Annotated in this window: 46 protein-coding genes, 1 tRNA gene and 1 pseudogene (1 of these 48 running past the window's edge); 3 read left to right on the top strand and 45 right to left on the bottom strand. The window is 40.9% G+C overall.

Going from position 1 to position 57,671, the window contains the following annotated elements; all coding sequences use genetic code 11:
- A pseudogene (locus RS893_RS19035) lies at positions 1-13 on the bottom strand (alpha/beta hydrolase) (its annotated part extends 1,685 nt beyond the left edge of the window); the annotation flags it as partial.
- Between the two features lie 290 nt (positions 14-303).
- A complete protein-coding gene (locus RS893_RS19030; RefSeq protein ID WP_315786910.1) occupies positions 304-1,698 on the bottom strand; it encodes a TldD/PmbA family protein in 1,395 nt (464 codons plus the stop codon).
- A 217-nt stretch (positions 1,699-1,915) separates the two neighbouring features.
- Here RS893_RS19030 and RS893_RS19025 point away from each other — a divergent pair, with 217 nt between their 5' ends.
- Positions 1,916-3,550, top strand: coding sequence for a DUF2079 domain-containing protein (locus tag RS893_RS19025; RefSeq protein ID WP_315786908.1), 1,635 nt, complete (start codon positions 1,916-1,918; stop codon positions 3,548-3,550).
- Positions 3,551-3,793: 243 nt separating this feature from the next.
- Positions 3,794-4,981 carry a glycosyltransferase family 4 protein gene (locus RS893_RS19020; protein WP_315786907.1) on the top strand — a complete coding sequence of 396 codons (1,188 nt, stop codon included), beginning with the start codon at positions 3,794-3,796 and terminating at the stop codon, positions 4,979-4,981.
- A gap of 173 nt (positions 4,982-5,154) precedes the next feature.
- On the opposite strand, the gene RS893_RS19015 is transcribed toward RS893_RS19020, so the two are convergent.
- The 8 genes from RS893_RS19015 to RS893_RS18980 form a co-directional block, all read right to left on the bottom strand.
- Positions 5,155-6,855, bottom strand: a complete 1,701-nt coding sequence (locus tag RS893_RS19015; RefSeq protein ID WP_315792025.1) for an RluA family pseudouridine synthase — start codon at positions 6,853-6,855, stop codon at positions 5,155-5,157.
- A 421-nt stretch (positions 6,856-7,276) separates the two neighbouring features.
- Complete coding sequence (locus RS893_RS19010) at positions 7,277-8,551, bottom strand: FAD-binding oxidoreductase (RefSeq protein WP_315786905.1); 1,275 nt, start codon at positions 8,549-8,551, stop codon at positions 7,277-7,279.
- Positions 8,552-8,718: 167 nt separating this feature from the next.
- Positions 8,719-10,014 (bottom strand): hypothetical protein, encoded by a 1,296-nt coding sequence (locus RS893_RS19005; RefSeq protein ID WP_315786902.1) that lies wholly within the window; start codon positions 10,012-10,014, stop codon positions 8,719-8,721.
- 278 nt (positions 10,015-10,292) lie between these two features.
- Positions 10,293-10,445: a hypothetical protein gene (locus tag RS893_RS19000; RefSeq protein ID WP_315786900.1), complete on the bottom strand. Its 153-nt coding sequence runs from the start codon at positions 10,443-10,445 to the stop codon at positions 10,293-10,295.
- A 602-nt stretch (positions 10,446-11,047) separates the two neighbouring features.
- Positions 11,048-12,532: a Re/Si-specific NAD(P)(+) transhydrogenase subunit beta gene (gene pntB, locus RS893_RS18995; RefSeq protein ID WP_315786897.1), complete on the bottom strand. Its 1,485-nt coding sequence runs from the start codon at positions 12,530-12,532 to the stop codon at positions 11,048-11,050.
- Between the two features lie 13 nt (positions 12,533-12,545).
- Positions 12,546-14,132, bottom strand: coding sequence for a Re/Si-specific NAD(P)(+) transhydrogenase subunit alpha (gene pntA / locus RS893_RS18990; RefSeq protein ID WP_315786894.1), 1,587 nt, complete (start codon positions 14,130-14,132; stop codon positions 12,546-12,548).
- Between the two features lie 234 nt (positions 14,133-14,366).
- Positions 14,367-16,826, bottom strand: a complete 2,460-nt coding sequence (locus RS893_RS18985) for an acyl-CoA dehydrogenase (protein WP_315786891.1) — start codon at positions 16,824-16,826, stop codon at positions 14,367-14,369.
- Positions 16,827-16,967: 141 nt separating this feature from the next.
- Positions 16,968-18,149 carry an acetyl-CoA C-acyltransferase gene (locus RS893_RS18980; RefSeq protein ID WP_315786890.1) on the bottom strand — a complete coding sequence of 394 codons (1,182 nt, stop codon included), beginning with the start codon at positions 18,147-18,149 and terminating at the stop codon, positions 16,968-16,970.
- A 269-nt stretch (positions 18,150-18,418) separates the two neighbouring features.
- On the opposite strand from RS893_RS18980, the gene RS893_RS18975 reads away from it, so the two are divergent.
- Complete coding sequence (locus RS893_RS18975) at positions 18,419-18,769, top strand: four helix bundle protein (protein ID WP_315786887.1); 351 nt, start codon at positions 18,419-18,421, stop codon at positions 18,767-18,769.
- A 94-nt stretch (positions 18,770-18,863) separates the two neighbouring features.
- Here the strand turns inward: RS893_RS18975 and RS893_RS18970 are convergent, their stop codons facing one another.
- From RS893_RS18970 to RS893_RS18800, 35 genes are all read right to left on the bottom strand, one after another.
- Positions 18,864-21,233, bottom strand: a complete 2,370-nt coding sequence (locus tag RS893_RS18970) for a 3-hydroxyacyl-CoA dehydrogenase/enoyl-CoA hydratase family protein (protein ID WP_315786884.1) — start codon at positions 21,231-21,233, stop codon at positions 18,864-18,866.
- A 173-nt stretch (positions 21,234-21,406) separates the two neighbouring features.
- Entirely contained in the window at positions 21,407-23,707 is a 2,301-nt protein-coding gene (locus RS893_RS18965) for an AMP-dependent synthetase/ligase (protein ID WP_396336373.1), read from the bottom strand.
- Between the two features lie 467 nt (positions 23,708-24,174).
- A complete protein-coding gene (locus RS893_RS18960; RefSeq protein ID WP_315786881.1) occupies positions 24,175-25,074 on the bottom strand; it encodes a lysophospholipase in 900 nt (299 codons plus the stop codon).
- Between the two features lie 679 nt (positions 25,075-25,753).
- Positions 25,754-26,146, bottom strand: a complete 393-nt coding sequence (locus RS893_RS18955; protein ID WP_315786879.1) for a hypothetical protein — start codon at positions 26,144-26,146, stop codon at positions 25,754-25,756.
- 477 nt (positions 26,147-26,623) lie between these two features.
- Entirely contained in the window at positions 26,624-27,187 is a 564-nt protein-coding gene (locus RS893_RS18950; protein ID WP_315786876.1) for a glycosyltransferase family 4 protein, read from the bottom strand.
- Positions 27,188-27,418: 231 nt separating this feature from the next.
- Positions 27,419-27,790 (bottom strand): hypothetical protein, encoded by a 372-nt coding sequence (locus tag RS893_RS18945; RefSeq protein ID WP_315786873.1) that lies wholly within the window; start codon positions 27,788-27,790, stop codon positions 27,419-27,421.
- 49 nt (positions 27,791-27,839) lie between these two features.
- Positions 27,840-29,006 (bottom strand): glycosyltransferase family 4 protein, encoded by a 1,167-nt coding sequence (locus tag RS893_RS18940; RefSeq protein ID WP_315786870.1) that lies wholly within the window; start codon positions 29,004-29,006, stop codon positions 27,840-27,842.
- A 182-nt stretch (positions 29,007-29,188) separates the two neighbouring features.
- The gene (locus RS893_RS18935; RefSeq protein ID WP_315786867.1) at positions 29,189-30,373 is read right to left on the bottom strand and encodes a glycosyltransferase family 4 protein; all 1,185 of its coding nucleotides are present in this window, start codon (positions 30,371-30,373) and stop codon (positions 29,189-29,191) included.
- A gap of 32 nt (positions 30,374-30,405) precedes the next feature.
- On the bottom strand, positions 30,406-32,283 hold the full coding sequence (gene hepA, locus RS893_RS18930) for a heterocyst formation ABC transporter subunit HepA (RefSeq protein WP_315786864.1): 1,878 nt from the start codon (positions 32,281-32,283) through the stop codon (positions 30,406-30,408).
- 4 nt (positions 32,284-32,287) lie between these two features.
- Complete coding sequence (locus tag RS893_RS18925; protein ID WP_315786861.1) at positions 32,288-33,484, bottom strand: glycosyltransferase family 4 protein; 1,197 nt, start codon at positions 33,482-33,484, stop codon at positions 32,288-32,290.
- 202 nt (positions 33,485-33,686) lie between these two features.
- Positions 33,687-34,817: a glycosyltransferase family 4 protein gene (locus RS893_RS18920; RefSeq protein WP_315786859.1), complete on the bottom strand. Its 1,131-nt coding sequence runs from the start codon at positions 34,815-34,817 to the stop codon at positions 33,687-33,689.
- Between the two features lie 45 nt (positions 34,818-34,862).
- Positions 34,863-35,822 (bottom strand): glycosyltransferase family 2 protein, encoded by a 960-nt coding sequence (locus RS893_RS18915; protein WP_315786857.1) that lies wholly within the window; start codon positions 35,820-35,822, stop codon positions 34,863-34,865.
- Positions 35,823-35,851: 29 nt separating this feature from the next.
- A complete protein-coding gene (locus RS893_RS18910) occupies positions 35,852-36,811 on the bottom strand; it encodes a glycosyltransferase family 2 protein (RefSeq protein WP_315786854.1) in 960 nt (319 codons plus the stop codon).
- Positions 36,812-37,018: 207 nt separating this feature from the next.
- Positions 37,019-37,972, bottom strand: a complete 954-nt coding sequence (locus tag RS893_RS18905; RefSeq protein ID WP_315786852.1) for a glycosyltransferase family 2 protein — start codon at positions 37,970-37,972, stop codon at positions 37,019-37,021.
- 22 nt (positions 37,973-37,994) lie between these two features.
- The gene (locus RS893_RS18900) at positions 37,995-38,951 is read right to left on the bottom strand and encodes a glycosyltransferase family 2 protein (RefSeq protein ID WP_315786850.1); all 957 of its coding nucleotides are present in this window, start codon (positions 38,949-38,951) and stop codon (positions 37,995-37,997) included.
- Positions 38,952-38,966: 15 nt separating this feature from the next.
- A complete protein-coding gene (locus RS893_RS18895; protein ID WP_315786849.1) occupies positions 38,967-40,187 on the bottom strand; it encodes a glycosyltransferase in 1,221 nt (406 codons plus the stop codon).
- Positions 40,188-40,387: 200 nt separating this feature from the next.
- The gene (locus RS893_RS18890) at positions 40,388-41,461 is read right to left on the bottom strand and encodes an acyltransferase (protein WP_315786847.1); all 1,074 of its coding nucleotides are present in this window, start codon (positions 41,459-41,461) and stop codon (positions 40,388-40,390) included.
- 107 nt (positions 41,462-41,568) lie between these two features.
- On the bottom strand, positions 41,569-42,561 hold the full coding sequence (locus tag RS893_RS18885) for a methyltransferase domain-containing protein (RefSeq protein ID WP_315786845.1): 993 nt from the start codon (positions 42,559-42,561) through the stop codon (positions 41,569-41,571).
- Positions 42,562-42,611: 50 nt separating this feature from the next.
- Entirely contained in the window at positions 42,612-44,033 is a 1,422-nt protein-coding gene (locus RS893_RS18880) for an O-antigen ligase family protein (RefSeq protein ID WP_315786843.1), read from the bottom strand.
- A 6-nt stretch (positions 44,034-44,039) separates the two neighbouring features.
- Entirely contained in the window at positions 44,040-46,190 is a 2,151-nt protein-coding gene (locus RS893_RS18875) for a polysaccharide biosynthesis tyrosine autokinase (protein ID WP_315786839.1), read from the bottom strand.
- A gap of 84 nt (positions 46,191-46,274) precedes the next feature.
- Positions 46,275-47,447 carry a glycosyltransferase family 4 protein gene (locus RS893_RS18870; protein WP_315786836.1) on the bottom strand — a complete coding sequence of 391 codons (1,173 nt, stop codon included), beginning with the start codon at positions 47,445-47,447 and terminating at the stop codon, positions 46,275-46,277.
- Between the two features lie 268 nt (positions 47,448-47,715).
- Positions 47,716-48,915, bottom strand: a complete 1,200-nt coding sequence (locus tag RS893_RS18865) for a glycosyltransferase (protein WP_315786833.1) — start codon at positions 48,913-48,915, stop codon at positions 47,716-47,718.
- 1,065 nt (positions 48,916-49,980) lie between these two features.
- Positions 49,981-50,190 (bottom strand): WD40 repeat domain-containing protein, encoded by a 210-nt coding sequence (locus tag RS893_RS30530; RefSeq protein WP_425475829.1) that lies wholly within the window; start codon positions 50,188-50,190, stop codon positions 49,981-49,983.
- A 44-nt stretch (positions 50,191-50,234) separates the two neighbouring features.
- Positions 50,235-50,498, bottom strand: a complete 264-nt coding sequence (locus RS893_RS18850) for a hypothetical protein (RefSeq protein ID WP_315786831.1) — start codon at positions 50,496-50,498, stop codon at positions 50,235-50,237.
- On the bottom strand, positions 50,432-50,668 hold the full coding sequence (locus tag RS893_RS30335; RefSeq protein ID WP_396336464.1) for a WD40 repeat domain-containing protein: 237 nt from the start codon (positions 50,666-50,668) through the stop codon (positions 50,432-50,434). Before RS893_RS30335 ends, RS893_RS18850 begins: the two co-directional genes overlap by 67 nt.
- Positions 50,665-50,838: a hypothetical protein gene (locus RS893_RS18845; protein WP_315786828.1), complete on the bottom strand. Its 174-nt coding sequence runs from the start codon at positions 50,836-50,838 to the stop codon at positions 50,665-50,667. Before RS893_RS18845 ends, RS893_RS30335 begins: the two co-directional genes overlap by 4 nt.
- 320 nt (positions 50,839-51,158) lie before the next feature.
- A tRNA-Cys gene (locus RS893_RS18840) sits at positions 51,159-51,230 on the bottom strand.
- 231 nt (positions 51,231-51,461) lie between these two features.
- The gene (locus tag RS893_RS18835) at positions 51,462-52,052 is read right to left on the bottom strand and encodes a chromophore lyase CpcT/CpeT (protein WP_315786826.1); all 591 of its coding nucleotides are present in this window, start codon (positions 52,050-52,052) and stop codon (positions 51,462-51,464) included.
- 178 nt (positions 52,053-52,230) lie between these two features.
- Complete coding sequence (locus RS893_RS18830) at positions 52,231-52,707, bottom strand: antibiotic biosynthesis monooxygenase family protein (protein WP_315786823.1); 477 nt, start codon at positions 52,705-52,707, stop codon at positions 52,231-52,233.
- Between the two features lies 1 nt (position 52,708).
- Positions 52,709-52,855 carry a hypothetical protein gene (locus tag RS893_RS18825; RefSeq protein WP_315786820.1) on the bottom strand — a complete coding sequence of 49 codons (147 nt, stop codon included), beginning with the start codon at positions 52,853-52,855 and terminating at the stop codon, positions 52,709-52,711.
- 116 nt (positions 52,856-52,971) lie between these two features.
- Complete coding sequence (locus RS893_RS18820; protein WP_315786817.1) at positions 52,972-53,901, bottom strand: alpha/beta hydrolase; 930 nt, start codon at positions 53,899-53,901, stop codon at positions 52,972-52,974.
- A 361-nt stretch (positions 53,902-54,262) separates the two neighbouring features.
- The gene (locus tag RS893_RS18815) at positions 54,263-54,913 is read right to left on the bottom strand and encodes a hypothetical protein (RefSeq protein WP_315786816.1); all 651 of its coding nucleotides are present in this window, start codon (positions 54,911-54,913) and stop codon (positions 54,263-54,265) included.
- 125 nt (positions 54,914-55,038) lie between these two features.
- Positions 55,039-55,914, bottom strand: a complete 876-nt coding sequence (locus RS893_RS18810; RefSeq protein WP_315786813.1) for an AraC family transcriptional regulator — start codon at positions 55,912-55,914, stop codon at positions 55,039-55,041.
- A gap of 46 nt (positions 55,915-55,960) precedes the next feature.
- Complete coding sequence (locus tag RS893_RS18805) at positions 55,961-56,314, bottom strand: DOPA 4,5-dioxygenase family protein (protein ID WP_315786811.1); 354 nt, start codon at positions 56,312-56,314, stop codon at positions 55,961-55,963.
- Between the two features lie 141 nt (positions 56,315-56,455).
- A complete protein-coding gene (locus tag RS893_RS18800; RefSeq protein WP_315786808.1) occupies positions 56,456-57,118 on the bottom strand; it encodes a class I SAM-dependent methyltransferase in 663 nt (220 codons plus the stop codon).
- Positions 57,119-57,671: the final 553 nt, after the last annotated feature.

The following is a 57,671-nucleotide window of genomic DNA, read 5'->3' as shown; positions in this document are numbered from 1 at the left end:
TTAAATTTAGCATTAAAAAACCCTCACCTGTTCTCCCCTAGAGATATGCAAATTTAGCTAGTTGGGGTCGTCATTTGTCATTGGTCATTTGTCATTGGTTAGTAGTTAGTGGGTACAGACGCGAGGAACATCGCGTCTGTACATTAGTGGTTAGTATTTGGTTATTCCTCACACTCCACCCTTACCTTAAGCCTATAAGCGTGTCTACACACTTCCCACACTCCTCATACTCCTCATACTCCTCATACTCTCCCTTGTTCCCCTCCGCCCCCTTGTCCCCCTTGTCTGTCCAATCCCTATCACTCACGCCTCTCCCCCCACAACCACATCGCGTATCCGCAGACTTGGCCCGCCACAACCTACAGCTAAACCATTTTGTGCGCCTTTACCACAACCACCAGACTCGTCCCAGTAAAAGTCGTCACCAATTGCTTCTATATCTGCTAGGGTTTGAAAAACGTTTCCTGAGAGAGTTACATCTTTGACTGGTTCGGCTATTTTCCCATTTCTAATCATCCAAGCTTCCCCTGCGCTAAAGGTGAACATTTCCCCATTGGTCATTCCACCCAACCAGTTACGAGCATAAACTCCTTCTTTAATACCACTAAATAAATCAGCCACAGGTGTTTTACCTCTCTCTATCCATGTATTGGTCATGCGAACAATTGGGGCATAGTAATAATTAAGACACCTAGCGTTGCCTGTTGCTGCTTCCCCTAACTTACCTGCGGTTTCACGAGAATGCAATCTTCCTACCAAAATTCCATCTTGAATCAACTGCGTAGTTGTCGCAGGTGTACCTTCATCATCATAAAAATAACTACCACGATGTCCACTTGGGGCTGCACCATCAAAAATTTGCAATTCTTCCGGGCCAAACCTGCGTCCAAAGGTCATCACCTCTAACAAATCTGGGTTTTCGTAAGCCATATCCGCTTCCGACAGATGTCCGAAGGCTTCGTGAACAAATAAACCAGTGAGAATCGGATCAATAACTACAGTGTAGGTATTACCTTTAACTGATGGCAAAGTTAAAGCTGCTACTGCCCTTTCGGCGGCGCTTTTGACTTGTGTGTCTAAGTTGATTAAATCTTCAAAAGCTTGGCGGGAACCGGTGGTTTCTCTACCAGTTTGTACAGTATCACCATCTCTAGCAGTCGCAGCAAAGCGCATTTCTATATCTACCCAAGACTGTTCGATAAAAGTACCTTCACTGGTAGCAACAATTACTCTTTGACTGGTATCACTGTAGCGTACAGATGTGGTAGTGATGCGATGGTCTACACTTTTAAGGAGATCACAATAGCGATCGCACAATTGTTTTTTACGAGTCAAGGAAATATGCCGGGGATCAGTACCTGTCAAGGGTAATTGACAAACTGCTTGCACTGGTTCAATCGGAGCAAGTATAGTTTCTTCATCACCAACCATCCTCGCAGCAGCAATTGCTTCTTCGATACGTTCAGCAATTGTTGTCAAGCGGTTAAAACTGCTGAACCCCCATCCACCCCTATAAGCAGCACGAATATGTCCACCAATAGAAATAGCCTCGCTGAGAGTTTCTACTTTGTCGCCACGCAACAATATATCTGTACCTTCAGCTTCTTCTAGGCGAATCATTAAATAATCCACCTTAGATGAATAGCGCTTCAGTAAGTCAGAAAGTAAATTTTGCACATCTACAAGCAAAATAGGCATTTGGCAGATAGGAACAATGAGGACTTGTCTATATTCTCTAATAAAGTGTGAAAAATGAAGGATTAACGGGAAGGGTGAAGGGTGTAGACGCGCTCATAGGCTTCTCGTAGAGTAGGGTGAAGGGTGAAGGGTGTTTTTTGCTCCTTTATCTTGTATTCTTTTTTAATGCGATCGCCATAAAGCTTACAGGAAGCCTTTATCGTTGATGTTGTCAAAAATGCAAGAAAAGCTGCCAAAAATATTTAAGTTAAAGGCAGGTAATGCCAGCAAGACTGTCTTGCTGTTGGCAGGAATCTTTTTTTTCCTGTGTTTGTTATTTACCCTGCACCGCTACTATACTTTTTACGCTTCCTTCGACCAAGGCATTTTCAACCAAGTTTTTTGGAATAATCTGCATGGTCAATTTTTTCAAAGCTCTCTTTCTTCCAGTCTTTCCACTAATGTAGTTCACGCTGGCGAAGTTCCCACAGTATATTACCATCGACTCGGTCAACACTTTACACCGGCGTTATTACTGTGGCTACCCATCTACGCCTTATTTCCCTCTCCCGCCACTTTAACTGTTTTGCAAGTTACACTGATCACGGCGGCGGGTTTGGTGTTGTACGTACTGGCTAGGCAATATCTCCAACCATTATTAGCAGTCATGATTACCGCCAGTTTTTACAGTGCTAATGCGGTGATCGGACCGACTCTCAGTAACTTTCACGACATTTGCCAGATTCCCTTGTTTGTATTTACACTGCTGCTAGCAATGGAAAAACGCTGGTGGTGGTTATTTTGGTTGATGGCAGTTTTGATTTTAGCTGTACGGGAAGATGCAGGTATAGGATTATTTGGGGTAGGAGTTTACATGATTTTGAGTCAACGCTTTCCCCGTGCTGGCGTTGCTGTGTGTATCCTCAGTTTTGGCTATATATTGGTGCTGACTAATAAAATTATGCCCCTGTTTTCTGAGGATGCTTCGCGCCGATTTGCGATCGAACGATTTGGACAATATATTGATGGTGATGAAGGTTCGACTTTGGACATTATTCGTGGCATGGTTAGCAACCCTGTGCAGTTATTAGTCGAATTAGTCACACCTATAGACAGAACTATTAAGTATTTGCTAGGTCAATGGTTGCCCTTAGCATTTGTGCCTGCTATTGCTCCTGGTTCTTGGATGATAGCTGGTTTTCCATTATTACAATTATTTATTAGCAAGGGTGAATCTGTTCTTTCTATTACAATCCGCTATGCTTTAACCGTCGTCCCAGGATTATTTTACGGGTCTATTCTCTGGTGGTCGCAGCATCAACAAAAATTTAAACTTTCATTTCGCCGCTTGTGGATAGGTTGTATATGTCTATCTCTGTTTTTTAGCCTCACATCTAACCCAAATCGCACTTTTTACTTTTTGATCCCCGATTCCGTAAAACCATTAGTATATGTGTCTGCACTACAACAATGGCAACATGTAAATCAGATGCTTCCTTTGCTGGCACAAATTCCTCCAGATGCTAGTGTATCTGCAACTACTTATATAGTTCCCCATCTTTCTAGCCGACGGGAAATCTTGCGTTTTCCTGGCTTGCAACTACGTAATGATGCCCAAGAAGTTATCAAAGTAGATTATGCGATCGCTGATCTTTGGCAATTACAGAAATATCAAGCTGCATTTAAAAGCGATCGCAGTTTATTAAAAGATTTAGTCCCACTGATTGACCAGCTCACCAATAATGGCGAATATGGAATCATAGGCTTTGAAGATGGCGTCATTTTATTAAAAAAAGCTGCCAGTTCGGACACACAAGCAAAAGCAGCTTGGTTACAATTCCGGCAAGAGTTAGCAGAAGGGGATAGGGGATAGGAAGGAGGACAAGGGTGATGGGGTGATGGGGTGTAGACGCGCAAGCGGCTTCCCGTAGGGTAGGGGTGATGGGGAGTAGAGGAATAAGAACTAACTACTAACTACTAACTACTAACTACTAATGTACAGACGCGATGTTCCTCGCGTCTCTACCCACTAACTACTAACTACTCACCACTAACTACTAACCAATAACAAATGACAAATTTTAGATAAATCTAAAGGCTTGGGGGATTGCATCGAATGAAAATATTAGTGCTGAGTTGGGAATTTCCGCCCCGTATTGTTGGAGGAATTGCGCGCCATGTCTCAGAACTTTACCCGGAAATCGCCAATTTAGGGCATGAAGTTCATCTAATTACGCCTGAATTTGGTCATGCACCTATGTATGAAGTCGTGGACGGGGTGCGTGTGCATCGCATTCCTGTAGCCAGTGGTAACGACTTTTTCCACTGGGTAGTAAACATGAATGAAAGCATGGGCAGTCATGGGGGAAAATTGATCGCTGAGGAAGGCCCCTTTGATATCATCCATGCTCATGATTGGTTAGTTGCAGATGCGGCGATCGCTCTCAAGCATACCTTTAAAGTTCCCCTAATTGCTACGATCCACGCTACCGAATATGGACGCTATAACGGTATTTATAGTGACACTCAACGTTATATTAGTGGGAAAGAAGAACTATTAGCCTACAACGCTTGGCGAATTATTGTCTGCACCGACTACATGCGTCGAGAAGTAGAACGAGCCTTACACAGTCCTTGGGATAAAATTGACGTTATTTATAACGGTATTCGTCCAGAAAAAAAACGCCATCACGAAGACTTTCACGCCCTAGACTTTCGTCGTCAATTTGCTGAAGATGGCGAAAAAATCGTTTACTATGTGGGTCGCATGACCTACGAAAAAGGTGTTTCTTTGCTCTTAGCAGCTGCTCCCAAAGTACTCCAAGAAATGGGAGGTTACGTTAAGTTTGTGATCATCGGTGGTGGCAACACTGATCATCTCAAAAAACAAGCTTGGGACATGGGAATTTGGCATAAATGTTATTTTACCGGCTTTATATCTGATGAATACTTAGATAAATTTCAAACTATTGCCGACTGTGCGGTTTTTCCTAGCCTTTATGAACCCTTTGGAATTGTTGCCTTAGAAAGCTTTGCGTCTCGTGTTCCCGTAGTAGTATCTGATACAGGTGGTTTTCCAGAAGTAGTGCAACATACGAAAACAGGCATTGTCACCTATACCAATAACCCAGATTCTTTGGCGTGGGGGATTTTGGAAGTTCTGAAAAATCCAGGTTATCGCCAATGGCTGATTGATAACGCTTATGAAGATTTGGAACGACGCTTTAGCTGGCCGAAATTAGGCAAACAAACAGAAGAAGTATATCAGCGAGTGGTGCATGAGCGATCGCTCATAGTCTGGTAATAGATAAAATTTTTGGTGTCTTAGTGTCTTAGTGTTTCAAAAATAATCTATCTTTTTCACCACAAAGACACTAAGACACTAAGAAGAAAATTGTTTTGTAGTGGGTGATGAACTTTTAGTGCAGCACCAACGATGAAAATCTTTATTCCTTATGCCTTCTGCCGTCTGTCTTATTAAAATGGTGTTTGCGTGTGTAAATGCAGTCTTTCTCCTAACTGTGGATGTTCAAAACTCAATTCCCTGGCGTGCAGATGTAAGCGACTTGCGCCTGCACAACATCCATAAAGGCGATCGCCTAAAATTGCCACCCCAAGTCCTTGGGGATCAGCAGCATGAACTCGCAACTGATGAGTGCGTCCGGTTAGTGGTATAAATTCTATACGAGTGTAGTTTTCTTGTTTACCAATAATTTGAAACTTAGTCAGGCTAGGTTTTCCGTACTGCCAATTTACTTTTTGATAGGGGCGATTCTGGGGATCTCCCCATAATGGCAAGTCAATTACACCTTGATTAATGGTTACAGTACCAGAAAGCACTGCTTCATAAATCTTGCAAACCTGCTGTTGCTGAAACTGCTGGCTGAGTTGGCTATAGGTTTGGCGATCGCGAGCTAACAAAAGAATGCCAGAGGTTTGTTGATCTAAGCGATGTACAGCAGTAAGTGCCATTCCATCTGGTAAAAGATGGCGTAACCGACTGAGAACACTGTCTTGAGTGTCGCGATAACGACCAGGTACTGATAGTAATCCTGGGGGTTTGTTAACAACAATTAGCCATTCGTCCTCATAGAGAATCGGAACCTCTCCCCAAACCCCTCTACTATAAGGTGTGAGGCTTCTTACTCCCCCTTCCCTACGAGGGAAGGAATCTGGGGGGTTAGGTTCCAATCCCGACAGCAAAAACCCCATCAATGGCTGACAACGTTCTACACAGGCTCCGTAGAATTCTCCTGGAATTTTATCTTGATTATTAGAGGATGGCCCCCACCAAAACTCTGCTATTGCCAATGGTTTTAAATTATGCGTTGCTGCATAATGGAGTAGCTTAGGGGCGCAACACTCACCAGTACCAGTGGGTAAACCTTCTGGCATAAGTTGTTGTAGCGATCGCGACTGTCCGAAAAAGTTCATTAGGGAGTAAGCAGCGTGCATCTGTGCTTGGAGTTGGCGGGATAGTTCTTTTCGCCGTTGTCTCAGTTCCTGCATCCGTATATCTGCATTGTCAATTATTTGCTTAAATGGCTGTAATACTTCATCCCGTCGGCGTTTGAGTTGTCGTCGCTCAATGCCATCTCGACGACTTTCTTCCTCAAGTTGTTCTAGGGCTGTTGTCAGTGCTTCTGCTGTTAGGGTTTCAGAGAGTACCTGACGTTGGGTGTGGCGTTGCCGTTTGCGATCTTGGTGGCGATCGCTGATTTGTTGCAGACCCAATTCAAACTCACGAGACAAAGTTGCATACTGTTGGCGTTCGGGAAGTTGCTTGAGGGTAATCAGTTCCTGCTTGATGGCGTCTAACTCAGCCAATGTCCGGGCTTCATCTAAAGCAACTTCATCTCGTCCGGGAATTGGTGGAACCCAACCCTCAAGCACACTGCAACCATTTAGTAAACCAGAGAAAGCTTTAAGTATCCGTTGTTCGCCACTTGGTAATTCTACTAGTAATATCCCGTACATCTTGCCTTCACGGGAATAAAGCTCATCGCTAGCGAGTTGCTGCATGAGATGATAGGCGATCGCTTCTACTAAAGGGGTGCGGGGAAGTTTCAGTAGTTCACCAGTTTGCGGACAATGCCCTTGATAGTAATAGCTGGGAGACGAGTTACTGACAGCGTGATTGCAGTCAATAAAGTCTGAAAGTGTGTGCAAAACCACAATATAGGAATCCCATTTGATTACTGAACATACTTGTGAAGGAGGCAACAGGCAACAGGCAACAAAGAAGTTAGAGGTGTATTGATTTTTTTCAAAAATCAAATATGATACCAAGTTGTGTTTAAAAACCTTACCCCATCCCCTCTGTTGCGAGTTCACCAGAGGGGAACCAAAGGCAGGGTGAGGTAATATCTATAGAATGCAACTCGGTATAAGTCCTATAGCAAGTTTGGCAGTTGAAGAAACACTTGATAGTTTACTTTCTACATTTTTGCTCGCAATAATTATACCTGAAACAAATACTTTGAAAAAGTTAAGGGAACAAGGTTAAAGGCATGAGACAACCCTTTACCCTTGCTCCACAAGAGTGCAAAAATTACTCTAACCAAACTCTGCACTCCTTTACATTTAATGCAAACCCGTACTAAGCCGTGACTGGCTTGATGTTTTGATTGACGCGGAACAGGTTGGTTGGATCGTACTTATTCTTAATTGCAACTAGACGCTTGTAATTGTCACGATAGGTGGCCTGAACGCGCTCTTGACCCTCCTCCATCATGAAATTTACGTACGCACCACCACAGGTATGGGGATGCAATGCATTCCAATATTCCTTTGCCCAGCTAGTAATGCGATCACAATTAGCCGGATCTGGATCGATGCCAGCCATAACCATTGACCACTTTGCCTCACGGAAACTGAAAGCTGTATCTTGATTGCTGACTTGGTTGGCTGCGCCATCAATCGGATACAAATGCATGGTTGATAGCAAGCTTGGCAGTTGCGAACCATATTTTACGTGTAGTGCGATCGCCTCATCGCTCAACTGGTTGATCAAATCGCCTTTCCAGTACCACTGCAACCCTGATGGTAACAACGGATCAAACATGCTCTGCAAAGCAGGATAGGGCATTGAACCAATGTGTTCAAATGCTGGGGCAAAGTTGCGGATGGGTTGAAACACTTCCTCTACTTTCTCCAATGCTCCGGTGTAGCACCAAATAATGCCGCACATTGTCTTAGTATGCAGGTGTTCCGGGAATGGTGGCCCCGGTGGTACGTTCAGAAAGGCAAAGAAGCCATACATATCTTCCTGCACATTGATGCTGAACTCTCGATACCACTGCATGATCTCAACAGCCCGATCCAAATGCCACAGCGTCGGCCCAGCATAAACTGTACTGACGGGATGTGCCTTGAACAAAAAGGAGGTGACAACACCAAAGTTACCTCCACCACCACGCAACGCCCAAAACAGATCCTCATTCTCTTGGGCATTAGCGGTAACAAAACGCCCGTCTGGCAGCACTACGTCCGCTTCCAGCAGATTATCGATACTTAAGCCGTACTTGCGGGTCAGATAGCCGTGTCCACCACCTAAAGTTAGTCCAGCAACGCCAGTAGTAGAGATGATCCCACTGGGTACAGCCAGACCGAATGCATGGGTTGCATGATCCACATCTCCCCAGGTGCAGCCGCCTTCGACTCGCACTGTACGCGCTATAGGGTCAACGCGAATCCCCATCATAGGTGAGAGGTCAATAACCAAGCCGTCATCGCAAATCCCCAAACCTGCACCATTGTGGCCGCCGCCTCGAACTGCTAGGAGCAGATTGTTTTCACGGGCAAAATTAACAGCATTGATGACATCCGCCACGTTGGTACAACATGCTATTAGCTGGGGGCGTCGGTCAATCATGCCATTGTAGACCTTGCGGGCGTTGTCATAGCCTGCATCATCGGGACAGAGCAGCTCACCGCGCAGGCTGGTCTTCAATTCTTCCACTGCTGCTTGCTCAAGAACAGTTTCTTCACCTGTAATGGTGGCAACATGTAGGCTAACCATTATTTCTCTCCTTAGCTACTCTATATCTCGTCAGTTGAATGCCAATTCGCCATGTGTTGAGCGTGAGTTTTTAGATAAGCTCCTGGCTGGAAGTGATGGTCGTAGAACTCTAAATCTAAGTGATGAGCCTGGAGATAAGTCAAAATAAACACACTGGGTACAGTGCCGGGGAATTTGCCAAAACGGTCGTATATGTACTGCGCCATCACAGCAACACAGTCCTTAAACCCTTCACTATGAACCTCAGCACTTCCACGCACCTTAGCAGTTTCTTTCCAAGGTCCGGGTGTGTCGCGGTGGAATGGCCCACCTGATCCGAACTTCCGCTTAGCAAAGGCTTCCACTGCTGCACGCATGTCGGGATAGTGGGGCGGACAAAAAGCTTCAAATACTCCAGGTAAACCAGTCGGGTTAGGCAGGGCCCAACGTTCATCGGTGTCGTAGCGGAAACCTAAACCTGGCACATCCGGATCACCACTGGCACCCAGTACAACATGGCGATCCATACCATCGAACATCCAACCACCCAGCCCCATTGCTTGCAGCATCAGCATACCCGCATAGCAACAGGTTGAAAGCTCAGCAGTACATTCCGTCAAGGAATACTGATCGATGAAGGTCATGGGGAAGGGTTCGTCTAAATTTACCAGATGTTTGAATTTTTCCAGTCCTGGAATTTGTTCTCGATTCACATCGTCATAAATGCAATAGCCGTTCTGCACCAAGAAGCAGAGGTTAGCAATCATATGCTGGGCAATGTCACTTACAGGAATAATCAGCAGACTTCCTGGACGATTAACACACCAGGTGTTGTGTCCTTCCATGTAGGGTTCAGCAGGTGGAATACGCAAGCGAGTGTCACTCAGCTTACGAATCCGTTGGCGATGGGCAGCTAATAGTGCATCCAGACTGATATCCTCGTCTGCTTGCCGTTCTACTAAAGCATGTGCATCGCGGGTTGCAAAGAAATAGACGCCATCGTCATTAGTAAAAAATATTTCACTGGTATGGAAACCTGCAGCTGAAGGAAAGGTACGTCCGCCCGCAGCAGCAGAGTAGTTCGACAGATGAGGGGCGTATCTGGCATGGCGTGTAATCATGTGGTGCCACCCAGTGTTACCTGCTGCTGCGGTCAGAACCATCATCTGCTCTAGTTCCGAAAGCGGTAAAGGCTGATGGTGAGATGTAAATGCTAATGGACCATCCGGAATAGAAGCACCAACAGAGAAGCGACGCGCACGTCTACCAAATAATGCCTCTACTAACGGGAATTCTAAAGCTGTCTTCAAACCAGGTAAATATGCTTTTGTCTTCATAATCCACAACTTGCCTTCTAAAATTTTGTTAAATTCAGAAATTTACAGATGTTTTTATTTGTTTGCATCAATTGTTTGTAGAAGTGGGTTTTGTTTAATATTTTTGCTAACACCATCCCTAATACGATTTTGGATTTTAGATTTTAGATTTTGGATTCAAAAAGATTTACTAACTATGCTTTTGAGCAATCAATCTGTTACTATCATTTTTCAAATTGGTATAAAATAGATTTGAAAAAATTCGAGTGATGTTAATAGATTGATTGACTTGCTGCTAGCTATAAATCGACATAGCTGCCTCTGTTTTGAATTGCTTGACTTTCTTCCTCATCTGCCATTGGAGTAGTTTTAACTTCTATCTTTTGATATGTTTGCAAACACACACACCACGAACTGTACAATTTAAGCTGGGGATTGCTAAATGCAATCATCACAAAATCTTCAGACCAAAATGTATGGTCAAACACATAACAAATACCTGGAAGTAGAACCACTCAATTAAAGCTTTATATACTAATCGAAGGCGCTTGAGATATTTACGCAATCAAGACAAATATTTACATTTCTTTAGAAAATTGATTTTAAGTGCATCAAAGTAGGTTGGGTTTCCTTGCGTCAACCCAACTATAAGACAATGCGTATAATTAATTTTACCTAAGTACTTAAAAACTACCGTAGATGCTGATTGACAAAAAGCTCATGTTAGCAAAAAATATTGGTATTTAGCTTGTCTTCATGTCCCTGTTTATACCAATTAAAAAAATATTTAAAGGCAGATAATCCCACCCGCCTAACGCCACTCTCCCCAAGATCCTACCGTGTAAATACAAGTTGGATTTACCCCCCTTAATCCCCCCGATATTCGGGGGGAAACAACAAATCCAGTTCCCTCCCCTTCTAAAGGAGAAGGTTAGAGTGAGGTAAAACCAGGATTTCTAAGCTATTTCAGACTTGTGTGTACACCGTAGCCCCGGTCTTTTGTCTATTGCAGGTGGTGCAAGATGTAAATTTACGAGGGATTAACGGGAATTTTTTAGGATTCATGCAAGAGGTTTAATACTTTGCGTGTTAACGGTACATCATCAAATGCAGGTTGGCGCAAGTCTACACTTCCCTCACTTAACTGTGCAAGTTTTGCAACGATCGCATCCAGATTTTTCTTGGCATCACCAAATAGCATCCAGGTATTGTCTTTATAAAACAGAGGATTCTCAACACCAGCGTAGCCACTGGCCATACTACGTTTCATGACTATGACAGTGCCAGCCTTCCAAACCTCTAGTACAGGCATACCAGCAATCAGACTCTGAGGGTTTTCCAAAGCACTGGGGTTAACAGTATCGTTAGCACCGATCACCAGCACAACATCAGTTTTAGGAAAGTCCTCGTTAATCTCATCCATTTCTAGGACGATGTCGTAGGGTACATTAGCTTCAGCCAGGAGGACGTTCATATGTCCAGGCATCCGACCAGCTACCGGATGGATGCCAAAGCGAACCTGCACACCGCGATCGCGTAGCAACTTTGTGAGTTCTGATACGGTATGCTGGGCTTGAGCTACTGCCATACCGTAGCCAGGGACAACGATGACACTCTTGGCATTTTGCAACAGTTGAACAGTATCCTCAATTGTTGCTGTGGTGACATTGCCCTCTAATTTCTCTCCACTAGGAGTTGCTGCACCAGTTTGCTCACCAAAGCCCCCGAGAATCACGCTGAGGAAGGAACGGTTCATGGCCTTGCACATGATATAGCTGAGGATGGCACCACTACTGCCCACCAGCGCCCCCGTAATGATTAGCAAATCGTTCGATAGCATGAAACCAGCGGCGGCGGCTGCCCATCCAGAGTAGCTATTGAGCATGGAGATCACCACCGGCATATCAGCACCACCGATCGCCATCACTAGATGAATGCCCAAAACCGAGGCGATTATGAACATAGTTAACAGCGATTGCAGTCCACTTAGATGTGCTGTTGTCAAAAACTCGAAACCTAGCCATACTGAAGCCGCAATCATCCCCAGGTTGAGCCAGTGTCGCCCCAGCAAAAGCAGAGGTTTACTGCTGATCATGCCCCGCAGTTTGCCAAAGGCAACCACTGAACCTGTGAAGGTGACAGCACCAATAAACACACCCACAAAAATTTCAATTTCGTGAATTGTAGATTCAACTGGAGTTAGTTCTATCGACTCTTGCAGATAATTGGCAACGCCCACCAGAACTGCTGCAATTCCTACAAAGCTATGCAGAATCGCCACTAGTTCTGGCATTGAGGTCATTGCTACCCGAGAAGCCACAATTGCACCGATCACAGCTCCTGGGATGACAACTGACGTGAGAATGCCGTATGTAGTTACATCTAGAGAGAATGCGGTAGCAACTAGAGCAATCAGCATACCAACCATGCCGTAAACATTACCTTGGCGGGCAGTTTCCTGATTGGACAGTCCCCCGAGACTGAGAATAAATAAGGCGCTAGCCACTATATAGGCGACTGTCAGTAGATTATTCGACATAATTCTTTTCTCTCTACTTTTGGAACATCCTAAGCATCCGTTGGGTGACTAGGAAGCCACCAGAAATATTGATTGTCCCGACGAAAATAGCGATCGCTCCTAAGATAGTCGATGAACTTGATACCCCAGACAGTTGGAGCATACCACCAATAATAATGATGCCGCTAATCGCATTGGTGACACTCATTAATGGTGTATGGAGAGCAGGCTTAACATTCCAGATTACCTGCCAACCAACAAAGCAGGCTAGGACAAACACAATCAAATGAGATAAGAACGAAGCAGGCGCACTTATACCAATACCGACGAGAGCTAAACCAACAAACACTAGCCATAGTAAGTTACTACTGCCCTTCGAGGAACTAGAAGTAGGGGATGGAGCTATGGGGAGATGGGGAGATGGGGTGACAAGAGTAGGCTCTTTCTTCTTTTCCTCCTGCTTCTCTTGTCCCCCTGCACTCCCTGCTTTCTTCGGTGGCGGCCAAGTAATCTCTCCTTGATGAACTACTAAAGTACCCCGAATGACCTCGTTTTCGAGATCCACTTTGTAGTTTTTCGCTCCTCCCATTTCTTCCAGGAGATGGTAAAGATTGCTGCCATAAAGTTGACTTGCTTGTTGGGCCATACGGCTGGGTAGATCACTCAGACCAACAATCGTCACTCCCTTATAACAATAAACTTCACCAGGGTGAGTACAGGCACAATTACCGCCTTGTTCTGCGGCCATATCAACGATGACCGATCCCTCCTTCATGCTCTCGACCATTTCCTGTGTAATCAATATAGGCGCTCTCTTACCTGGGATCAGCGCTGTTGTAATGATAATGTCAACTTCTTGAGCTTGAGCGGCGAACAATTCCATTTCAGCCTTAATAAATTCGTCACTCATAACTTTGGCGTAACCGCCCTCACCTGTGCCATCTTCAGCAAAATTCAGCTCCAGAAACTCCGCACCTAGACTCTGTACCTGTTCTTTCACTACAAGGCGCGTATCAAAAGCACGGACAATTGCACCCAAGTTCTTAGCAGTACCGATAGCTGCTAGCCCAGCAACACCAGCACCAATTACTAGTACCTTCGCAGGTTGCACCTTTCCGGCTGCCGTAATCTGTCCGTTGAAGAAGCGTCCAAAGTGATTAGCAGCCTCAATCACAGCGCGGTAGCCAGCAAGATTTGCCATTGAACTCAGGGCATCCATCTTTTGTGCCCTAGTGATGCGCGGAACTGCATCCATTGCTAACACTGTGGCTTTACGTGCTGCCAGTTTATCAAGTAAATCCGGGTTCTGGGCTGGCCAGATGAAGCCGATTTGCGTACCTCCCTCACGTAACAGTTCAGTTTCATGCTTTCCAACTTCCGGGTGCGTTTGCGGTGGACGAACTTTAAGTACAATATCTGACTGTGCCCATAGAGTAGGAGCATCGGGAACAATCGTGCATTCAGCCTGTATATATGCTTCATCTGCAAAGTTTGCACTTGCGCCCGCACTAGACTCAACTAGCACATCGAAACCAAGTTTGATCAGACGTTTGGCTGTGTCCGGTGTAGCTGCTACACGACGTTCGTCAGGGTAAACTTCCTTGGGAATACCAACCTTCATGCGTGTTCTCCTTTTAATGTCGCGGAGTTTCCCAGGTAAAGAGAGACACTAATTTATTTAGAGTTTGGATTTAACCATATCACCATGAGTAAGTGTTAATATCTATAGCTGTCTTAATTCTTCACAACAGTAGACAGGAAGTAAGAGGATTTTAGATTCGTTTACCTTTCTTCTTTAAACGCAAAGGGACGCGGAGGTAAACGCAGAGTCACGCAGAGTGTTTCTCAGGTATAATTATTTCACCATCTGTCCTCTGCCTTTGATTTCACCTTCTGCCATCTGCCATCTACCTTTGCTCTCCTGAGTGCCTTGCAAATATTCCTCCAAAGTAAAGGAATCTACTTGAATTGCATCATTACGAGCGAACTCTGCTTCACAGATTAGCTCAACTTCTTTGTTATTAATCACCCCAGCTTGGAGGGCTGCTGCAATCAGTTCGTCGGGTTTTTGCTGTGGTAGTTTCTCTGTGTGGCTGGCATTTTTGATCTTTTTGAGTAGTGGTTCAGCTTGGGATAACAAAATGAAAGCTTTTTCTAAACGTCCCAATGCTTCTTCGCTGCTGGTAGGAAGATCAATTCCTGCGGTGAGGCGATCGCGTATTTGTCCGGGAGTTTGTAGTTTGCGGGCAACTTCACTGCCAAGTTTGTCATTGGGTAGGGAACCAATGGGATTGAGTCGCCACCACCAACTTACAGGCCCAGCCAACAGTATACCTAGAACTGGTACAGAGAAATTCTGGAAAATTCCCTCAAAGGCTAACTGTATCTGAGCAAAAGCGTATTGCATTGCCCAGTGAACAAAAGGTAAGTCTTCTGGTTTTCGCCCTTCGGCTTCAAAGCGGCATAGGGTTGCAGTAGCTAAGTACATCCAGCTGAGAATATCGGCAAACCTGCCTGTTAGCTTTTCTCGTCGCTTTAATGTACCACCAAAGGCAAAGATAGTGATATCAGTCAGTAAGGCAAAGGTAGCAGATGCCCACTCTAGTTTACGGTAATATTTAGCCGTCGCACCTGGGACGGGAGAAACAGCTAAATACCCACGGGAAACACTGAGAAACAAGGAGCGAAAAGTATTACGTACAGTCAATCCGAGATGATGCCAGAAAGCTTGATCGAAGGCAGCGACATCTGATTGATGCAGCGCTGTAATTTCGTCATACACATAAGGATGACAGCGAATCGCTCCTTGTCCAAAAATCATTAAGGTGCGAGTGAGAATATTTGCGCCTTCAACGGTAATAGAAATTGGAGTGGCTATATAGATATTTGCTAATAAATTTCTGGGCCCGCGACAAATTCCGGCACCGCCCATAATATCCATACCATCGTTAATAATTTTGCGGGAGAGTTCTGTCAAACTGTATTTAGCGATCGCCGAAATGACTGCTGGTTGTTTTCCTTGATCTACTGCACCGCAGGTATAAGTTCGCGCCGCCTCTATTAAGTAGGTAAGACCGCCAATCCGTGCTAGAGGTTCTTCTACACCTTCAAAACGACCAATCGACAAACCAAATTGTTGCCGTACAACAGCATAAGCACCTGTAACTCTTGCTACTAATTTTGCTACACCCGTACAGCTAGCAGGGAAGCTAATTCCCCGACCTGCTGCCAAAGTCTGCATGAGCATTTTCCAGCCATTACCCGCCTGTTCTACACCGCCGATAATTTGGTCAATGCTTACCACAACGTTATCTCCTTCCGTGGGAGAATTGTAAAATGGCACACCCATTGGGTCGTGCCGCCTACCCATGATTACACCTGGTGTATCGGTAGGAATTAAAACGCAAGTAATGCCAACTTCTTTACCTTTACCTAAGTAATTTTCCGGATCGCGCAATTTAAAAGCTAGTCCTAAAAGAGTGGCGATCGCAGCTAAGGTAATATATCGCTTCTTCCAATTCAGACGCAAATAAAGCTTGCCATCCTCACCCCTAAACACAATTCCTTCAGACTTGATACTGGCTGCATCTGAACCAGCAGTTGGTTCTGTCAGCGCAAAACAAGGAATTTCTTCACCCCGTGCTAGACGTGGGAGGTAATAATTTTTCTGTTCCTGTGTACCGTAGCGGAGTAATAATTTTGCCGGGCCTAATGAGTTTGTCACCCCCACAGTAGCGATATGTGTAAAAGAACGAGAAGCCAACTTTGTCATTACATTGCTGTAGGCAAAATTAGAAAATCCCAAACCGCCATATTCTTGGGGTATCATCATCCCCAAGAAGCGCTCTTTTTTGAGATAGTCCCAAACTTCTGGTGGTAAATCCTTACGACGATAAATTTCCCAATCACTCACCATGCGACAAACTTGTTCCACCGGACCATCCAGAAATGCTTGCAATTCTGGTGTGACTTGAGGATATAGTTCTTGATTAATTCTTTGGAAATCTGGTTTACCAGAAAAAAATTCTCCATCTACCCACACATTCCCCGCTTCAATTGCAGCCCGTTCAGTATCAGAGATTTTTGGTAATAAATTAAAAGCTTTAATGGCCTTAATCAATGGGGATGTGATGATATTTTGTCGCAGAATAGGGATATTGAATATGCAAGCGATCATACCAAAAATCACCCAAATCCAGATCGGCGCGTGAAAAAATACTAGTAATGCTGCAAAATAAACCGACCAAACCCACAAAGAAACACCGATATAACCAAGTAATAGTAGTAGGAAACTTAGCGTAGAAATAAGGTTCATCAGTTTTACCCTAAATTAGAAAAATATCACGCATAGACGCAAAGAATTAGAGTTAAACAAATGCAAGAGCGAATTTTCCTCAGAAACACTCTGCGTGACTTTGCGCTAACCTCTGCGTCCCTCTGCGTTTCAAAAAGAAAACTAAATCATCAAATTCTCAAACACAGCCGCAGCACCCATTCCCCCACCAACACACATCGTCACCAAACCATAACGGACACTACGCCGTTTCATTTCGTGGAGGAGAGTAGCTGTGAGTTTCGCACCAGTGCAACCGAGAGGATGACCAAGGGCGATCGCACCACCATTGACATTGACAATTTCCTCGTTAAGTCCAAGTTTACGAATCACAGCCAAACTTTGAGCGGCAAAAGCTTCGTTGAGTTCGATTAAGCCAATGTCATTTAAAGTCAAACCCACTTGTTTTAAAACTTTAGGTACAGCTTCCACCGGGCCAATACCCATCACTTCTGGTGCGACACCCGCAACCGCATAGCCTAACATCTTACCCATAGGACGGACATCGAGCATCCGCATCATGCGATCGCTGATTACCACTGTTGCTGCTGCACCATCTGACATTTGCGATGAGTTACCGGCTGTCACACCACCACCCACACGAAATACAGGCGGTAATTTCATCAAGGCTTCCATACTGGTGTCAGGACGCGGCCCTTCATCCACCGTAAATACCTTTTCTATCGGTCGCGGAGTGCCATCAATATAGAGTATGTCCCGGACTTCGAGTGGTACGATTTCTTCTGTAAACCGACCTTGCCTGATCGCAACTAAAGCTTTTTGATGGGAACGCAAAGCAAAAGCATCCTGTTCTTGGCGGGAGATTTCGTAATACTGCATGACGTTTTCGGCTGTAATACCCATCGTGCAGTAAACCTTGGGCATATCTACCATCATTCTTGGGTTGGGGGCCAAATAATGTCCTCCCATCGGAATCAAACTCATAGATTCCGCACCACCCGCAACAATCACCTCCGCATGTCCTACCATAATTGCTTGGGTTGCCATTGCGATCGCTTGCAGTCCAGAAGCACAGAACCGATTCACCGTCATACCTGCCACAGAATCAGGTAAACCTGCACGTTGGGCAATTAACCGCCCAATATTAAATCCCTGTTCTGCTTCCGGAAAAGCACAACCCATAATGACATCATCAATGTATACAGGCTCTAAATCTTTAACTCGTTCAATGGCTGCTTTGACAACAACTGCACCCATATCATCTGGACGCATATTGTGTAACGTACCCCGTGGCGCTTTTCCTACAGGTGTGCGGACACTGCTGACTATATAGGCTTCTTTCATAAATAACTCCGACCAATGTTTAAATGTGTTGATCATTAAGGCAGGAGGCAGAGGACAGGAGGCAGGGGGCAGGAGGAAAGAATGAGGGCTGAAGGGAATTATTAAGACAGATGATAGATTTTCAAAGGTACAAGGGAATAATTAACGAATAAACTAAATAGTCGAAGAAAGAAGTAAGCGTTGGAAGATTAATTTTTTATCAATTCTTACTTCTTAATTTGAAAGCTTTCTGCCCTCTGCCGTTTATCTTCTGCCTTATTTAAAAACTTATGAGTTACAGAGAACAGTTTATTTGGAAAAGAAGTGTTGAATTAGCGGTTAACTGCTATGAATTAACACAAAAGTTTCCTCAATCAGAACTTTACGGTTTAACAAGTCAAATCAGACGTTCGGCTGTTTCTGTAGCTTCAAATATTGCAGAAGGATATGGACGTAAGAGTAAATCAGAATATATTCAATTTCTGCACATTGCTTTAGGCTCCTTACGAGAATTAGACACACAACTTATAATTGCCCAACAAGTTAAATTAACTGACCAGCAATTATTTAATCCTCTTATCCAGTCCGCCAAAGAAATGCAGAAAATCATGGTTACATCCATCAACAAACTCAAACATTAAACCTTTATTCTTTCCTCCTGCCCTCTGCCATCTCTACCTCCTTGGTGCCTTAATAATTCCCTTCTGCCCTCTGCCTCCTGCCCTCTGCCTTCTCTTAGTTTCTGAGAGGTTTCTTTGTCTTCAACATATAAGCAATCCGTTCCTGAGTTTTTGGTTGCTGTAATAGTGGTAAAAACGCCTCTGTTTCTAATCTCAATAAGTAGTTTTCATCAACCAAAGCAGGTACAGTCAATTCTCCGCCTGTCATCACATAAGCCAAGCGGCTTGCTAAATAACTGTCATACTCCGAAATAAAACCTCCTTGCTGCATGACATATACGGCGTGTTCCAACATTGCCCGCGCTGGACGACCTAGCACCATGACGGCGTTACGTTTTGGTGGTGGCATGTAACCTATGCGGTCTAAACACAGCACTTCCGCTTTCGCTACAGTTAAACGTCGATCAGCATTCATCACAATCTTGGTTGTTGGTGAGAGGAACCCTAATTCTTGTCCTTCATAGGCACTATTGGAAACCTTGGCCATGCCAACAGTTTCAAACACTTTTCGCAGGAAGGGTTGAATATCCTGTGGTGATTCGCTGACGGCTTTATCAGCTGCCCAAGTCACCATCCGCATGATGCCGCCACCTCCAGGAATCAAACCGACGCCGAGTTCTACTAGTCCAATGTAAGTTTCTGCGGCGGCGACTACATGAGGACAAGCCAAGACTAACTCACAACCTCCGCCTAAAACCCGTCCGACAATTGCAGCGACAATTGGTTTCGGGAAATATTTCATGCGTTGCAGTAACGTTTGGAACTTGACGATTAAATCAGCGATGCCTTTACCGTTATCTGTCTGGGCTAACATGGCCATTTCTGCCAAATTCGCCCCTCCAGAGAAGTTGGCACTGTCGTTACCTATAACTAATCCCCGATAATCACTATTTTCGACAATATCTAATACCTTGGCTAAGCCTTCTACTGCTTTTAAAGTCAGGGTATTGCCTTTAGAATGAAACTCGTACAAAACAACTCCATCGCCCAAGTTCAACAAAGAAGCTTCTGAGTTTTGCCACAAGATATTTTTGGCATCTTCTTTGATAGCTGCTATCTGAATTTCATCTGTTGGGGCTTTTGGTTGTTCGCTGATGCAGACTGCACAAGCATCGACTACCTTTTGTTCAGCCCAAGATAGTCTATCTTTTTGATAGAAACTTTGCACACCAGAATCGTGCATCTTTTCTACCCACTCAGGTACAGATATACCAGCAGCTTTCATATCTGCTAACACAGTTTCAAAGCCCAGGACATCCCAAATTTCAAACGGGCCGAGTTCCCAGCCGAAACCCCACCGGATTGCCCGGTCGATATCTGCTGGCCTGTCGGCAATTTCCGGGATGCGACGGGCGCTGTAACCCAGAATTTCTAATGTTAATTTGCGGAAGAAGATACCTGCACGACCAGAATCATGATAGAGTTTGCGTAAGCGATCGCCTAAATCATCAATTTTCCCAATTGCCTCAATCTCCCCTAAATCAAGCGATTTCGCTGCTTCGTAAGCCAGTGTCGTGGGATTAATCGAGAGAATTTCCTTACCTTGCTTTTTGTAAAATCCTTGACCTGTTTTTGCTCCTAACGACCCAGTTTCTACGAGTTTCTTCAGTAACTGTGGCACTCGAAAGACTTCCCGGCTTTCATCATCAGGAATAGCTGGGTAAAGGTTGTGTGCCACATACATCAAAGTATCTAACCCCACCAAATCAGCCGTGCGAAATGTCGCTGATTTCGGTCGTCCAGCAATCACCCCTGTTAATGTATCAATTTCTTCTATTGTGTAACCTTGCTCAGTCACACCCCGGATACCCAGCATAGTTGCATACATACCTATGCGGTTGGCTATAAAGTTGGGGGTATCTTTGGCTACTACTACGCCTTTACCAAGATGCATCCAAGCAAACCACTGCATTTTTTCCAGGATTTGCGGCTCAGTATCCGGTGTCTGAATTAACTCTAATAACTTTAAGTAGCGTGGCGGATTAAAAAAGTGAGTGCCTAAAAACCTCTTCCGAAAAGACTCAGACCGTCCTTGAGCAATTTCCTGAATAGGTAAGCCACTAGTATTAGTAGACACTACAGTATCATCATTAATTACACCTTCTACCCGCGCCATCAAATCTTGTTTAATAGCGAGATTTTCGACTACAACTTCTATTACCCAATCAACATCTGCAATGCGGTGAAAATGCTCGTCAAAATTCCCCAAAATAACGCGACGGGCTGTTTTTTCTGTAAATAAAATCGGTGGAGATTGCTTAATCGCTTTTTTAAAAGCTGTTTCTACGACATCATTTTTATTATCGCCTTGAGCCGCAATATCTAACAAATGAACTGTTAATCCTGCATTAGCTAAATGGGCGGCGATTTGTGAACCCATCACTCCCGCACCCAATACTGCGGCTTTTTGGAACGGCTTATACATACATCACCCTTCCTTCTTAAATTTTAGATTTTAGATTTTGGATTGAATAAATACCTAATTTTCAAAAATTCACTTAACCGATGCAAAAACCCTCTCTCACCCTCTTACCTTCGCGTACTTTGCGTACTTTGTGGTTCGTTTAAATCTTTCCTCATTCACCACAAGCGTAATAGCTAAGAACTCAGAGATTGAGCAAACACAGGACATGAAAATCTCTGATTCACCGGACATAAATTATCTATTTGTTCTATTGTGGCATTCTCGTTTCTTTGCATCCTCTTTTCTTCATATATTGCATTAATTTCTTGAGCAAATATCTCTAAAATTTTGACTCTATTTACCTCCTGATTTAATGCTATTAGTCCATTCTCAACAGTGAAATTAGCATTAACTAGCCGGAATTTTTTTACAGTTGACCAATGAGGCAAATGACAATTAGCTTCATCCACCAATCCTTGATATAAAGCCATGATGCAAGGATGCTGAAGTAATTCTTCAGTTGGTAAATCAATTCCTATTGATAAAGCCTGCTGCTGTAAATTATCTAAATTAGGAAAAATCAGCATGGCACAAAACTTGCGATCAGCACCTACAGTCACAGCTTTTGTTACTAAAGGAGATTTTTCTAACCTGCTTTCTATTGGTTGTGGTGTGACATACTTACCTGTAGAAAGTTTAAAACGGCTTTTCTTCAAACCAGTAATTTTGAGAAAACTATCAGATGTAAATTCCCCTAAGTCGCCTGTATGTAACCAACCTTCAGCGTCGATTAGGTGCTGGGTAGCTTGTGGGTTTTTGTAATAGCCTTGAGTAATGTAAGGACTTCTAGTGAGAATTTCCCCATCTTCGGCTATCGTAATTTCTACGCCAGCGATCGCTACACCTACAGTTCCAGCATGATTGAATTGGCCACGATTACAAGTTACGGCTGAACTAGTTTCTGTTAAACCATAGCCTTGCAAAATTTTTATTCCCGCAGCCGCAAATAAATTTGCAATTTCTGCTTTTAAAGTAGCACCTCCGCTAATTAAGTATTTTATATTGCTACCAAAAACAGCACGCCACTGTGAAAATACTAGCCTATCTGCCAATTTCAACATCAAAGCATATCGACGTTGTGGTATTTTTCCTAATTCATATTTCTGGGCTATTTTTATTGCCCAATTCATTACTGATTGAGATAAGGGAAGATAGAATTGACGCGCTGAAATAGAGTTGGGTGGCGAAAGTAAATGTGTTTTTAGGGCTCTTCCTGTTGTAGATAACCGCACAGTAGCTTCTCGCCAAGTAGCAAGCGAAGTTTTTCTCACCCAGTTGGTAGAAAACTTTAAGGATGACAATGTAATGTTAGGACGGGGCAATTTTACCCGTAGATGTTTTTCTTTTTTAATCTGTTTTTGATTTTTTTCTCCTGCTTCTAAAAGCTTGTTATAAACTTTTTCTAAAAGCAAAGGAACTGTAGCAAATATTGTTGGCTTGACTTCTTTGAGGTGTTTTAATACCCGATTAGAATTGCTGAAATAAATGCTGTGACCATATTTAATATGTCCATAGACAAGGACACGAGCAAAAACATGGGTTAACGGCAGAAAAGAAAGAACTATTTCCTCTGTTCCCAATCCTAAATCAGGTATTCCTGTAAACATTGCCACTGCATTGGCAGAGAGATTTTCATGGGTAAGCATTACCCCTTGCGGTTCTCCAGTAACTCCAGGAATATAAATAATTGTGACCAGGTCATTAGCTATCAGTTTGCCATTTAGTTCCTGAAAACTAAATTCAGAAATTTTTGTCCGTCCCTGAGAGCGAATTTCCTCCAGTGAAAAAACTTGAATACATTGCAGAATATCTATAACTGATTGTGCAGCTGACGCTGGTGAGTGTAATAGTGGTAGGGACAAACAAAAATTATCAGGAATTATCTTAATTTGATCATTGAGTGTTTTTTCATATTCCCTATTCTGTTCACAGGTTAATTGTTGTCGCCTTTGATGCCACTCAATCGGAACATCAGCAACTATTATTGTTTTGAGTTGGGTAGCATTTTGCAGGTAAGGAATGATTTGAGAGAGCAAGTCTAGATCAGAAATAATCAGCGCCTTGGCTTCTGTGTGCCGCAAAATGAAAATAATGTGTTCAATTGTTTGAGTTAAATCAATTGGTACATTCACCAAACCTGCAAGTAAGGAACCCATGTCAGCAATGCAAAAATAGACATCGCTGTGCATGAGTAAAGCAATGCGATCACCTGCTTCTAGTTGCAAATCCAGCAAGCCTAATGCCAATTCTGTGACAGTCGTGCGAAATTCGTGATTAGATAAAGCTTGCCAGCCTGTTTGTGTCAATTGATTGAAAGCACGGGAGTTAGGAGTGCGATCGCACGCTTCATCTAGTAAGGAAGGCAAAGTACGCCCTAACACTACTTCTCCAGAGTTGGGAGGCGCTTTATAGATCTGATTTGTACATAACATCATTCTCCAAGAAGAGTTTCTGACTCTTCCCCTCGTTATTAGTAAGAAAGGGAACTTTTAACAGGGAACAGGAAAATCAGATTATTTTTTCAGAAATCAAATAAGGGTTCCGTCAAGCAACCCTAAATCATTTATGAGATAGGAAAATATTTGCCTAGTTCCCAAGATGTTCTTTATTTGTTCTTTTCCTATGAAATAGGAAGGATAATCAATGATCTCAAGATTGTTGGGTTAAAGTTAATGCCAAATTAGGTACATTTAAGATGCATAATTGTTATACCTAAGTCTTGAAAAATACTAAATTTCTCCTTTCAAGTTTGTATCTATTAAAAATAGAATTCATCTCAGTTTTAGGCTTAGGCTTATTTCATGCCTACATGTCTTAAACTAAGGTCTTTTGTACTAATAATAATGTAGACCATGCTGGGGATCAACGACAAGCTTTGTATCTTTTTCGCAAAGAAACCCATCTAATGAATCAAAGGTTTGGTCTTGAAAGTAGGTATTTTTATCAGACACCTTGATGATTGATTTTCTATTTCTCCATCCAAATGTCTTTCTAGCCAATTCTCCAAATCTACAAGTATTTTTTGGTAATTGATATCCTGATGAAAGTCGTGGTAGTCGCCGGCATACTCATAGCTTTCTTTGTCAGGAAAGGCTATTTTTTGGAAAAATGCCACGCTGCCTTCTGGCGGTGTGATCTTATCGTCACTGCTATAGAGAATTAGCAAAGGCACTTGTAATTCACAAGCATGAGTTTCAACCCATTTTTCAGTGGCGAAAAACTCCGCAGCAAGTCGCGCACTACCATACTCATGCCTTAGTGGGTCTTGAATGGTGAGATAATTCTGACCTCGCAAATTTTTACCCTTATCAAAACCTACTTTCAGACTAAAGTTTGGCCAGACTTGTGAAAGCATTCGCCCCAGTGCCACTTTTAACAGAGGCAGGTTAACTTTTCCTAAAGCAGGTGCTGTTAGGATTAATCCCTGCAAGCTTTGAGGAAAGCGCAAGGCGTAATCTACAGCTATGACTGCGCCTAAACTATGACCCCACAAAAAATATGCACAACCAGAACTTTGTTCCTGAATATGTGTCAAAAAGGTATGCAAATCTTCTCGCAACTCTGCCCAGGAATTAATATGTCCTCGTTGTCCAGGCGATCGCCCATGTCCTCGTAGATCGAAAGCGTAGACAGCATAACCCAAAGGCAATAAATGCTGCACGGCATTGATAAATAATCCGCTATGCGCTCCCAAGCCGTGTACTATAGCAATAATTGCCCGTAATTCTCCCTCTGGCTGCCAGCTTTGATAATAAAGATTAAGCCCTCCTGCTCCTATGAAGGTTCCTTCGATGTGTGTCATTGCTGTACCTACCAAATGCGTTTTTCTACAATTCAGGCTCAAGACGCAATTGGAGTTTTTTGGTTGTAGTTTGTGCAATTAGTAGTCTTTCTAATGTAGCGATCGCTAAAGTTCTGCTACAAATTATGACAACTAATCAGCTATTACTTAGTTAAATTTTTACCGTAGATCTCCTCTTAACTATTTGGTCGCTACTTTACGGCGCTTACCAAGTTAAGCATCGATTCTACCTATGTAAAAATGTTAGCATCAGTAATCTGCGTCTTGAAACCTTGATACAAATTGATTCAGAAATTTGTTAGGTCTCAAAACTTAGGTTTTAAAAGCTATGGTGCATCTTTGTAATAACAAATATAGCTTATTTGTATCGAACAATCATCTAACGATTAGAGGATATAATAGTCCGCTTTGATTTGGGGAAATTAATCGTAGAGATAGGCAATAGGGAATAGGGAACTCTTAACAGGCACTCTTACAATAGGAAAGAAGACTCTTCGGTGTACCTAGCTTCGCAAACATCAAATAGGATTTCTATATAAAATAACTTATACGTAATATAAAATTATACAAGATCAATAAAGTTTGGTTGCAATTGCCTGCATTGTACATTTTTTCTCTATTTCCTATTGCAAGAGTACCTGTTACCTATCAAGGTGTAGGCGATCGCTATGTACGACTTTTAATCAGCTTTATTCCCTTTTAACACTTGATCTAGCAGGTTTCTAGCAGGTTGTGCTTTAGCCAATGCTGCTTGATGTTCACTATAAGTACGAACCAGACGAACAAGACCACTTACACCTGACTTGAGTTGCTCAAGTTCTTCACCAGCAAGCAATTCTCCATCAAGCATCCGCATCAGCAAAGGTTTAATGTCACCCACTTCCTGCCGGACTTTTTGCAGCTTTTCTACAGTACTTAGTAAGGTTTTTAGAGAATTCAATACGTCATCAATATCCTGGATCTCTTCCACTTGTTTAGGCGAATCTTTAATTGCTGCTGTATCTTCAGAATTTAAATTCTCTGATGAAACTTCCGCTGATGTTTCACCTTTAAAGCCGTTTGTCCGTGCCATCAACACTTCCTCAAGAAATTTTTCTCAGTTTATCATTTATTCCCAGTAACCAAAGATAGTATTGTTATAATTTGTTAGATACTATGCTCGTAGGATGGGCGGTACATTTGCTCAATCAAATACTCGCATTCGATGGTAAATTTGCTGTATCCTTGATGGGCTAATCTAATTTTCAATATTAAATTGAATAAAAGCTTTTCACGGATGATTTTGAAGATTCACTAAAATACTATATTAGTCTAATTTGGAAGCAATAGACCTTACAAAAATCTTTTTTCAAAAAAACTAACACCGATAAACACCGATAAACACCAATAAATATCGATAACATCAATGTACTCTGACTTAAGCCTATGAGCGCGTCTACATCTGCGTTTGTAATTAATAATTATCCTGATTTTTGCAGAAAATCTAATATTTAAAGCCTAAATTTTTGCCAATTTCTATTACTAAAAATTTTCATGGATATAACATTTTTCACTGTTTAGTAACCTGCAATAGCACTTTCTCAATACCATCAATCATTTTGTCTATAGTGAACTTGCCTAAAATATGCTCACGACACCTATAAGCTAAATGAAAATCACGATCTCTCCAATGAATAATCCGATTCAATTTATCTGCTAAATCTAGTTGATTACCAGGTTCAAACAGCCATTGTTGAAATTCTCCGGTCAAAACTTCGGGAATACCACCAATTCTGCTAGCTACCACAGGAGTTCCACAAGCCATTGATTCAATAATGACTCTGCCAAAAGGTTCTGACCATTGACTAGGTAAAACTGTGACATCACTAACTTGATAAAGGGAGACTGTATCTGCTACATGTCCCAAAAAATCCACTTTATTTTCTATACCTAAATCTATGGATAACCTTTCCAAGGAACGCTTGTATTTTTCACCTTCTTCCGGATGTTCTTTCCCATCAGCAGCAAAGTGAAGTATAGGATTTCCAGCAATCAATAACTTGGCATTAATACCACTTTTTATAAGTAAAGAAAAGGCTGCAATTAGCGTTTCTAATCCTTTATCTTTGTCCAATCTCCTACATATGATATTACTCTAATATTTTCTGATATTTTCCATTTCTTTCTAAGATTAAATAAGTTTTCTGAAAGTTTAAACTTTTCTGTATTAGTGCCATTATATACAATATCAATTTTATTCTCTTCAATGCCACATTGTACCCAAACGATCTTTGTTTGATTCGATACAGAAATAAATTTTTTTGCATTCTTAAAACCAAGTATTTTTTGATAGTTAAAATTGTTACTAAAAGGCGGAATTTGAAAATAACAAATAAAAGGGATGTTTTTCAGCAGAGATAAAACATAACCAAAAAAATGAAATCATAGGCATTGCAAAAATAACACTGTTTTTTGTTACTGGCATATTTATGGTACTAAAAATTCCAGACAAGAAATCCAATATTTCATTAATTTTATACCGATTAAATTCATAACTATTCACTTGTGATATATAATTACAAAATTTCCGATATTCTTTCAAAAGATTTCCTGATTTTAAATAAATCAGACTAATATTGTGTCCGCGTTGAGATAGTCCATTGCAAATCTCAAACATGTTTAATTCCTGTCCACCACGAAAAGAAGAAAGTTCGTTTTCTAAACCAATAAAATGCATAAGACTACCAATTTTATTTTCAAATTATTAGTAACTTTTTTTTGCACTACTACACTAGCTCCATAATTAATTTTTTTGCAGTTTTTGCAGCTACTGCCCAATTTAAACGAGATTGATATTCATGAAATGATGAGTGAGCTAATCTTTTATATTCATTATAATTAGACATGAGATCAGCAATATAATTAGAGTATTCTTTCACGCTAGAGTTAATTGCAAAAGTTTTTCCATTGACACCATCTTTGATAATAGTTGGTATACCACCAACATTTGTAGCTAAAGAAGGAAGTCCAAAAGAGTTGGCTTCACAAAAAACGTGTCCATAAGTTTCTGCTCTGGAAGGTACAATTAAGAAATGAGATGTACAAAATAATTCATTGATTTGCTTAATACCTTCTGTTGTATATTTATTAATAAAACCAAGAAATTTGACGTAATTGGGAAAGCTTTCACTTGTGGGAGGTTCGGAACCAACTACTATTAATTCTGTATTCAAGCCAACTTGATTTAATTCTTTAGCTACCTCTAGTACCGTATCTCCTCCTTTCCTTAACCAGTCAACTCCAATAAATAATAATCTACAATAACGTGTATTTTTAGATTTCAATATATTATTAATATCCTCATAGGTTCTATTACATTCTATATTTGCTCCCCAAGGAACTACTCTTATTTTAGATGGGTTAATTCCATAAATTTTGATAGCATTTTGAGCAGCCCAATCTGATAAAAATATCACTAATTTACTTCTATCTAATGCTGCTTTCTCTAAAGCATATACGTGTCTTTTGGACTCATTACAAAAATTGCTAAAAATAGAATAAAAATCAATTAATACTGTCTGAGGTGCATCTGTCCAGAGAACAATAGGCTGCTTACATTCGAGATATGCTATTGTTTGAGCATTCTCTGGGCATAGAACTATCTTTGCGCTGGAACTAGATAACTTTTTAGAAACTTGATCTGCATAGTCTCTGATCACTGCTGGATCTGCCCAGCAGGCATAAACTTTATGCAAAAATTTCCTATAAAATTTTCTCTTAAACCTATTTATAAATCTATATTCTTGCTTCAATGGTCCGATATAATCAAGTTGTACAGATTGCTTTTCTAAGTGTTGTGCTAAATGATAACCTGCTCCTCGAAGTCCTACTAAATTTTCAGGCCAATCCGAGTTGTCTAAAACATTATAACTAGTAACGTATGCTAGATGCATAAACTAATAAAATCTCCTTAAATTTTTATTTTTCTAATCTTGTCCAATTTTCTTGTACTAATTCAATTCTCTATAAATTTGCACTTAATGAATATGCCTCTATTCCTTTGTATTCTTTGCAGTTTTTTTCTTATATTAAGTACATCTTCACGGGAAATTAATAGAAGCATATTGAAAGTTTCTCAACAGGTTGATTGTTTGACAACCTGCAATAGCACTTTCTCAATACCATCAATCATTTTGTCTATAGTGAACTTGCTTAAAACATGCTCACGACACCTATAAGCTAAATGAAAATCACGATCTCTCCAATGAATAATCCGATTCAATTTATCTGCTAAATCTAGTTGATTACCAGGTTCAAACAGCCATTGTTGAAATTCTCCGGTCAAAACTTCGGGAATACCACCAATTCTGCTAGCTACCACAGGAGTTCCACAAGCCATTGATTCAATAATGACTCTGCCAAAAGGTTCTGACCATTGACTAGGTAAAACTGTGATATCACTAACTTGGTAAAGGGAGACTGTATCTGCTACATGTCCCAAAAAATCCACATTCTTTTCTATACCTAAATCCTTTGATAGCTGTTGTAAAGATAGTTTGTATTTTTCGCCTATGATTGGACTTTCTTTTCCATCTTCTCCTAAATGAACTAAAGGCTTACCAGCAACCAATAACTTGGCATTAATACCACTTTTTACAAGTAAAGCAAAGGCTCCAATTAATGTTTCTAAACCCTTAGTTTTATCTAGTCTGCCTACATAGGTGATGACTCTAAAATATTCAGGAATATTCCATTCTTTTTTCTTTGCAATATTGTTTTCTAATAGTTTATCTAATAGTTTAAATTTTTCTGTATTTGTTCCATTGTAGACAACATCTATTTTATCTGCTGCAATCCCAAATTTCACCCAATCAAACTTTGTATGATTTGAAACTGCAATAAACTTATTAATGCCTTTAATTCCAATGCGTTTTTGACTATTAAACGCGAATGGGGGTATTCTTAGAAAAGAAACAAAATTAGTATTTTTAAAAAATGATAAACAAGAACCAAAAAAAGCCTCATGATATTGATTGATTAATACCACACTATTTTTACTTGCTGTAATCTTACTAGCAGCAGCAAGACTAGCAATAAACTCTAATACTTCAGTAGTTTTTCTTCGATCAAATACGTAACGATTAATCTTAAGAATCTGGTCACAAAAAGCTTGATAACCCTCAAGTAAATTTCCTTCTTGTATATAAATTAAACTAATTTTATGTCCACGTTCAGACAGAGCGCGACAAACTTCAAACAGACTCAATTCTTGTCCACCACGACAAGAAGACGGTTCATTTTCTAAAACAATCAGGTGCATATGTTTGCAGGTTTTGGAAATTTCAGACTGTTCTAGCCTACTTGACTCAATTCATGCTGAAGTTGGTGATATTTCCAGAGTTTGCCATGCTGTGCTAATAACTCTTGATATCCCCCTTGCTCTATAATGCGTCCCTGCTCAAGGACTACGACTTTATTGGCTCGGACAATTGTAGAAAGGCGATGAGCGATCGCAATCACTGTTCGACCAACAGCAAGCTTGTCTAAAGACTCTTGAATTAACCTTTCAGACACAGAGTCTAAGGCACTCGTCGCCTCATCTAAGATCAGAATATCTGGATCACGCAGCAAAGCACGAGCGATCGCTATACGCTGACGTTGTCCTCCAGATAGGCGCACTCCTCGATCTCCAAGCTGGGTATCAAAGCCTTCTGGTAACTCTTGAATAAATTCCAGCGCATGAGCCAATCGAGCTGCTTCCATAATTGCAGCTTCATCTACCTCTTCCATTGCATAGGCAATATTATTGCGGACAGAAGTATTAAAAATGAATGTATCCTGACTGACGACAGCTATCTTGCGGCGCAGGGAGTTAATCTCGTATTCTCGCAGATTTACACCATCTATAAGAATTTTACCTCTGGTTGGATCGTAAAATCTTGGAATTAAATCAGCCAATGTTGATTTACCAGCACCAGATGCGCCAACTAGTGCTGTCATCTTTCCCCGTTCGATAGTTAGAGAAATATTATGTAATACCAATTCATTCGCATCGTAGCCAAAATCTACACCTACAAACCTGATGGCTCGCTGCAATCCTGCAAACTGAACTTTACCATTTTGTAAGTAAGTTTTGTTGTCGGTTCTCAGCAGTTCCTTAATATTGTGAAATGCTCCTTGAAAATTGTTGAACTGCGCTCTGGCTGCATCGATCGCACGCACATTTGGTGCAACACGCAGTAAGACGAATAAAAATGTCAACAGCGAAGCTGATTCCAACAGTCCATTCTGAATTAGGAACCTAAATGCTAGAATCAGCATTCCAATCAGCATTGTGATCGAAACCCCTTCTGAGATGGGTTCTATCAATGACATCGCTGAAACAGATTTGGTCGCACTTTTTAGGAGCTTGGTACTAGCATCATAAAACCGTTTGCGCTCATAGTCTTGAGCTGCAAATGCCTGAACTGTGCGAATACCATTGATAAATTCCAGCGCCACTGAAGTATACCAGCTACCAGCAATTGTCCTTTCAAAACTAGCCTCCCGTACCCGTCCTAATAATGTTGTCATCCCTACCGATAGCAAACTAAACAGCATCACAGAAATCAGCGTCAGTTGCCACGATAGTAATAACATTGACACTATATAAACCAATAAAATTGAACTCTTGGTAAAAACAAAAGAAATTACATTAAAAGCTTGTATTAGCTGGTATATCTCAGATGTGATGCTATTGATTAAATCACCAGAACGCGTCTTGGTAAAATAACTCAGACTTAATGCTTGCAATTGTTCAAAAACTCGTCTACGCAGTCGGTCAGCAAGATGCAACTGAGTTTTCTGATTATAAACCTGTCCTAAGTAATTAAAAAGTGAACGTAACCATGTTGTCATAATAATCAGCGCACATATTCGATAGATGCGATCAGCAGCAGGAGCATTTACTCCTAATATCCAAACATCAAACCAGGCAATACCTGTTTGGATTGGTGGTGCGCTAGGATTGGTCAAACTTTGTAAAAACGACAGAATAAAACCAATACCAAATCCTTCTAAAACTGCTGCTATGAGAAGATATAACAGAGCCAAAATTGCCATGCGAGGAAAGTATTTGAACTCTCGGAAGATAAAATAATTATCTTGCCAAAAACTTGTAGCTTTTAACAGCTTAGAAATTGTAATTGCCAGTTTAAAATGTATGTAATTTCCTACAGCAGTAAATATCATAGTCCTAGTTCCTCGCTGGACTTAATCGGCGTTCAAATACTTTTTCAACACCATCAATCATTGTGTCCAAACTGAATTTTGTTAACACATGCTCACGGCATCTTTGCCCTAACTCGGAGTCATTCTCTCTCCAATTCATAACTCGATTGAGAGTATCTGATAAATCTCGTTCATTTCCTGGTTCAAACAGTCCTTTTTGAAACTCTCCTGTCAAAATCTCCGGTATTCCTCCAACGTGACTAGCCACCACAGGAGTTCCACATGCCATTGATTCTACAATTACCCTTCCAAAAGGCTCTGACCATAAACTAGGTAGAACTGTGACATCACTTACCTGGTATAAACTGGTGGTATTAGTTATATGACCTAGAAAGCTAACATAATTTTCTATGCCCAAATCGATTATTAACTGTTCTAAGGATTTTTGATATTCCTCATTCTCGTTGATCGGTTTTCCAGCAATTAATAATTGAGTTTTAGCACCGCTTATCAGCAAAATAGCAAATGCTTTAATTAGCGTTTCTAATCCCTTTTCTGGATCTAACCTACCAATATAGGAAATTACTCTGGTATCTTCAAAGATATTCCATTCTTTTCTCCTAAGGGCAAAATTAATTGGAGATGTGTATATTTCTAGGTTAATTCCGTTATGTACGACCTCAATTCTATCTTCTGGATAGCCCTTTATAACCCAATCTCGCTTCGTTTGATTTGAAACAGCAATAAACTGTGCCACACCTTTGAGTCCAGTTTGCCACTGCCATCTAATATATGACTCTCTAAAAAACTGTTTTACACTTTTTATTGCGGTGTTACCAATTAATATTCTATGAGATGGAGGTAAATGCAAATAACATACCAAAGGTATATTTTTTGATAAAGCTAAAGCACGAGCAAAAAAAGTATCTTGATACTGATTACTAAGCAAGATACTATTTTTGCTAGCTGGGATATTCCTATTTATTTTCAAAATATCAACTATAAATTGAAAGTTAGATTGTGGTGGATAAATTGTAAATAAATTAGCCTTGATAACATGGCTACAAAACTTTTGATACTGCTCAAGTAAATTCCCTACTTTCGTATAAACCAGACTAATAGTATGTCCTCTTTGAGCAAGACCACGACAAATATCAAATAGGACTATTTCCTGTCCACCCCGACAAGAAGTTGGTTCTAGTTCTAAAACAATCAGGTGCATAATTAAGTTTTGTTAACGAACACAGATAAACACAGATGGACACAGATAATTTGTAGGTTTACTATTAAGTTTATCTACAATCTTTGATCGCTATTTTCAAGACAGTCAATCATGAACTTTGGTAACAAGCAAACATGAACATAACTCTTTCCTGTTCCCTGTTCCCCATTCCCTGTTCCCTATTTTCAAAACAGATACTTCATCACGAGTTGATACATTGTTGAATCAATTTGACATATTCTGGGCGCAATTTATCCCAGCTAAAACGTTCGTAGACAATACAATGACGATGACGTCGTTTAGATATATCGTGAGATTCTGCTAGCGCATGAGGTATTAAACTTGCTAAACTACCTGCTAATTCAAAATTAGCGAAATATCCCTCTTTGCCTAATATATAGCGAGGAACTTCATAATCATGAGCTAAACAGGGTAGACCGTGGGACATTGCCTCTAAAAACACCAGACCAAACCCCTCATATAGAGAAGCTAGAACGAAAGCATCTGCAATTTTGTAGTAATCTGCAACTTTATTTTTATCAACAGTTCTAATCTGAAAATTATTGACACCTAATAAGTTATTGCCAAGCTGAGTAATGTCTAGTGCTTCCTCCCCTTGATGACCTAGTAATAAAAGATAAGGACGTGGTTCAGATAGATGAGCTATTTCGCTAATTACGTAATCCATTCGCTTACGAGATTTATTAATAGCTGCCACTGAGAGAATCAATGGTCTTTTTTCAGGCAATCCAAGTTTATGACGTAGAAGTTCCCGTTCACTATCACTGAGAATTACAGGTTCAGAGGGTATATGAATTGCATGGGGAATCAAAGTCTGTTTTTCAGCAGCTACTCCTACATCTAAAGCAGATTGAAAATGAGTAGGAGCTACTTGAAGTACACGATCCCAGCGATAAAATATACTTGGTGAACAAGGTCCTCCATTACAAAATAAAAACTGATACCTTTGCTTTGTAATAGACCGCCAATGCCATAGTAAAGTACCTAAACTTGGTTCAGTAAAGAAAATAATATCTGGTTTTTTCAAATATAAATGGGGAAGAAAGCTGATAAAAAATGTTACTTGCTGAGTGAAGTATGGATCTCTTCTCTCTGGTTTTTTAAAAAATTCGCTAATTTTTTGAGCTAGCTTGCCATAATACGGCAGATTCCAGACAACAATTTCTTTACTGGATGGCTTGCCATTCCCTTTAAAAAGAGTCACATCTAGGGAGCAATTTTGTGATAATGCATCAAAAAGTTCTTGAGAAAAAGATTCATAACCACGCTGAATGTAACCAAGTCCTGAACAGAGAATAAACACTTTGATCATGATAATTGCTCCTGTCAAAAGCGCAGAGCTGAAAAAAGAGTTATATCAGGTAGCAGCACCTAACATTAGTTGACGTACAGTACGAGTTATTCCTCGTACTCTCTCGTAGCCTTGAAGACCAAACCAGCGCATTGTAGCTATTCTTATACTCAAGCGTATATAAGTAGATGTATTGTGTAATTGGGGATAATGCAAAATAGCCTGCTGACGGTAATGTATTGCCTTTTTGTAGTTCTTCTCGTCCTCTATACAACCCCAAGCCGCAAACAAGTTCATCCAACCATAGCTTTGGTTTCGCAAATACAGTAACTCGAAAGGAGCAGATTCAAAGGCTTTCTCAAAGACTTTGCGTAGTTCTGTAATTATCATTTGGCGGTTGCTGGTCATGTTGCCAGGGTGACGACGATACAGGGTTAAGGGTTCTTTAACCACTGCGAAAGGATAGCAAGCAGCAATCCGAATCCACATTTCTCTATCTTCAACGCCCTTGATCTGAGGATCGAATACCCCAACAGTTTCAAAGCAACTACGGCGAACCATTGGTGAACTGCCATTAGAGATCATGTCTCTGACAACAATTTGCTGCCATACATTGCCTTCTATATCGGAAACCCATAATGTACCTATAGGGCTGCCTGACTGATCAATTAAAGCCGTCCAGGTATAAACTAAGCCTGCTGCGGGATTATTGTCCAGACAACGCACTTGCTTTTCTAATTTAGTTGGTTTCCATAAATCGTCCGCGTCTAAGAATGCAATGTATTCTCCTTGTGCATGGGTAATACCTGTGTTGCGTGCAACCGATGCACCCTGATTTGATTGCGAAATTAGCCTTACACGTGGATCTACTATTTCAGCAGCCCACTCCACAATATTGTCCGAACTACCATCATTAATCATTAATACTTCAAAATCTGCGAAAGTCTGCCTCAATACACTCTCTAGAGTTTCTGGCAGATAAGTCATAGCATTATAGGCTGGAATCACAACAGAAACTTTTGTCATGTTTGAACTCCTGAAAAAAAAGAATAATATTAGGTAGCAGCACCTAACATCAGCCGTCGCAAAGTACGGGTTAGCGATCGCACTTCCTGATAAGTTTGAGATCCAAGCCAACGTATGATTGCTATTGCTAAACTTAGGCGTAGGTAGATGAATGTGTAGCGGATTTGAGGGTAGTGCAAAATCGCTTGCCGACGGTAATTAATTGCGTCTTTGTAGTTATTCTCGTCTAGTAGGGCAGACCAAGCTGCAAAGAAGTTCATCCAGCCATAACTTTGGTTTCGCAAATACAGCAATTCCAGTGGGGCAGAATGAAAGCTTTTCTCGATCACTTGATGCAGTTCATGAACTATTGTGTTGCTGTTTTGAGTTGTATTTCTAGAATGTCTACGATACAGAGTTAAAGGTTCTTTAACCACTGCAAAAAGATAAAGAGCAGCAATGCGGCTCCACATATCTCGGTCTTCACCAATACTAATGTTGGCATCAAATACTCCTACGGTTGCAAAACACTCACGACGGATCATGGGTGAACTACCTGTAGAAATCATATCTCTAACAACAATTTGCTCCCACACATTCCCCTCTGCATGGGAAACTATGGATACACCTGTAGGCTGATCTGATTCATCAATAAAATTTGTCCAGGTATAGACTAATCCTACTGCTGGGTTATCCTCCAGACAACGCACTTGTTTTTCTAACTTGGTTGGTTCCCATAAATCGTCCGCATCTAAGAATGCAATGTATTCTCCTTGTGCATGGGTAATACCTATGTTGCGTGCAACAGATACACCCTGGTTTGGTTGCGAAATCAGCCTTACACGTGGGTCTGCTATCTGCAACGCCCATTCAACGATATTGTCTGAGCTACCATCATTAATGATGAATACTTCAAAGTCTGTGAAAGTCTGCCTCAATACACTTTCTAGAGTTTTTGGCAGATAAGTCATGCTATTGTAGGCTGGGATAATAACAGATACCTTGGGCATATAGTTTAGTTTTTGGTAATGGGTAATTGGTAATTGGGGTATTACTTAATAATTGCGATGTGAAAGACCGCTCCTTCGTAGTATTGCATTGGAAATAAAGTGATTAGCCGAACTTAATATTAGTGGTTATTTCCTCACTCCCCCTACTCCTCATACTCCTCATACTCCCCCTACCACCCCATCCCCCCACCACCCATCTCCCCTACCTCATATACTGAATACGCGATGACGCAGGATGTACATAAATGCCATCACTCTGCTGAAGCCGAATGGACCAAACCATTCCATGATTGCGATCGCTAAACTCAGACGGATGTACTGGCGAGAGTAACGCAACTGAGGATAGTATTTGACGGCTAAGGTACGAAAATGACGCGCCCACTTGCAGTCTTTGTCATCACTTTGCAGGGCTTTCCAGGCTAGATGGAGGTTGCCACGGCCGTAGCATCGATGTTTTAGATACTGTGCTTCTGGTGGTATTGATTGAAACACTTTCTCAATGACTGGACTCAGACCTTGTTCTATCAATCGCCAGTTTTTAGTCGTATTACAAGAGTGCAGTCGATAAAAAACCAAAGGTTCTTTGACTACTGCCAATAGATAACGAGAAGCAATACGTACCCATAATTCCCAATCTTCGGCAGAACGTAAATTTTGGTCAAATACCCCTACTGTTTCCAAACAACAGCGACGAACTAAAACTGTGGAAGTTTGGATAAGGTTGTGTTCAACTACTTGCTTCCACACATTACCCTTTGCATTTGAGGATATGACCCTACCCGAAGATTTACCTTGCTCATCAATTAAAACTATCCAAGTATGCACCAAGCCAATTGCTGGATTTTCTTCCAGACAACGTATCTGTTTTGCTAATTTAGTTGACTCCCACAAATCGTCAGCATCCACAAACGCTATATACTCTCCTTGGGCATGGGTAATACCTGTATTGCGTGCCGTAGATACACCTTGATTTTCTTGGGAAATCAGTTTCACACGCGGATCTACTATTCCACAAGCCCATTCGAGGATAGGATCTGAACTACCATCATTAACAATTAATACTTCAAAATCTGTGAAAGTCTGCCGTAAAACACTCTCTAGAGTTTCTGGCAAATAAGTCATTGCATTGTATGCTGGAATAATGACAGATACCTTGGGCATATTAAATTTCAAATGTGATTTCTTAGCTTTTTAAAGTTAAGATACGTCGTCGCAAACCACGGCTGAAGTTTCGTACTTCATCAATTCCTTGTACACCTAACCAGTGCATTACCATGAGCGCTATTCCCTGGCGAATATAGTTCCATGAGAAAAACAATTGTGGATAGTTAACAACAGCTTGTTGACGAAAATCAATGGCTTCTTGGTATCTTTTATTGTCTAAAGCTCTCCAAGCTAAATATAAATAAACTTGTCCGTAGCTTTGCCTCTTGATGTACTGCAATTCTGGGGGTACAAATTTAAAGGTTTTCTCGATAACTGCACTATTATCTTCTAATAATTTTTGGCAGTTTTTAGACTGGCTATTGTAGTGTTGTCGATAAAAGACTAAGGGTTCTTTTATCATTGCAAAACTATAACGCGAAGCAATACGAATCCACATCTCCCAATCGGCTGAAACAGATAATTTTTGATCAAATAAACCGACCTTTTCAAAACAATCACTCTGAACTAAAGGTGAACTACCACAAATAACTGTAGGACGCTCAATAATCCGCTTCCATACATTACCTTCGGCGTGAGTTTTAATTACAGTACCTGTGGGCTTACCATGCTCATCAGTTAAGGCTATCCAAGTGTCTACCAAGCCAACATCAGGATTTTTGTCTAGAAGATTTACTTGTTTTTCTAATTTAGTTGGCAGCCAAAGATCATCTGCATCTAAGAATGCTAAATAATCTCCTTTAGCAAGAACAACACCAAGGTTGCGAGCCGCAGATTGCCCTTGATTTTCTTGAGAGATTAATTTCACACGCGGGTCTGTGATTTGAGAAGCCCATTCGACAATATTATCGGTGCTACCATCGTTGATAATTAATACCTCAAAATCAGTAAAAGTTTGCTTCAGAACGCTCTCCAATGTTTCTGGGAGATAATTCATAGCATTGTAAGCTTGAATGATGACAGAAACTTTAGGCATAATATACCCCTAAATTCAATCAGTTTGTAAAGATAATTTCTTCTTAGATTGCACGATCATTTCTAGAATTAGATCATGGTAATGCAGCGCGATCGCATCCCAACTAAAGCGTGCGGCATTTTGCTTTGCACGCTCACTCCAACTGCCACTTAAGGCATCTTTAATCGCATGAGCATAAACATCTAGATTAGTGACATCACAGAGAATCCCGGCGTCACCGATGATATATCGCCGCATTTCATCTTCAGTCGCGACTACAGGTAAACCAGTAGCCATTGCTTCTAAATAGACAAGTCCAAACGGCTCATAGATAGAAGGGAGGGTAAATACATCAACACTACGGTAGATTGCAGGCATTTGCTCAAAGGGAAAGGTACGAATGGCAAAGCGTTCTGCACTCAAAAGACGCTCACCTAGTGACTGAAAATAGGCACGATCAGGGCCATCTCCACAAATCACAAGACTAACCTTGCTGAGGCGAGACACTGCTTGAATGGCTAGTTCAACTCGCTTTTGATTCTTGCAATTCAACGAAGCGACACACAGCACCACTGGTTTAGGCAAACCTAAATCAATCTGGTTGCCATCAGGGGTAAATTGATTGAGATTTACACCATTGGGAATGATGCTGATTGGTTGTGTTGGTTTGAGATTACGGGTAAATGCAGCAGTAGCTTCATCGAAAACTACCAAATGATCTGGACAAAAGCGAAGATTCCGCTTCAAGCATTGGCCATTTTGTAGTAATGAGCCATCATCTCCTTTCCCCAATAAGCTATTGTGTTCGGTGAAAAGTATCGGGGTTCCCTGGAGCGATCGCACGCAAGCAGCCATAGCTAGTCCACCATAGTCGTTATGGGGAAAGATTAAATCAGCAGGTTTACTTAAAAGGCGCAGCAAGCAAGGAAAGAAACTAGTCAGGTGTTCCACCACAATCTCAGGAGTTGTGAAACCGCCTAATAGTGGAGCAATCAGAGGATGATGTACAGTATTAAAAGCATAGGTACGAGGAATACATTTGATGGGGTAGCTAAAAGAGCCACAATTCTCGCCACTCAGCAGTTCTACTTCAAAGTCGCAACTCAGACGGCGTGCAAGCTCGATCGCAAGAATTTCCGCGCCACCACTCCAGTTAACTCCTGCACTCGGATGAACTAAAACAATTCGGTAAGGTAGCCTTTCACACGGTAGATTTATATGGGTGTTATTATTTTCAATAATTAATTGTTGGCTCATCCTTAAATTACTCCATTAGTAACTAACCGCAAAGGACGCATTAGACGCGCTCATAGGCTACTTACCCTTCGGGAACCCTTTCAGGGAACAGAAGCCACTTCGTGTCTACCCGCAGGGTAGAACGCAAAGTAAGAGGAAAAACAAGAGGAATGGAAAATAGCTTGACTAGTAAAATTAATGGGACAGAGTACTAGATTCTGCTAAATCGTAGCAACCTTAGGCTTGAAAATTGAGAGCAAGGGTTTTTCCAGATACGCATAAATAATGTATCCACAAATGATAGATATGATGGCAATGATTATTCCCAAAATATTTAATATAAAAATACTGCCAAAAATATCTGGTAGTAGTTTCTTCAATATTTTTGTCATATTATTGATGAAAAAACCGTGCATTAAAAAGATAGAATATGATGCATTACCTATATATAAAAGTAGATGAGGAATATTGATCGTCTTTTTTAACTCTAATAATGTAGCACCAAGAATAAGTAAAGTTGAAGAAATACCAAATGTCATTACAGGAGATGTTTCTATGAATTTATAGAAATAATTTATAGCTGACAAGGTATACATAAAGGCTCCTAGAGAGATTAAAAGCATTTCCCAGTTAATCTTTGATTTTAATAAAAAGTTTAATAAAACATAGGCAGCAAGAAAGCCCATCACAAACTCAAGATTATAATCTGCAAAAAGATACTGAATAAATAAATTATTTGCAGGTAATTCAATTACACCAATAAAATTCAAAGTTACTCCTAACAACCAAGTCATAATTATTGGTCTAGCAAGCTTGGGCTTTAATCCAATTAACAACGCAAACAAAATGTAAAATAGAACTTCAAAGGTTAATGTCCAGCTAACTCCCAGAAAACTCGTAGAAAGAATATGTCTGTCTAGAGGAAAGAGGAGAAAAGCTTTGACAAATTCTCCCATACTACGCTGGCTAATATCTGAATTGTAGGCGAAAAATAATGAAGCAGAGATTTTACTCAATAAGATTATCCAATAAAGTGGGTAAATGCGTGTAATTCGTTTGAGTAAAAATGATTTAAGTTTATTTGGTTTGCCAATCTCATATCGATGAACATAAAAAATTATAAAACCGCTTAAGACAAAGAAAAAATCTACGCCAGAGCCTCCAAAGGTAAATATTTTAAACAAAAAATCTTGATTAAGATTCTGATTAAATATAAGGTCTGTATGAGCAAGGACTATAAGCATAGCCGCCAATCCTCGAAATACCTGAATAAGATTTAGTCTTTTTTGTGACATAAATTTATCCCCTGCTCCATGCTCAAAATATTAGACCTAATAAATCCTGAAAACCTTAATCCAACTCTCGCCTTATCCCTATGATGTCATTCTCCAGAGTCAAAATTCTAAAAAGAACTTGACTGTGTTCCTTTATAGAGTGTTATCAACTCTTTATCCGATAAAATTTGCTCACTTTTCATTCCCAGAAAATAATATCCAGAAGCAGAATCAAATGTACCAGGCTGATTAATTAGGTAGTAGTCAAAATACTTTAACCAAAATAATGTTATTCTGGCGAAAGCTTTAACCAATGCTCTAGTTAATGGCCTACTAACAAAACTCAAAAGAAAATATTGATATGACCAAGCTAACGCCATTCCTGGACCACATACTGCACCACTATCAATTTCTACAAATTTACGGAACAGACGTCGGTGTCCTAAGTGAGTGAAGCGAGTAAAATCATATTTTCCTAAGTGTACTTGTTGCATAAACGGAGTTTCTGAGTAAACCAAACCATGAGGTTTTAAAACTCGATAAATTTCTTCGACACAACGGTTTGGATCTACTACATGTTCAAGGACAGCTTGTACAACAACACCATCAAATGAGTCTGCTTCAAAAGGTAGATTATGGGCATCACAGATGACTGATATACGAGAACCAAAAGCCACATCTGTTTCAATTAGTTCAATTTCCGGAACCGATAATAAAGGTTCCATACCTTTACCCACTACACTACCACCAATTACTAAAACCTGAGGATTTTGATTCTGCTCTAGTAGAAGTTCTATAAATTTTTGATAATTTGTTTTTGTCGTGATATTGAGATTAATTCCTGGAATCAGATTTATGAGCAATCTTTCTAGCTTAGATTTGGGATTGAGATGACTATGATTGTGATTGACAAAATCATTAATAGAGAACACACTAGATGTTTCATTAATCAAAATTGGTGTGCCATTAATGATAGGAAAACAAGCTCTGCATTGAGAATTTTTGCATTCTAATTGAGACGGGGTTAATGCCAAGGGAGAATAACAAACTGGACAGCAAAGCAGTTGTTGAATACTTGTTGTTAATTTGAGAGGAAAATTTGTTATCGCTGTGGTACTCATAAATAAATTTTCTGACTAGGTAACTATACACATTAGTTTGGAAATGATGATCAAAGCTGTCCTGAAGGATTAACCGAAACAGTATTCCTCTGGTTCCAATCCCAACCAGCTACTGCCATCAGAGTCATCCAATAGAAAAAGAGAGTGGTGTGACTCCAAATGTTTTCAGTAATCATTGCCACGGGTATAGATAGAAAAAGAGCCAACATAATCGAACACAAGTCACGCTTTGCACTTCCACGAGGTGCTGACTGCATTAATTGAATGATGCGTATACCCTGAACGCCTAAAAACACTAAAAAAGTTACAAAACCAACAATTCCCCCTTCTACTAAAGCCCGGATGTAATCATTGTGGGCAAGAAATCCTTTACCAATTGCTTGGGCGCTTGCCAAACCATAACCAAGAATGGGAAACTGTTGCCAAGCATTGAGAAGTAAATTCCAGTGGGCAAGCCGCCAGTTGAAACTGTTAGTATCACCCTGAGACAATAGAATTGCCCGCCACACATCAATATCTGGATTTAATAGCGGTGTGTTAGCGATCGAGCTAAGGCGTTCTCGTCCAAATTCTGTACTGGCAAATAGTCCGATGACTAGCACCAAAAATATGGCTCCACCGATGAAGTTAGGTATATTTAGTCGAGGAGCAATCAAAACCAGAACAAAAGTAGCAACCATCATCAAACCAAACAGAGCTTTAGTGTTCACATACAAAAAAGCCAGTAAACCCAGCAGTAACAACCAGGGCAAATATTGTCTTGATTGCTTTAACTTCCAGTAGGTTAGACCGATAAATAGCAACAAAAAGGTTACAAAACCATTAGAGTGACCAATACTTCCCTTGATGCGAGAACCATCATCTCCACCAGCCCCGAGGAAGGGAGGTAGGATTGAAGGCATAAATATTTGCAGCAATGCGACTGTGACTGGTATAACTAGAGCCAAAAACAGCCCAGAAATGACTTTCTCAGGAGGAAGTCGATCCTTTAGCTGCGTGACTAGCAGATATACCATCAGCCACGAAAAAAGACGAATCCACTCACGAATGCTTTCTGGCAACAACGAAGCATCTAATCCCAATCCTCCCAGAGGTAGAAGTATCACCCATAGTCCTTGTACTGCTACCCAGCCAGCAAAGAACCACCAAAATCCATCGGTATGCATCCTCTGTCCAGTTAGCAACTTCACCGTCACATACATCAAAGTTAGAGCGTCTAGCCCAACTGCAAATGCTGCTGGTAATTGCTGACTAGACCAAGGATCAAGAGTGCTACGCAGGATTAATAAACCGATAACAGCTTGCTCAAACCTGGCAAAGAAGAAGATAACTACAGGTATTGCCACCAGAAGTAGATATAGATACAGGGGTTTAGCACCTGCAAAAAATCCTGCAACTATGCCAATGCCTACACCTGATAACCCAATCAAAAGGGACACTATAGAGGAACGTGGGCGTTGATTAGTCAACATCGTTAGTTAAGAGTTTCGAGTAACATTGCTGGATATAGACCTGGATGATAGGGATCTATATCTATTCAGGGGGTAGCGGTAATATTGTTCGGTCTGGTTTGTCATGCCATTGACCACTACTCCTATGATTGGTATTTGATTATGTGTTAACTCTGATACTGCTCTTTTTAGAACTTCCTTTATTGTGAAACCGGGACGTGTAACTAATAGAATTCCATTACTTTGCCGTCCTAATGTCTGGGCATCAGCACAAGCACTAAGAGGAGGAGTATCTAAAATTATGCAATCGTATTGCTGAGTTGCTTTTGCTAGTAGAGAACTCATAGCATTTGACTCTAGCAACCGTGAGGGATATCCATATAATTCGCCACAAGTTAAGACACAGAGGTTAGCAATATTAGTTTGTTGCACAGTTTCTTCTAGGGATCTTTCTGAGTCAATCACATCCGTAATTCCTGGCTGGGGAGCTAAGTTAAACAATGTGTGGAGGATGGGACGACGCAGGTCTGCATCAATCAGCAGTGTCCGTCGAGATAACATCGCGGAAATCACGGCTAAGTGTGAGGCAACTACAGATTTACCCTCCCCAGTAATGGTGCTACTAACAACAATTGATCGCAATGATTCACGACTACGAAACTCTAGGTTTTTAAACAGGGTACGGTATGGCTCAACCAAACCGACATGCTCTAAAAATCGTGCGGATGGCTCCAAAGCGATCGCATGACTTGGTAAACGCGGTAATACTCCTAGCAATGGCAACTTCAGTAATTCTTCTGCTTCGGAAGCATCCTTCAAAGTGTGATCCATCAGTTCCAGCAGCAGGACAATACCTGTAGCTAAAGCAGTCCCGAATAAAGTAGCGATCGCCAATACGCTTCTTTTGTTGGGTAAGGAGGGTTTGTTTGGTGGTTGTGCTGCTTCAATAATCTGGATATTACCAACCAGTTGTGCTTCAGCAATTCGTGCTTCTTCTAGTTTGCTTTGCAGTAACTTTAAAGATTCCGCAGACTCTTCTCGTTGACGTGTGAGTGGAGTCAGCTGTTGCTGTTTGATTGGCAATTGTGCCAGACGAGCCTGGAGGTTAGCCCGATTAGTTTGCACAACTTTTAGCTTGTTTTCCACTGCCAAGCGTTCAACATCATTAACAATCAATTGAGAGGTCAAGTCTTGGCTAATTTGATCCCCTGCGACAGAACTAGAAGAGATAGATTGATTTGTGGGTGATACACGAGCTAGTCCTTGTTGATACAAAGCACGTAAACCGTTGCGTTGCCCCAACAGATTCATGACAGTGGGATGATTATCTGTTAAGGATAAACGAGCTTGAACTAGCTGAGTCTCTATCTGTGCTAACTTATTGCGTAGGGCTTTGAGTTCTTCATCTTGACCACCACGTACAGCTGCATAAGCTTGATTGAGAGCTTTCGCATCGGTGACTTGTTGCAATGAAGCTTCCTTGGAACGCAATTCTTGAAGTTGAGCTGAAAGAGTGTTCTCCTGCTCTTCCAAAGTAGCTAAGCTCTCCACTATACTTTTGGTTTGCTCATCAAAGGAGACAATACCGCTACTTTGTCTATATCTATTTTCCTTCTGCTCAGCTTCCTGTAGCCGCTTGCGGGCATCAGGAACCTTTTTTTCTAAGAATTTGCGGACGTTAGCAGCTTCTTGACGGATAACTTGAGTATTATCCTCAACCATTGCCCTGGAAACGGCATTGACGACTTTGGTTGCAAGTATAGGGTCTTCATTGAGATAGCTGACCTCCAAAATGTTGGTAGCAGGAACAATTTTGACTTTCAAGCCTTGACTAAGCTGATCGACTGTCAGTTCATTTTCCGGTGAACTAAATCCAGACTCACCGGCAACCTCAGTCAACGCTTTTTGGAGAACCCGTTGCGACTTGATTAATTCTGCTTGGTCAGCTAAGGGGTTAGAACCACCGGGTGTACCTGAACTGAGTTGAGTCAGGTCGCGTCCCAATTCCGAAACGCTTACCCTCTTTTGATCAAGCATCAGTCGCGTCGATGTCTGATACAGACGTGGGGTAATCTGAAGGTAGGCGATCGCTCCACCAATGACAGCAGCAAATGTAACCAGAGCAGGCAAAGCACGTCGCTTCAAAATAGATGGTAAAGATGACAAGCCTTTTTCCATAATTGTTGGGGATCAGGGATTGGGGAGACAAACCAGACAAGGGGGACAAGATAAGGGGAATAAACAATGACAAATGACTATTGACTATTGACTCTTGACCATTGACTCTGGACTATTGACTACTAGTTCAGGTGAGTTCAACAGAGTTGTATATAGTTTTAAGGTTTCTGAGGTAATGCGATCCCAGCCGTAGTGAAGTTGCACATGTCTTTGTGCATTCTCAGCCATTGCAGCCATTTGGGTTGGGTGATGAATTGCCCAATCCAGAGAATGCATACAAGAATGAAGATTTCCAGCTTCAAAAAGCATTCCCCGTCCCCCACTAATCAATTGCTGATGGGGTGGGATATTGCTTGCCAGGACTGGTGTACCTTCGTGCATTGCTTCTAACATTGCTAAAGGTAATCCCTCTAAATCAGAAGGCAAAACAAATAATCCTGCGCCCCGAACAATTTCCCACAGACGAACACCCCTGAGTTCGCCTGCAAATATGATATTAGGATTGCTGGCAATCTTTTCTAATAAGCTTGCGGTAAAGGATTTTGTATCACTAACACCTCCAGCCACAACCAGTTTCCATCCCTTCGGTTTTAAGGCGCTGAAGGCTTCGATAAGTAAGTCGGGACGTTTTTCCGGTACTATTCTGCCTAAAAACAAGATATAGCGCCCCCAATCAAGACCTAGCTGCTTTCCGTAGGTGAAATTTGGATCTGACTCACCATACCTGGCTGGAGCATTAGGAATGTAGATTGTCTCTCGACCATAGGTTTGTAAAAAGTAGGATTTCAGCGCATCTGATACCACAATGATTCCGTCAGCAAAACGTACTGCTGCTTTCTCGCCCAGATGAATTAAGCGAGTGGAAAAACTACCCCACTTGGCGCGTTGCCAATCTAATCCCTGACAGGTAACTACCACCTTGGCAGCAGTGGTAATTCTAGCTAAACCAGTAAATAGAGATGGACCAAGAGCATGAAAATGAATAATATCGTATTTCTTTCCAGTAGCAGCGATCGCACTTAATGCTGAGGTCACGAAAGCATCTACGCCTTTCATTTGCAAACCAGGTAAGGAGATCACTCGAACTCCTTGAAAATCATCATGAACAAGCCAGGGAGCCTGGGTATAGGAACAGCGGGCAAATAAATCTACAGTGTGACCCTGTGCTGTCATGCGCGGATACATTTCTGCACAATAATGTTCGATACCACCCTGTTTAGGAGGTAGACCTTTTGCACCAATAACGGCAATCTTCATACCAACATACCAATCAGTTGTCCTTGTGCTCTAAAGCCTTTTTATCTCCCTTGGGGCAAGGCAGAAGGCAGAGGAGGCGTGGGTTGCAAAGCTGCGGGCGAACAAAGAACGCCGTGGCAAAAGGTTTTTGTTTTTCTATACCAAAGTATCAATGCTCTGTACCCTTGCCCATTTGGGTTTAAGATCCCCACGCCTCTCTTCGATTTGGTGGTATTCAATTAAAGGGAGTCCCAATCCTCCTTTAATTGCCTTCTGCCCTCTGCCTTTTTCAAGTTGATTCGTTCCAGCGTTGCCACATTTGGCTATAAACTTCTTGAATGACAGTGTGTGCAGCATAAGGCTTGGCTGCCTGTACACAAGACTCAGTTGGATAATTCTCTGAATGCAGCAGTACCTTTTTTAAAGCATCTGCTATACCCTTGGGAGTGGGTTCTTCACAAACAACTCCAGTATTAGCAGCAAGAATTTTTGGGGTTTCACCGCATCTAGTCGTAACCACAGGTGTTCCACAAGCAAGTGCCTCAAGCACCACTAAAGGTAAACCTTCGTAGGCACTGCTGAGAACAAAAACATTGCTGATACGATGCAACTGTGCCATTTCTGTTTGACCCACTGCGCCAAGCATGGTTACTTGCCCAGATAAGCTTAATCGCTCAATTTCCGCACGCACAATATTTTTTAACTCCCCATCACCTGCTAAGAGTAAATGAACATTGGCAATGTTCAACGTCGCAAATGCACGTACCAACAAAATCGGGTTTTTCTGTGGGTGTAATCTGCCAGCGAATAGCACAAAACGTGTATCCTCAGCTAACCCTAAATTAGATGCTAGTTTGCATCTTGATGCTTCTCGTTCTTCCATACTCAATGGACAAAAAATTTCATTGTCAAATGAATTTTTGATGTAAGTTACACGTTCTGCTATTTTTGGGTAACGCTGTCGGTACAGTTCTACTGCATCAGTGTTACATGACAAAATGTGGTGGAACTGTCCAAGTAAAAATTTTTCTAAGGCAAAATAAGCTGCGGGAAATTTTCGCCACAGTATCGCCTTCTTGTTACCCGCAGCCTGCATTTGTGCCTGAATATCATTATGGACAAACAGAGTTTTCTCCCCACACCAATTCAGGGCTGCTAAGGTTGGTTCCAATCTGTGAAAATGCATGAAGTCTGAAGCAAAGCAATGCCTTAAAAGGGCGCTTGTATACTTCAATGTGGTAGGTATAAAACTTCTGACATTGTCATTTTGTAATGTAAATAAAGGCAGAAAACTAATTACCCTACCAGCTAATTCTGCTTCTTGCCATTTACCTACAGGTTGGTTACTACTGCATCCTGTTCCTACCAGGCGCACCTCAAATTCACTGGGAGCGTACTTGATAAAATTTTTGACCAGTGTCTGAATTCCACCAATAGTGGTATTCCAAGGATTGAATTGATAAAAGATTGTCAGAACAGGTTTACGCATGAGATGCACCCTGCACAATAATTGTGCAATTAATTAGGTGTTGTTAGTTCAACAAACTCTCAAGAAATATTGGTTACTTCCATCAGTTCTGTATTTTTTCAAATGTAAAAACATTGATGATTTTTGAATTCCTCCGATGGTAGTATTACGTGTTAAGGATATATTTTGAAACTTTGAAAAAATATCTACGCTTAGCCACAAAAGTAGATTGCTCCCGCGTATACACTGAGCAAGCTTTCTACTTTCCAAAACACGCAAAATAATTTTATGCTTTTTTCATCAATGCTTCATTGCGTCTTTAAATAAAAATGTAGTCTTTCTGAAGTTGAATGACACTTAGATCAAGAAAGCTTTACACAATCTTTATATTAGCTTGAAAGTTAGATGATAATCAGTATTATTTTTTACCATATTTTTGTTGCTTGTGATGCATTTAATCGAATAACTATATCTTTTATGAATTTTTCATTAAGTTTGTGATTTAAAAAACTTTATAATGATTTGACATTTCAGATATTGATTTATAGAAGTTTCCTAGTTAGTTTTTGAAAAAACGACCTACTGCTCGAAGAGCCTTCTGTTATTAGTGTGCTTGTTGCCTTTAATAGCGATTTTTATATAGATATTAATACTCACAAGTAATGTCAATTTAATTTATATGCAACTATAAGCTTTGAAAGCATGAAAAATAAAGATAATAGTAATTTTTTGCTAATATTTTGCATAAATCATCAAAAGATGTTTAATAAATCTTATTTTGGAAATTCTTGAATAATTTAGAAGTTTACTACATTAGGCTTTACCTAAAACTGAAGTAAGCTCAAGTGTAAAGTGAGCAGTTACAAGCGATCGCTTATCCTAGCCAATTGATGTTTGCGAGTAAACACTGGCAATTTGACAAACTTAAAAATCGCATCGATCAAGAACTTACTTCCTGGATAGAAGATACTCAAAATACTATCGCCAAATTGCAGGGAAAAGTTAGCTATCAGTTTTTCCCATTACCAATTACCCATTACCGACCTCAACGAATACTATAAGTGTTCAAGCGGACATGATATGACTTCATCTTTGCCAAATCTTTATTGTTTTGTCATCACTGGCACTAGCAATTATCCTACTGTTTGGACTAAAAGCAATGGAATTCACACCATTTGTATGTCCGGTGAGGGTTTGGATTAGTTGCCAATTTTCTCCATTCCAAAGCTTAATTGTATTGTCATAACTACCACTGGCTAGAATGTGACCGTCCCAGCTAAAAATTACTGAATGCACTCGACTGTGATGATCTGTGAGGGTGTGGAGGAGTTCGCCTGTTTCTAGGTTCGAGAGTTTAACTGTGCAATCTTGACTACCACTGTGGCCAGGATTTTACCATTAGGACTGATGGCGAGCGCCCAAATCCAATCTGCATGGCCAAGAAAACTTTGCAACAGTTCCTCGGTGTCCCAAAGACATAACTTAATAGTATGGTCTAAACTGTCACTAGCGATCACCTGACTATTTGAAGTGATTGCTAGAGAATAAACCCCCCATGAGTGTTGAGATAGAGTACCTGTTTGTCTCCCGTTGCCAGATTCCATAGCTTGATTGTATGATCCCGACTACCACTGATGAGAGTCTGATCATCTGGAGTGATTACTAAGGAACATATTGAGTCTAAGTATACAGAGAACCAACCACCAAGGTTGCGAACTTGTTTTCCAGTGTATAAATTCCAAATTTTGATGGTTTTATCAGCGCTACCACTCACAAGAGTAAGCCGTGTCCACAAAAGTGAACAATTTCGGGTTGTTCTTCTGCAATTGCTTGACGAATATCTTGAGGACGTACAGCAGTTCTCACACGAATTTCAAATAAATCCCGATTAAACACTCGTCGAATAGCTTCCTCAATTTCTCTAATCTCTTTATCTAAGCGCAATCCGTTTGTTGTTAAAGTTCATGCAAGCCCCGACATCGCAAACGTGGTGAGCAGCTTTATTGTGCTGCGATCGCAACGCTTGGAATTTTGTTAAACAGGTTCTATGATAGGGCAATTGCCATCTAACACTAAAAGCTGTAGCCTTTACTAAAAAAGGGTTTGTGGTTTTCAATCAATTTCATTCATGCGTATTGGGGTTAAACCTCTGTGTTACTCTGCGCGAACCTCTGCGCTCCTTTGCGTTTCAAAATAAAATCAAACATTCCTACAATCAAATTAAAAAAGGGCTTTCAAGCCCAGAAGTTTAAAGTATTTCTCAAAGGCGGCACCCGGATTTGAACCGGGGAATGGAGGTTTTGCAGACCTCTGCCTTACCACTTGGCTATGCCGCCACACTTACAGGTTTTTATCATATCAAAGTTTGATGTGGAATTGCACCCCCAAAACTACAAATTTTGGCAATGAGTTTCTAGTGTTGGAGTAGGGTGAGTAGAAATATCTAAATTTAGTGCGATCGCGATGATAATATTTCTGCTCTCGCTCAATAACCACTACCTAACGTGGCATTTGCCTGTGAGAAAGGAAATTCCCACCATACCGCTTGGCGGTTGGTGGTGGGTACTTTACACTTTCACTTCATCTGCGAAACTCTGCCAACGAACAAAATGAAATGGCCCAGCAACAGATCCCCAGACATGTTCATCAGTTTCTGGATCACGTCCCCGATCCAGGCTAATAAAATTTTCTTCGTTAATTTCAAACTCACTATCAAGGTAGGTTTTGTAACCTTTACGAAAGACAATACACGCTTTTCCTGGCTCTACCTTACCTTTGAAGCCATTACCAGTCCACTCTACAATCATGTTGCAGCCTGGTAATTTTTCCAAATCGTCAGCGTTTAGCATTTTCAGACGTTCGACGTTACGAGATGCACCGTAGAATCTTTGTTCTTCTTTAACAGTGTAGTTTTCGATAATGATGTGCTTGTCTGTTGTTAGTAACTTTAATACCCGCATACGATAGGGATCATTGAGCATGTAATCATAAGCTTGCTCCACAAAAAAACTTACCCCCGATAGCAATTCCAAGGGAAGGGGACGCATACACACACGGATATGGGCATAAAAAGGTGGGTTTTCAAAAGCTTGTTCTTGATTGCTAAAGTCTGCTGCCATCAGGCGGGCTAAGGTAGCAATATCTGTGGAGCTAGTCATTACAAAAAATACACCAGTTGTTTAAAAATTATCTGCAAGTATTGTAAATCTTGTGAGGGTGTTGATACAAATTGAAGTCAATTAGTAAAATCGTATCTGTGCTATACAGGACATAAATGCTGGTGCTGTAGCTGCATTTCGAGCAGCAGTAGGTAGCCTGATCACCCACAATGATTGGTTATGCAGCTTTCACTTCAATGTGAACAACATTGTAAAGATGGAACTCATTTCGAGCTAAACCTTCCCAGTAAGGCTTATCCGGGTTGAACCCAGGTTGCTTGAGGATTGCCTCAAATGCTTCTTTACTTTCCCACTGTCCGTAATTAAACATTCGTGTTCCGTTAAGACTACGATGAAAGGTTGCTAAGATTAGTCCTGGTGACTCGATCGCACGATCAATTTCAGCAGTAGCGCGTTTTACCATTTCCGGCTGATTGGCAGGTATCATTCTAAACTCGGCAAGATGGGTAATGCGATCGCCTACTGCAATTTCAACTTCTGTCGTAAATGGTCTGCTGACAACAACTTCCAACAGCAGAGAGTCTGGTGGAAAAAATTCACTTAATACAATAGGACGAGATAAGCTGCGATGATCAAACTTAGGATTCCACTGGCTATAAGTAAAAACTCGTACCCCATCCAAACTCCGATGCACACTAGCTGACAGAAAAAAAAGGATTGGCAACCCAAGATTTAATCTGTTCCTGAACAATCGCCTCTATCAAAGCTGATTGATGACGTTCTGCAACGGTATACAGGTCTAATCCGACGATAGCTGTGTTAGTTCGATCAATCTGTACCATAATCACTCCTCCAAATACTGTCGGCTTATGCAGTTTGATTTGATGTTAAATGCCAACCGATAACCTTTCAACTACACACCTTGCGCTTGCCTTGATTTATCCCTCTTGTTAGAAATTCAATTCCTTCGAAACGACATTTGCGATGCATTTTTCAAGATTATTCTGGGAGAGTCAATAAATCCTGGTAAATTCTGCAAGTGCTTTTGAAAGAAGGCAAGTACAAGCTGTTCAATTTCCATTTGAAAAACCTGCTCATTTGGGTATGGCTGGTTCGCTAAGCAAAACCCATGATTGCCTTCCCTGACACGTACAAATGTTACATTCCCACCTACTGCTTTGAGCGCTTGGTACAAAAGTTCCGCTTGTCCAATTGGAACTAACTCATCGCATTCACCGTGGATAATCAAAAAGGGCGGTGGCGTAGGTTTGATGTAAGTTATAGGATTAGCTTGATTTACCACCTCCTGTTTTTCGTGGATAGAACCACCTACCAGTCTTGCTTCTGGTGAATCTGGTGCATCATGCCATCCACCCATTTGGAGCAAATCAGTTGGTCCACCCATTGTCACCACCGCCTGAACGTGGCTGGGATATTCGGAGTATCCGCCTTTACCCTCTAGTGTCAATATATTATCGCTTGTCCCTAGTAACGCCGCTAGATGTCCACCAGCAGAAAAACCCCAAGCACCAATTCGCTGTGGATTGAGTTGATATTGTTTAGCATGGGCACGCAACCAGCGCACAGCAGCTTTCGCGTCTTCAATTTGAGCAGGAAAGATAGCTTGATGGCTTAAGCGGTAATTGATACTGACAGTAAAGAAGCCATGCGTTGCTAAAAATTCTAACGCCTTAAGAGTAAAGCATTTATCACCCGACATCCAGCCGCCACCGTGCAAATACACAACCGCAGGTATTGGAGAAATTGGAGTTGGCAATGGATAGAGAATGTCGAGAAAAAGCGGAGTGCCGCAAGCATCACCATATTGCACATCAGGAATCAGTTGGAATGAAGGGGTTATGTCCTCTTTTGCTGTTTTGTCAGTCATTGGAATTGTCACTTTTGTGAGGGATCTACAAAAAATAAAAAAACAGCCTTCCTTAAATATATTTTGGCCAAACCCAAGGATGAAAGGCGCAAAAGCTCTTAAGGCAGGCTTCGACTTAAGGGCTTTTTATTACTTGTAAAGTAAAGGAAGGCGGCTGGGATCTGTCCGCCTTATTCGGGGGAGAGCGATCGCAACTGACGCATCAATGTATAACCATCCTCACCAAGCATCTCACAAAATTCTTGATACAAATCTTCCACGCGCTTGTGCTACAACTCTTGAAACCCCAAGTTAGCACTGACTCCCCTTGTCTTCCTTGTCTTCCTTGTCGCCAACTGATCAGACTTATAGTCAAATGGTATTAGACAGCTGTTGCGGTAAACACTACTTCATACAGCGACATTTGAAATTCGTTATTTGCGAGTAATCTCATTTGCATAAGCGGTTCAGCCATCGGAGGATTAGCATTCATTTTGGCGTACTCTTGTTGAGAACTCCACAACCCATAATTGATGGCACGCGCGCCATCAAGCGATCGATGAAAGTGAGTTGTCATTAATCCAGATTGTCCTGATATTTGCTGGATGGCTTTTGCGGTGAACTCCAAAAAGCGAGGTTGATGAGCAGGATCTTTTAATTTAAAGATGCCGAAATTGATCAATTGACCTTTACCAGCAGTGATTTGCATCTGACTATCAGCAGGTTCGCTCATGAAAATTTCGTAGAGATGGGAATCTGGAGCCAAGAAACCTGTAATTTGTGTTACTAGAGCAATATCTCGATTGTTGATATATGCATCGTAATCCGCTTGCTGCTGCCATTGGACATAATTAATTACACGCAAGCCATCAAAACTACGATGAATTACACTAGCAGTATATCCAGGCTGTTTTTTCAAAATGTTTTCGGTGTATGCTATTAAACTATCGATCAACAACCACTGTTGATCGGGCTGGGTAACAAAAATATCTAGTTCTGCCAGAACCTGGTTATTCTTAAAAATGCTGAGCATCAAAGTTATCCTCTTGTGTTGATTGGGTATGTTAAGTCAGAACAATCAAAGCGAAATACTCAACCAACGATATAAAGCTGTTGTACTCAGGTATATCGATTTTTTGCGTTTTTAGCAGATTCTTGCTATTTCCTCAAGAATTGTTTTGGTGTCACTCCGGTGAGACGCTTAAAGTGTCTACCAAATTGACTTTGGTTTGCAAAACCTACCTGTAAGGCAACATTCGCAATACTCTGCTGATTTTGCACGAGTAATTCCTGAGCTAGTTCGATGCGACATTTAATCAAGTACTGGTAGGGAGAATAGCCTGTAGATTGTTTGAACAGCCGCGCAAAGTAATACTGGCTCATACCTAATTCAGTGGCGATCGCTTCTAATGATAAGTTTTCTGCTAAATGGGCTTGAATATAGTCAGTTGCCAGTTGTAGTTTATAGCTAGGCAATCCACCAGAGATATCTGGAATTCTTTGCTGTCGTGTCGAGTAGCGTCGTAAGATATGAACTGCTAAGGCATTTACCATTGACTCAGCATAAAGGCGATCGCTCAACCCATCCATTTCTAATTGTGTTTTGAGTTCCAAACCGATTTGTTGAATCAAGGAGTCACGAATCTTCAACTGTGGCACAATTTGTACACGCTCCCCATCAACCGATTCATGCACAGCACTAGTAAATAACTTCGGCTCTAGACGAAGTAACAAAAATTCTGCATCTGTATCCCAAGACAGTTGACGATGAAGATAGGGAGGCGAAATCATAATGTCGCCTTCAACAATACAATCATTACTAGGTTGCCCGTCTACCTTTCTTTCTAGCTGAATAGGTTGGCCAAGATGAATGCTAAGTAGATAATTAGGCAGACAACACTGGGATGTTCCATTTGCAGGTTGATGATGTTTTTCAAGGCGTAATATATCTGAAATGACGTTTTGACTCCATAAAATTGGCGATCGCGGCACAACCTGTATGACAGCATTTTTTCTGCTAGAATCTTGGCTCATGTCCTAACTTCTCGTACTTTTGTCATTAGACACTGATACAAATTTTTCAAGCTGTGCCAACTTGGCGCAGGAACTCGATCTTTAGCTCTAGCTTCTCTCCTAACCACAAAGAATGATCTGTATGATCTTTTACATCATCTCCGGTTTCAGGATGGACAAGAATATCCAACCCCTCACGATTGAGCATTAACCAAGGAACAACTTTGCTAAACTGCTCTGGAGAGAATGCAACCTGATACATCGATTTTGGGTGTGGCCCGATAGGCTTTTCATGCCAACGTCCTAACCGTACATCAAAAGCACTTAGTCCTTCGCGTACACGTGTCGCTGCTTCACGAGTTGGATTATCGAAGTAAATGTGAGCGTGAAAACCAGTGATGTTAACAGTATTTTCTTGCATTACTCTTAGCTCTACTTATATAAATTTTGGCTTTTACAACTATTATCGTTTAACACTACAGTAGAATTTAACTAAATTTTTAATAAATTGGGTGTAGATTATTTTTACAGTAATTGCAAAAAACTTTTGTAGTAGGTCTGCTCAATCAGACAAAGGCTTCATATAAAAGTTAAATACATGCCCAAATTTATGCTTATCTGATTTATCAGGTACTGAGTATTGTACAGTAGATAAAGGGCTAAAAAAGTAAGGTTTAAACTGTTGTAAGGTTTGACATTCTTTAATTACAGCAAAAGGTTTTGCTTCAGGAATATCGTTCCATCCGAATACTAAAATTCCTCCTGATCGTAAGCATTGAAAACATTGCTGAAAAGAAGTTTCTGTATCTTCCCTGCTATTGATGCCCCATCCAAAAACTCCGTTATAAATTATCACATCAAAGTAATCGTTAGTAAAATAATTACTGAGGTTCAAAAGTGAATCAACAATATGTCTTTGAGAACCGTATTTTTTTCTACTTTCATCAATTTCTAGAGTCCAGTATTCTTTGTTTTTGAAGTAGTTATTGTAAGGTTTAGTAAACCAATCACAACCAACAAAAAGAATTTTATAAAATTCATTGCGTTCCAGCAAATATGGGATAATAATATCTTCTAGTACATAGCGATCAGGTGTATTGAGATGTAAACTAAATCCCCGGATTCGACTAATTGAAAACTTGGCAAGAAAACCCTGAATTCTATCAACTACAGGTTTTGGAAGGATTTTTTTAATAATTTTTTTTACTTGTAGAATTAACACCATGACCATACACTCACTGGTTCAACAACAGTGATCTCTATGAAAACTAGATACTAAAAATACTACTGTATGATTAATAACTGGATATTAAGAGTTTATTAACAAAGTTAATTTAATTTATTAAAAAAGGATGCTGTCATTCATGAAGGCAGAAGAAAGAAGGCAGAGGTGATAAGAGAAGCCATGCTTTTAAGCATGGGATTGAAGTAAGGACACTTTATACCTTCACTCTGGGAGTCTCGGTATAATTCTCTTTATATGAGTCGGCTTTAAACCCACAACTTCAGTTATCCTTTATACCTTTGAATACCTTCTACCTTTTGCCCTCTGGCTTTTTTTTGTAAATGGAAACTAGTCCTCGGTCATTTGTCATAACTTATTGACAAAAATATATACAAATCTTTTTAAAGAGTAAGTAAGCTTGATTACAAGTAATGATGTCAATGTTCCTTAACTAACTTTGATCAGAACATCTGTTTGAGACCTTGAGTTATCTTTCATTCATTCCTAGAATTAGTAAACTGGAATACAATTCAAAACTGCATTTTATTGTATT

This window comes from Fischerella sp. JS2, from assembly GCF_032393985.1.
Lineage (GTDB): Bacteria > Cyanobacteriota > Cyanobacteriia > Cyanobacteriales > Nostocaceae > Fischerella.
This window is presented reverse-complemented; position numbering and strand designations above follow the sequence as displayed.

What these genes read in the sequence shown, in the direction of transcription:
- RS893_RS19000 (WP_315786900.1), bottom strand. Translation starts at nt 10,445, where the DNA reads ATGATTGCATTTAGCAATCCCCAGCTTAAATTGTACAGTTCGTGGTGT.
- pntA (WP_315786894.1), bottom strand. Translation starts at nt 14,132, where the DNA reads ATGAAGGTTGGTATTCCCAAGGAAGTTTACCCTGACGAACGTCGTGTA.
- RS893_RS18915 (WP_315786857.1), bottom strand. Translation starts at nt 35,822, where the DNA reads ATGACAAAAGTTTCTGTTGTGATTCCAGCCTATAATGCTATGACTTAT.
- RS893_RS18890 (WP_315786847.1), bottom strand. Translation starts at nt 41,461, where the DNA reads ATGTCACAAAAAAGACTAAATCTTATTCAGGTATTTCGAGGATTGGCG.
- RS893_RS18970 (WP_315786884.1), bottom strand. Translation starts at nt 21,233, where the DNA reads ATGTATAAGCCGTTCCAAAAAGCCGCAGTATTGGGTGCGGGAGTGATG.
- RS893_RS19020 (WP_315786907.1), top strand. Translation starts at nt 3,794, where the DNA reads ATGAAAATATTAGTGCTGAGTTGGGAATTTCCGCCCCGTATTGTTGGA.
- RS893_RS18945 (WP_315786873.1), bottom strand. Translation starts at nt 27,790, where the DNA reads ATGCATTTTATTGGTTTAGAAAACGAACTTTCTTCTTTTCGTGGTGGA.
- RS893_RS18885 (WP_315786845.1), bottom strand. Translation starts at nt 42,561, where the DNA reads ATGAGTACCACAGCGATAACAAATTTTCCTCTCAAATTAACAACAAGT.
- RS893_RS18850 (WP_315786831.1), bottom strand. Translation starts at nt 50,498, where the DNA reads ATGGAATCTGGCAACGGGAGACAAACAGGTACTCTATCTCAACACTCA.
- RS893_RS18905 (WP_315786852.1), bottom strand. Translation starts at nt 37,972, where the DNA reads ATGCCCAAGGTATCTGTCATTATTCCAGCATACAATGCAATGACTTAT.
- hepA (WP_315786864.1), bottom strand. Translation starts at nt 32,283, where the DNA reads ATGATATTTACTGCTGTAGGAAATTACATACATTTTAAACTGGCAATT.
- RS893_RS18865 (WP_315786833.1), bottom strand. Translation starts at nt 48,915, where the DNA reads ATGCGTAAACCTGTTCTGACAATCTTTTATCAATTCAATCCTTGGAAT.
- pntB (WP_315786897.1), bottom strand. Translation starts at nt 12,532, where the DNA reads ATGTCGAATAATCTACTGACAGTCGCCTATATAGTGGCTAGCGCCTTA.
- RS893_RS18935 (WP_315786867.1), bottom strand. Translation starts at nt 30,373, where the DNA reads ATGCACCTGATTGTTTTAGAAAATGAACCGTCTTCTTGTCGTGGTGGA.
- RS893_RS18870 (WP_315786836.1), bottom strand. Translation starts at nt 47,447, where the DNA reads ATGAAGATTGCCGTTATTGGTGCAAAAGGTCTACCTCCTAAACAGGGT.
- RS893_RS18960 (WP_315786881.1), bottom strand. Translation starts at nt 25,074, where the DNA reads ATGACACACATCGAAGGAACCTTCATAGGAGCAGGAGGGCTTAATCTT.
- RS893_RS18920 (WP_315786859.1), bottom strand. Translation starts at nt 34,817, where the DNA reads ATGATCAAAGTGTTTATTCTCTGTTCAGGACTTGGTTACATTCAGCGT.
- RS893_RS18985 (WP_315786891.1), bottom strand. Translation starts at nt 16,826, where the DNA reads ATGAACCTTATTTCTACGCTAAGTTTCCTACTACTATTACTTGGTTAT.
- RS893_RS18815 (WP_315786816.1), bottom strand. Translation starts at nt 54,913, where the DNA reads ATGCTCAGCATTTTTAAGAATAACCAGGTTCTGGCAGAACTAGATATT.
- RS893_RS18805 (WP_315786811.1), bottom strand. Translation starts at nt 56,314, where the DNA reads ATGCAAGAAAATACTGTTAACATCACTGGTTTTCACGCTCACATTTAC.
- RS893_RS18980 (WP_315786890.1), bottom strand. Translation starts at nt 18,149, where the DNA reads ATGAAAGAAGCCTATATAGTCAGCAGTGTCCGCACACCTGTAGGAAAA.
- RS893_RS18910 (WP_315786854.1), bottom strand. Translation starts at nt 36,811, where the DNA reads ATGCCCAAGGTATCTGTTATTATCCCAGCCTACAATAGCATGACTTAT.
- RS893_RS18820 (WP_315786817.1), bottom strand. Translation starts at nt 53,901, where the DNA reads ATGACTGACAAAACAGCAAAAGAGGACATAACCCCTTCATTCCAACTG.
- RS893_RS18925 (WP_315786861.1), bottom strand. Translation starts at nt 33,484, where the DNA reads ATGCACCTGATTGTTTTAGAACTAGAACCAACTTCTTGTCGGGGTGGA.
- RS893_RS18810 (WP_315786813.1), bottom strand. Translation starts at nt 55,914, where the DNA reads ATGAGCCAAGATTCTAGCAGAAAAAATGCTGTCATACAGGTTGTGCCG.
- RS893_RS19005 (WP_315786902.1), bottom strand. Translation starts at nt 10,014, where the DNA reads ATGAAGACAAAAGCATATTTACCTGGTTTGAAGACAGCTTTAGAATTC.
- RS893_RS18965 (WP_396336373.1), bottom strand. Translation starts at nt 23,707, where the DNA reads ATGATGTTATGTACAAATCAGATCTATAAAGCGCCTCCCAACTCTGGA.
- RS893_RS18875 (WP_315786839.1), bottom strand. Translation starts at nt 46,190, where the DNA reads ATGGAAAAAGGCTTGTCATCTTTACCATCTATTTTGAAGCGACGTGCT.
- RS893_RS18955 (WP_315786879.1), bottom strand. Translation starts at nt 26,146, where the DNA reads ATGGCACGGACAAACGGCTTTAAAGGTGAAACATCAGCGGAAGTTTCA.
- RS893_RS19025 (WP_315786908.1), top strand. Translation starts at nt 1,916, where the DNA reads ATGCAAGAAAAGCTGCCAAAAATATTTAAGTTAAAGGCAGGTAATGCC.
- RS893_RS18940 (WP_315786870.1), bottom strand. Translation starts at nt 29,006, where the DNA reads ATGCATCTAGCATACGTTACTAGTTATAATGTTTTAGACAACTCGGAT.
- RS893_RS18900 (WP_315786850.1), bottom strand. Translation starts at nt 38,951, where the DNA reads ATGCCTAAAGTTTCTGTCATCATTCAAGCTTACAATGCTATGAATTAT.
- RS893_RS18835 (WP_315786826.1), bottom strand. Translation starts at nt 52,052, where the DNA reads ATGACTAGCTCCACAGATATTGCTACCTTAGCCCGCCTGATGGCAGCA.
- RS893_RS18975 (WP_315786887.1), top strand. Translation starts at nt 18,419, where the DNA reads ATGAGTTACAGAGAACAGTTTATTTGGAAAAGAAGTGTTGAATTAGCG.
- RS893_RS18800 (WP_315786808.1), bottom strand. Translation starts at nt 57,118, where the DNA reads ATGGTGTTAATTCTACAAGTAAAAAAAATTATTAAAAAAATCCTTCCA.
- RS893_RS18895 (WP_315786849.1), bottom strand. Translation starts at nt 40,187, where the DNA reads ATGAGCCAACAATTAATTATTGAAAATAATAACACCCATATAAATCTA.
- RS893_RS18880 (WP_315786843.1), bottom strand. Translation starts at nt 44,033, where the DNA reads ATGTTGACTAATCAACGCCCACGTTCCTCTATAGTGTCCCTTTTGATT.
- RS893_RS19030 (WP_315786910.1), bottom strand. Translation starts at nt 1,698, where the DNA reads ATGCCTATTTTGCTTGTAGATGTGCAAAATTTACTTTCTGACTTACTG.
- RS893_RS19010 (WP_315786905.1), bottom strand. Translation starts at nt 8,551, where the DNA reads ATGATTGACCGACGCCCCCAGCTAATAGCATGTTGTACCAACGTGGCG.
- RS893_RS18825 (WP_315786820.1), bottom strand. Translation starts at nt 52,855, where the DNA reads ATGGTACAGATTGATCGAACTAACACAGCTATCGTCGGATTAGACCTG.